This is a genomic window from Agathobaculum massiliense (assembly GCF_900291975.1).
Taxonomy (GTDB): domain Bacteria; phylum Bacillota; class Clostridia; order Oscillospirales; family Butyricicoccaceae; genus Agathobaculum; species Agathobaculum ammoniilyticum.
The window spans coordinates 517,067-572,175 of sequence record NZ_OMPN01000001.1; the positions used below are offsets into that span (position 1 = coordinate 517,067).

59 protein-coding genes and 1 pseudogene (2 of these 60 running past the window's edge) are annotated in these 55,109 nt (G+C 57.6%); 17 read left to right on the forward strand and 43 right to left on the reverse strand.

Annotated elements, in window-relative coordinates:
* Both DBQ51_RS02570 and DBQ51_RS02575 read right to left on the reverse strand, forming a co-directional pair.
* Window positions 1–183, reverse strand: partial view of a DNA-methyltransferase gene (locus tag DBQ51_RS02570; protein WP_107630693.1) — the 5' end (the start) only. The gene continues 684 nt to the left of window position 1, outside the view; only the first 183 of its 867 coding nucleotides appear in the window; the start codon lies at window positions 181–183; the stop codon falls past the left edge of the window.
* Window positions 183–392, reverse strand: a complete 210-nt coding sequence (locus DBQ51_RS02575; protein ID WP_054326157.1) for a helix-turn-helix domain-containing protein — start codon at window positions 390–392, stop codon at window positions 183–185. The genes DBQ51_RS02570 and DBQ51_RS02575 overlap by 1 nt, the downstream gene beginning before the upstream one ends.
* Before the next feature lie 133 nt (window positions 393–525).
* Between DBQ51_RS02575 and DBQ51_RS17320 the strand changes: the two genes are divergently transcribed.
* The 6 genes from DBQ51_RS17320 to DBQ51_RS02590 all read left to right on the forward strand — a co-directional run bounded on the left by DBQ51_RS17320 (window position 526) and on the right by DBQ51_RS02590 (window position 2,484).
* Window positions 526–801: an aldo/keto reductase gene (locus DBQ51_RS17320; RefSeq protein ID WP_199855175.1), complete on the forward strand. Its 276-nt coding sequence runs from the start codon at window positions 526–528 to the stop codon at window positions 799–801.
* A 65-nt stretch (window positions 802–866) separates the two neighbouring features.
* A complete protein-coding gene (locus DBQ51_RS17480; protein WP_407923276.1) occupies window positions 867–1,001 on the forward strand; it encodes an aldo/keto reductase in 135 nt (44 codons plus the stop codon).
* Between the two features lie 76 nt (window positions 1,002–1,077).
* Window positions 1,078–1,359, forward strand: a complete 282-nt coding sequence (locus DBQ51_RS16765; RefSeq protein WP_199855176.1) for an aldo/keto reductase — start codon at window positions 1,078–1,080, stop codon at window positions 1,357–1,359.
* 87 nt (window positions 1,360–1,446) lie between these two features.
* Window positions 1,447–1,728 carry a hypothetical protein gene (locus DBQ51_RS16980; protein WP_242977807.1) on the forward strand — a complete coding sequence of 94 codons (282 nt, stop codon included), beginning with the start codon at window positions 1,447–1,449 and terminating at the stop codon, window positions 1,726–1,728.
* Window positions 1,697–1,873, forward strand: a complete 177-nt coding sequence (locus DBQ51_RS16985; RefSeq protein ID WP_277997709.1) for a flavodoxin — start codon at window positions 1,697–1,699, stop codon at window positions 1,871–1,873. Before DBQ51_RS16980 ends, DBQ51_RS16985 begins: the two co-directional genes overlap by 32 nt.
* Window positions 1,874–1,875: 2 nt before the next feature.
* Entirely contained in the window at window positions 1,876–2,484 is a 609-nt protein-coding gene (locus tag DBQ51_RS02590) for a cyclophilin-like fold protein (protein ID WP_277997710.1), read from the forward strand.
* A gap of 87 nt (window positions 2,485–2,571) precedes the next feature.
* On the opposite strand, the gene DBQ51_RS02595 is transcribed toward DBQ51_RS02590, so the two are convergent.
* The 5 genes from DBQ51_RS02595 to DBQ51_RS02615 all read right to left on the reverse strand — a co-directional run bounded on the left by DBQ51_RS02595 (window position 2,572) and on the right by DBQ51_RS02615 (window position 6,129).
* Window positions 2,572–3,330 (reverse strand): carboxymuconolactone decarboxylase family protein, encoded by a 759-nt coding sequence (locus tag DBQ51_RS02595; RefSeq protein ID WP_107630694.1) that lies wholly within the window; start codon window positions 3,328–3,330, stop codon window positions 2,572–2,574.
* Between the two features lie 56 nt (window positions 3,331–3,386).
* Complete coding sequence (locus tag DBQ51_RS02600) at window positions 3,387–3,818, reverse strand: cupin domain-containing protein (RefSeq protein WP_054326153.1); 432 nt, start codon at window positions 3,816–3,818, stop codon at window positions 3,387–3,389.
* 18 nt (window positions 3,819–3,836) lie between these two features.
* Window positions 3,837–4,694 (reverse strand): aldo/keto reductase, encoded by an 858-nt coding sequence (locus DBQ51_RS02605; protein WP_054326152.1) that lies wholly within the window; start codon window positions 4,692–4,694, stop codon window positions 3,837–3,839.
* Complete coding sequence (locus DBQ51_RS02610) at window positions 4,691–5,062, reverse strand: MerR family transcriptional regulator (protein WP_054326151.1); 372 nt, start codon at window positions 5,060–5,062, stop codon at window positions 4,691–4,693. The genes DBQ51_RS02605 and DBQ51_RS02610 overlap by 4 nt, the downstream gene beginning before the upstream one ends.
* Before the next feature lie 83 nt (window positions 5,063–5,145).
* On the reverse strand, window positions 5,146–6,129 hold the full coding sequence (locus DBQ51_RS02615) for a LysR family transcriptional regulator (protein WP_307718885.1): 984 nt from the start codon (window positions 6,127–6,129) through the stop codon (window positions 5,146–5,148).
* A 98-nt stretch (window positions 6,130–6,227) separates the two neighbouring features.
* Here DBQ51_RS02615 and DBQ51_RS02620 point away from each other — a divergent pair, with 98 nt between their 5' ends.
* The 3 genes from DBQ51_RS02620 to DBQ51_RS02630 all read left to right on the forward strand — a co-directional run bounded on the left by DBQ51_RS02620 (window position 6,228) and on the right by DBQ51_RS02630 (window position 8,539).
* Window positions 6,228–6,767 (forward strand): flavodoxin family protein, encoded by a 540-nt coding sequence (locus tag DBQ51_RS02620; RefSeq protein ID WP_054326150.1) that lies wholly within the window; start codon window positions 6,228–6,230, stop codon window positions 6,765–6,767.
* Between the two features lie 13 nt (window positions 6,768–6,780).
* Window positions 6,781–7,263, forward strand: coding sequence for a flavodoxin (locus tag DBQ51_RS02625; protein ID WP_054326149.1), 483 nt, complete (start codon window positions 6,781–6,783; stop codon window positions 7,261–7,263).
* A gap of 250 nt (window positions 7,264–7,513) precedes the next feature.
* Window positions 7,514–8,539, forward strand: a complete 1,026-nt coding sequence (locus DBQ51_RS02630; RefSeq protein ID WP_107630695.1) for a zinc-dependent alcohol dehydrogenase family protein — start codon at window positions 7,514–7,516, stop codon at window positions 8,537–8,539.
* 68 nt (window positions 8,540–8,607) lie between these two features.
* Here the strand turns inward: DBQ51_RS02630 and DBQ51_RS02635 are convergent, their stop codons facing one another.
* Complete coding sequence (locus DBQ51_RS02635; RefSeq protein ID WP_159068046.1) at window positions 8,608–9,822, reverse strand: ABC transporter substrate-binding protein; 1,215 nt, start codon at window positions 9,820–9,822, stop codon at window positions 8,608–8,610.
* 218 nt (window positions 9,823–10,040) lie between these two features.
* Here DBQ51_RS02635 and DBQ51_RS02640 point away from each other — a divergent pair, with 218 nt between their 5' ends.
* Together DBQ51_RS02640 and DBQ51_RS02645 are read left to right on the forward strand one after the other, a co-directional pair.
* Window positions 10,041–11,792 carry a sensor histidine kinase gene (locus DBQ51_RS02640; RefSeq protein ID WP_159068047.1) on the forward strand — a complete coding sequence of 584 codons (1,752 nt, stop codon included), beginning with the start codon at window positions 10,041–10,043 and terminating at the stop codon, window positions 11,790–11,792.
* Window positions 11,793–11,794: 2 nt separating this feature from the next.
* Window positions 11,795–13,351 carry a response regulator gene (locus tag DBQ51_RS02645; protein ID WP_107630698.1) on the forward strand — a complete coding sequence of 519 codons (1,557 nt, stop codon included), beginning with the start codon at window positions 11,795–11,797 and terminating at the stop codon, window positions 13,349–13,351.
* Window positions 13,352–13,422: 71 nt separating this feature from the next.
* Here the strand turns inward: DBQ51_RS02645 and DBQ51_RS02650 are convergent, their stop codons facing one another.
* The 7 genes from DBQ51_RS02650 to DBQ51_RS02680 form a co-directional block, all read right to left on the reverse strand.
* Window positions 13,423–14,898, reverse strand: a complete 1,476-nt coding sequence (locus tag DBQ51_RS02650; protein ID WP_107630699.1) for a tagaturonate reductase — start codon at window positions 14,896–14,898, stop codon at window positions 13,423–13,425.
* 13 nt (window positions 14,899–14,911) lie between these two features.
* Window positions 14,912–16,207 (reverse strand): TRAP transporter large permease, encoded by a 1,296-nt coding sequence (locus DBQ51_RS02655; RefSeq protein ID WP_054326143.1) that lies wholly within the window; start codon window positions 16,205–16,207, stop codon window positions 14,912–14,914.
* Window positions 16,204–16,710 (reverse strand): TRAP transporter small permease, encoded by a 507-nt coding sequence (locus DBQ51_RS02660; protein ID WP_054326142.1) that lies wholly within the window; start codon window positions 16,708–16,710, stop codon window positions 16,204–16,206. Before DBQ51_RS02660 ends, DBQ51_RS02655 begins: the two co-directional genes overlap by 4 nt.
* 55 nt (window positions 16,711–16,765) lie before the next feature.
* Window positions 16,766–17,815: a C4-dicarboxylate TRAP transporter substrate-binding protein gene (locus DBQ51_RS02665; protein ID WP_054326141.1), complete on the reverse strand. Its 1,050-nt coding sequence runs from the start codon at window positions 17,813–17,815 to the stop codon at window positions 16,766–16,768.
* 38 nt (window positions 17,816–17,853) lie between these two features.
* Window positions 17,854–18,876, reverse strand: a complete 1,023-nt coding sequence (locus tag DBQ51_RS02670; RefSeq protein ID WP_107630700.1) for a zinc-binding alcohol dehydrogenase family protein — start codon at window positions 18,874–18,876, stop codon at window positions 17,854–17,856.
* A 4-nt stretch (window positions 18,877–18,880) separates the two neighbouring features.
* The gene (locus DBQ51_RS02675; protein WP_054326140.1) at window positions 18,881–20,329 is read right to left on the reverse strand and encodes a tagaturonate epimerase family protein; all 1,449 of its coding nucleotides are present in this window, start codon (window positions 20,327–20,329) and stop codon (window positions 18,881–18,883) included.
* Between the two features lie 281 nt (window positions 20,330–20,610).
* A complete protein-coding gene (locus DBQ51_RS02680) occupies window positions 20,611–21,504 on the reverse strand; it encodes a fumarylacetoacetate hydrolase family protein (protein WP_107630701.1) in 894 nt (297 codons plus the stop codon).
* 127 nt (window positions 21,505–21,631) lie between these two features.
* On the opposite strand from DBQ51_RS02680, the gene DBQ51_RS16770 reads away from it, so the two are divergent.
* Complete coding sequence (locus DBQ51_RS16770; RefSeq protein WP_162838360.1) at window positions 21,632–21,805, forward strand: DUF6472 family protein; 174 nt, start codon at window positions 21,632–21,634, stop codon at window positions 21,803–21,805.
* Window positions 21,806–21,830: 25 nt separating this feature from the next.
* Window positions 21,831–22,397, forward strand: coding sequence for a sugar O-acetyltransferase (locus DBQ51_RS02685; protein WP_054326139.1), 567 nt, complete (start codon window positions 21,831–21,833; stop codon window positions 22,395–22,397).
* Window positions 22,398–22,423: 26 nt separating this feature from the next.
* On the opposite strand, the gene DBQ51_RS02690 is transcribed toward DBQ51_RS02685, so the two are convergent.
* The 5 genes from DBQ51_RS02690 to DBQ51_RS02710 all read right to left on the reverse strand — a co-directional run bounded on the left by DBQ51_RS02690 (window position 22,424) and on the right by DBQ51_RS02710 (window position 27,067).
* Window positions 22,424–22,921, reverse strand: coding sequence for a DUF6530 family protein (locus DBQ51_RS02690; RefSeq protein WP_054326138.1), 498 nt, complete (start codon window positions 22,919–22,921; stop codon window positions 22,424–22,426).
* A 121-nt stretch (window positions 22,922–23,042) separates the two neighbouring features.
* Window positions 23,043–23,618 carry a hypothetical protein gene (locus DBQ51_RS02695; RefSeq protein WP_107630702.1) on the reverse strand — a complete coding sequence of 192 codons (576 nt, stop codon included), beginning with the start codon at window positions 23,616–23,618 and terminating at the stop codon, window positions 23,043–23,045.
* Between the two features lie 28 nt (window positions 23,619–23,646).
* The gene (locus DBQ51_RS02700; RefSeq protein ID WP_107630703.1) at window positions 23,647–24,726 is read right to left on the reverse strand and encodes an alginate O-acetyltransferase AlgX-related protein; all 1,080 of its coding nucleotides are present in this window, start codon (window positions 24,724–24,726) and stop codon (window positions 23,647–23,649) included.
* Between the two features lie 10 nt (window positions 24,727–24,736).
* Complete coding sequence (locus tag DBQ51_RS02705) at window positions 24,737–26,113, reverse strand: MBOAT family O-acyltransferase (protein WP_107630704.1); 1,377 nt, start codon at window positions 26,111–26,113, stop codon at window positions 24,737–24,739.
* 21 nt (window positions 26,114–26,134) lie between these two features.
* Window positions 26,135–27,067 carry a DMT family transporter gene (locus DBQ51_RS02710; RefSeq protein WP_107630705.1) on the reverse strand — a complete coding sequence of 311 codons (933 nt, stop codon included), beginning with the start codon at window positions 27,065–27,067 and terminating at the stop codon, window positions 26,135–26,137.
* 120 nt (window positions 27,068–27,187) lie between these two features.
* On the opposite strand from DBQ51_RS02710, the gene DBQ51_RS16405 reads away from it, so the two are divergent.
* Window positions 27,188–27,361, forward strand: coding sequence for a hypothetical protein (locus DBQ51_RS16405; RefSeq protein WP_159068048.1), 174 nt, complete (start codon window positions 27,188–27,190; stop codon window positions 27,359–27,361).
* Window positions 27,362–27,772: 411 nt separating this feature from the next.
* Here the strand turns inward: DBQ51_RS16405 and DBQ51_RS02715 are convergent, their stop codons facing one another.
* The 6 genes from DBQ51_RS02715 to DBQ51_RS02740 all read right to left on the reverse strand — a co-directional run bounded on the left by DBQ51_RS02715 (window position 27,773) and on the right by DBQ51_RS02740 (window position 34,681).
* Window positions 27,773–28,963, reverse strand: coding sequence for a pyridoxal phosphate-dependent aminotransferase (locus DBQ51_RS02715; protein ID WP_107630706.1), 1,191 nt, complete (start codon window positions 28,961–28,963; stop codon window positions 27,773–27,775).
* Between the two features lie 66 nt (window positions 28,964–29,029).
* A complete protein-coding gene (locus DBQ51_RS02720) occupies window positions 29,030–29,617 on the reverse strand; it encodes a sugar O-acetyltransferase (protein WP_054326132.1) in 588 nt (195 codons plus the stop codon).
* 37 nt (window positions 29,618–29,654) lie between these two features.
* Window positions 29,655–31,862 carry a DNA gyrase/topoisomerase IV subunit A gene (locus DBQ51_RS02725; RefSeq protein ID WP_107630707.1) on the reverse strand — a complete coding sequence of 736 codons (2,208 nt, stop codon included), beginning with the start codon at window positions 31,860–31,862 and terminating at the stop codon, window positions 29,655–29,657.
* On the reverse strand, window positions 31,846–32,256 hold the full coding sequence (locus DBQ51_RS02730; protein ID WP_054326130.1) for a hypothetical protein: 411 nt from the start codon (window positions 32,254–32,256) through the stop codon (window positions 31,846–31,848). Before DBQ51_RS02730 ends, DBQ51_RS02725 begins: the two co-directional genes overlap by 17 nt.
* Window positions 32,257–32,482: 226 nt before the next feature.
* A complete protein-coding gene (locus DBQ51_RS02735; RefSeq protein WP_107630708.1) occupies window positions 32,483–32,662 on the reverse strand; it encodes an acyltransferase family protein in 180 nt (59 codons plus the stop codon).
* 24 nt (window positions 32,663–32,686) lie between these two features.
* On the reverse strand, window positions 32,687–34,681 hold the full coding sequence (locus DBQ51_RS02740; RefSeq protein ID WP_107630709.1) for a DNA gyrase/topoisomerase IV subunit B: 1,995 nt from the start codon (window positions 34,679–34,681) through the stop codon (window positions 32,687–32,689).
* 271 nt (window positions 34,682–34,952) lie between these two features.
* Between DBQ51_RS02740 and DBQ51_RS02745 the strand changes: the two are divergent.
* Window positions 34,953–35,583: pseudogene (locus DBQ51_RS02745) on the forward strand (CatB-related O-acetyltransferase).
* Window positions 35,584–35,950: 367 nt separating this feature from the next.
* On the opposite strand, the gene rpsU reads toward DBQ51_RS02745, so the two are convergent.
* From rpsU to smc, 12 genes are all read right to left on the reverse strand, one after another.
* Window positions 35,951–36,133, reverse strand: coding sequence for a 30S ribosomal protein S21 (gene rpsU, locus DBQ51_RS02750; RefSeq protein WP_031472056.1), 183 nt, complete (start codon window positions 36,131–36,133; stop codon window positions 35,951–35,953).
* Window positions 36,134–36,254: 121 nt separating this feature from the next.
* Window positions 36,255–38,663: a leucine--tRNA ligase gene (gene leuS, locus DBQ51_RS02755; protein ID WP_054326128.1), complete on the reverse strand. Its 2,409-nt coding sequence runs from the start codon at window positions 38,661–38,663 to the stop codon at window positions 36,255–36,257.
* Window positions 38,664–38,745: 82 nt separating this feature from the next.
* Complete coding sequence (rsfS, locus tag DBQ51_RS02760; protein WP_107630710.1) at window positions 38,746–39,111, reverse strand: ribosome silencing factor; 366 nt, start codon at window positions 39,109–39,111, stop codon at window positions 38,746–38,748.
* Between the two features lie 26 nt (window positions 39,112–39,137).
* Complete coding sequence (locus DBQ51_RS02765) at window positions 39,138–40,757, reverse strand: LCP family protein (protein ID WP_107630711.1); 1,620 nt, start codon at window positions 40,755–40,757, stop codon at window positions 39,138–39,140.
* A gap of 27 nt (window positions 40,758–40,784) precedes the next feature.
* Complete coding sequence (gene yqeK, locus DBQ51_RS02770) at window positions 40,785–41,363, reverse strand: bis(5'-nucleosyl)-tetraphosphatase (symmetrical) YqeK (RefSeq protein WP_054326125.1); 579 nt, start codon at window positions 41,361–41,363, stop codon at window positions 40,785–40,787.
* A 44-nt stretch (window positions 41,364–41,407) separates the two neighbouring features.
* Window positions 41,408–42,001, reverse strand: coding sequence for a nicotinate (nicotinamide) nucleotide adenylyltransferase (gene nadD / locus DBQ51_RS02775; RefSeq protein ID WP_107630712.1), 594 nt, complete (start codon window positions 41,999–42,001; stop codon window positions 41,408–41,410).
* Window positions 41,998–42,297 (reverse strand): YhbY family RNA-binding protein, encoded by a 300-nt coding sequence (locus DBQ51_RS02780; RefSeq protein WP_054326123.1) that lies wholly within the window; start codon window positions 42,295–42,297, stop codon window positions 41,998–42,000. Before DBQ51_RS02780 ends, nadD begins: the two co-directional genes overlap by 4 nt.
* A 24-nt stretch (window positions 42,298–42,321) precedes the next feature.
* Window positions 42,322–42,894 (reverse strand): RdgB/HAM1 family non-canonical purine NTP pyrophosphatase, encoded by a 573-nt coding sequence (gene rdgB, locus DBQ51_RS02785; protein ID WP_107630713.1) that lies wholly within the window; start codon window positions 42,892–42,894, stop codon window positions 42,322–42,324.
* Entirely contained in the window at window positions 42,894–43,619 is a 726-nt protein-coding gene (gene rph, locus DBQ51_RS02790; RefSeq protein ID WP_054326122.1) for a ribonuclease PH, read from the reverse strand. Before rph ends, rdgB begins: the two co-directional genes overlap by 1 nt.
* A complete protein-coding gene (gene ftsY, locus DBQ51_RS02795) occupies window positions 43,619–44,545 on the reverse strand; it encodes a signal recognition particle-docking protein FtsY (RefSeq protein WP_054326121.1) in 927 nt (308 codons plus the stop codon). The genes rph and ftsY overlap by 1 nt, the downstream gene beginning before the upstream one ends.
* Window positions 44,546–44,556: 11 nt before the next feature.
* Complete coding sequence (locus tag DBQ51_RS16410; RefSeq protein WP_153802369.1) at window positions 44,557–44,733, reverse strand: hypothetical protein; 177 nt, start codon at window positions 44,731–44,733, stop codon at window positions 44,557–44,559.
* A 78-nt stretch (window positions 44,734–44,811) separates the two neighbouring features.
* Window positions 44,812–48,387: a chromosome segregation protein SMC gene (smc, locus tag DBQ51_RS02800; protein WP_107630714.1), complete on the reverse strand. Its 3,576-nt coding sequence runs from the start codon at window positions 48,385–48,387 to the stop codon at window positions 44,812–44,814.
* A gap of 151 nt (window positions 48,388–48,538) precedes the next feature.
* Here smc and DBQ51_RS02805 point away from each other — a divergent pair, with 151 nt between their 5' ends.
* Window positions 48,539–48,958: a nuclear transport factor 2 family protein gene (locus tag DBQ51_RS02805; protein ID WP_054326117.1), complete on the forward strand. Its 420-nt coding sequence runs from the start codon at window positions 48,539–48,541 to the stop codon at window positions 48,956–48,958.
* 58 nt (window positions 48,959–49,016) lie between these two features.
* Here the strand turns inward: DBQ51_RS02805 and DBQ51_RS02810 are convergent, their stop codons facing one another.
* Window positions 49,017–49,343 carry a helix-turn-helix domain-containing protein gene (locus DBQ51_RS02810; RefSeq protein WP_054326116.1) on the reverse strand — a complete coding sequence of 109 codons (327 nt, stop codon included), beginning with the start codon at window positions 49,341–49,343 and terminating at the stop codon, window positions 49,017–49,019.
* Between the two features lie 122 nt (window positions 49,344–49,465).
* Here DBQ51_RS02810 and DBQ51_RS17325 point away from each other — a divergent pair, with 122 nt between their 5' ends.
* On the forward strand, window positions 49,466–49,588 hold the full coding sequence (locus tag DBQ51_RS17325) for a hypothetical protein (protein WP_262563880.1): 123 nt from the start codon (window positions 49,466–49,468) through the stop codon (window positions 49,586–49,588).
* A 64-nt stretch (window positions 49,589–49,652) separates the two neighbouring features.
* Here the strand turns inward: DBQ51_RS17325 and rnc are convergent, their stop codons facing one another.
* The 4 genes from rnc to topA all read right to left on the reverse strand — a co-directional run.
* On the reverse strand, window positions 49,653–50,321 hold the full coding sequence (gene rnc / locus DBQ51_RS02815) for a ribonuclease III (protein WP_054326115.1): 669 nt from the start codon (window positions 50,319–50,321) through the stop codon (window positions 49,653–49,655).
* 66 nt (window positions 50,322–50,387) lie between these two features.
* Window positions 50,388–51,401, reverse strand: a complete 1,014-nt coding sequence (gene plsX, locus DBQ51_RS02820; RefSeq protein ID WP_054326114.1) for a phosphate acyltransferase PlsX — start codon at window positions 51,399–51,401, stop codon at window positions 50,388–50,390.
* Between the two features lies 1 nt (window position 51,402).
* A complete protein-coding gene (gene trmFO, locus DBQ51_RS02825; RefSeq protein ID WP_107630715.1) occupies window positions 51,403–52,707 on the reverse strand; it encodes a methylenetetrahydrofolate--tRNA-(uracil(54)-C(5))-methyltransferase (FADH(2)-oxidizing) TrmFO in 1,305 nt (434 codons plus the stop codon).
* On the reverse strand, window positions 52,700–55,109 hold the 3' portion of the coding sequence (topA, locus tag DBQ51_RS02830; protein WP_082396709.1) for a type I DNA topoisomerase. It continues 56 nt past the right edge of the window; the window shows 2,410 of its 2,466 coding nt (coding positions 57–2,466); its start codon lies beyond the right edge, outside the window; its stop codon occupies window positions 52,700–52,702. The genes trmFO and topA overlap by 8 nt, the downstream gene beginning before the upstream one ends.

Consider the following 55,109-nt stretch of genomic DNA (forward strand, 5'->3'; position numbering starts at 1 on the left):
ATCAAAAAAATCCGCAAGGCGAGCAACATATGCTTCCGGTGTTTTTTCAGAACCGATTTCGCCCTCGCCATTATAAACACGCTTTGCCCAATAAGGAGGTGATGTAACAAGTAAATCGATTGAATTCTTGGGAACCGATTGAATCAAATCCAATGTATCTCCACACTTAATAAAGTGCTCCATCACTTATTATCCTCCACTATTTGCATGATTTCTTCAATATGGCAGTTTAAGGATAAGCAAATCTTTTCAAGCGAATCAATAGATACCGGCTCATTTTTGCCCAGCTTGGCAAGAACGTTACTGCTGATTCCACACAACTGCTTCAAATCGGTCCGCTTGAGTTTTTTATCTATCAGTAATTTCCAGAGATTATCATAACTAACAGCCATTTGTGATACCTCCCCTTAGCAATGTCATGTATTATACACTAAATGTCATGATATATCAACATCAGAATGTCAACCAAGCAATCGCATACCAATCTCTCTTTTACAGAAATTTTGCTTTATATGCGGCGTCATCATGTTGGACGTAAGCGGCGCCGCTTTTGCACCGCATGCCTCTTGCATCCGCATGCAAACCGTCAAACTGTACAACGGCGTGACCATGCTACTGGAAGGTTTCGGGGGCTTGCAGGTCACCGACAGGGAGGGATGCCTCCGGACCGTACAGCCCGCGCTCGGCGCGGGCTACCGGCGCATTGACACCGCCAGCTCATACCAAAACGAACAGGCGGTGGGCGCGGCGATCCGCGGTAGGAGCTGTTCGTCACCCCCAAGGCGTACATTCACCAGATAGGCTTTGAAAAGACCAAAGCGGCGTTTGCCGAGTCTCTACAGAAGCTGGGGCTGGACTATCTGGACCTGTACCTCATCCACATTCCCTTCGGCGATTACTACGGCGCGCGGCGCGCTATGGAGGAGCTATACCATACCGGAAAGGTGCGGGCCAGCGGCGTGTGCAACTTTGACGCCGCCCTGCTGATGGACCTGTGCTGAATGCGGATACTCGGCCCATGGTCAACCAGATCGAGCGCCATCCCTACTTCCAGCGGAAGGAGGAGCTGCGCGCATCATGGCCGAGCCGGGCGTGCAGCCCGAGGCCTGGGCGCCCTTTGCCGAGGACATGCACGGCATGTTCACCGATCCTGTATTGACGGCAGTCGCCCGCAAGCACGGTAAAAGCGTGGCACAGGTCATCCTACGCTGGGATATCCAGCGGGGCGTGGCTGTCATCCCCAAAAGCGTCCACCGAGAGCGGCGGGCGGAAAACCTGGATGTGTGGGACTTTATGCTGGACCCCGCCGCCCCAGCGAAGTGCGTCGGATATATGACTACCTGCGCAATCCGGTGCTGACCAGCCTGTAACCGCTGCGCCAGCCTTGCACGCGCGGCGCACATAAATGCGGAAACAGCACACCCTTGTCAACAGGAGGATATGCTCATGGAACGTATTTTCAACTTTTTTCTGTCGCTTGTTCTGGCCGCTTCCTGCGCGGCCTTCGGCAGCCCCGCCAATTCAGGCGGAGCGCCACTTCCGGAAAACGGCGCGGGTTCTTCGGCGGTATCCGGCAGCGATCAGAATTCCGGCGTGCAGAGTACGCCGGAGGGAAACACCGGCGCCAAAACGGGCGGCTGGATTCTGGTCGCCTATTTCTCCGCCACCGGAACAACGATGGAAGTTGCGGAAACTATTGCCCAGTCCCTTAAACGCAGACCTTTTTGAAATCCTGCCAGAACAGCCCTATACGGCCGCTGACCTGGATTATAACAGCGACTGCCGCACCAACACCGAACAGCAGGACGAAACCGCCCGTCCCGCGATTTTGCCGGCGGCTGCGTCGTGGAAAACTGGGCGTCTTACGATGTAGTGTTGCTGGGGTGTCCTATCTGGTGGGGCATCCCGCCCAAGATCACGCGCACCTTCGCGGAAAGCTACGACTGGAGCGTCAAAACCGTGGCAGGCTTCTGCACCTCCGGCGGCAGTGCCATACAGCAACACGGGTCTGCCGGAGCTGACGGAGGGTGCGGTCTGGCTGGAGGGCAGGCGTTTTTCCGGCACAGTCTCCCCCGACGACATCGCCGGCTGGCCGGCGGACCTGCCGCGGACGCGCAAGCCGCTGACCAGCTTCAGGTATCATTTAACGGACACACCTATACCGCGACCTTGGCGGATAATGCCTACGCTGCTGCTTTCACGGCTTTTCTGGCCGAAAACGGCAGCTCTCTCACCATACAGGCTCATGACTACGGCGGGTTTGAAAAGGTGGGCGGGCCGCCCGCCATCCTGTCCCAAAGCGACGAGCCTATCGACGCTGCGGCCGGGAACCTTATTCTGTATCAGAGCAATAACATCGTGCTTTACTACTCTACCAACTCCTGGAGCTTTACCCGTTTGGGCCGGCTGGAAGGGGTCCTCTCCGCCCTAGAATCGGACATGGGCAAGGGCAATGTGAAGATTACCTATTCTTTAGACGGATAGGGGTTGCGCCTTCCCGCCCTCAAAGCAAGCGAACAGCCCTGCCTGTGCATATGTCCACGGGCAGGGCTGTCCTTATCTTATGATTCCTTATTTCTCCTCCGGCAAAACCTCATTGACGCAGGCCAGCGCATTGAGCGTGCGCGGGAAGCCGATATACGGCAGGCACACCGTCAATGTGCCCAGCAGGATTTCCTTGCCGTTTCCCACGGCGTTGTTTCCGCCCACATGCGCTTTGACCTGCGGCTCACACCCGCCCTGGGCGCAGAGGATGGCGAAGGTCAAAAGCTCCCGTTCCTGCAGATCCAGCCCCTCACGGGTATAAAAGTCGCCAAAGCAGTAGGCGGAAAGATAATCCTGTATATTTTTCTGGTTGTCCGGCGCGGCAGCGCGCATCGCGTCGATGGAGCCGCCGAAAATGGCTTTTTGCGCGGCGATGCCGGCCGCCAGCCGCCCTTCCTCCTCCACCGTGTAGCCACTGGGCAGTGGCAGTGGAATACCGCTGTCAGCCAGCGTTTCGCTGGCCGCCTCTACCGCCGCTTCGGTTTTTCCCAGTCCGATGTATGGCGCGCACTGGTAGACCGCCTCCCGTATCTGCTGCGGGGGTACGCCGCACCGGAGCGCCGCTCTGACATGGCGCCTGACCTCATGCATCGTCTGGTTTGTGACCGCCACCACCAGAATGAGCAGCTCGCGCAGTCCGGCATCCAGCCGTTCTTCGGCATAGATTTCGCCGTAGATCAGTCGCTCCTTGATCGCGGCAAATTCCGGATCGCTCTGCCGCAGCGCGCCAGCCGTATCCCCATACAATTTGGCTATCGCTTGTTCCGCTTTTTCCATTCGAGACATCGTCGATCGCTCTCCTTTTCGCTTCATCCAGTCCGGCGCCGCAGGCCGCAAACATTTTACAGGCCGGCGTATTCTTCGTCCGTCACCGGCTCGCACCATTCGTTGCTGCATCCCTCGCCGGGTACTTCGATCGCAATATGGCTGAACCACGCATCCCTTTTCGCCCCATGCCAGTGCTTGATCTCCGGCGGGATGACAATTACGGTCCCGGGCGTCAGGCTGACCGCCCCCTTGCCCGCTTCCTGATACCAGCCCTCGCCCGCCGTGCAGAGCAGGATCTGACCGCCGCCCTTTTGCGCGTGGTGGATGTGCCAGTTATTCCGGCAGCCCGGCTCAAAGGTGACGTTGCCCAGGAATATCCCGTCTTCCGGCCGTGTCAGCGGGTTGAGAAAGGACTGCCCGATAAAATACTGGGCATAGGCGGTATTCTCCGCGCCCAAGCCAAATATATTCTGCTTTGCAAATGCATTTTGATCCAAGCTTTTCATATGGTATCCCTCCTGTTTTTACTTGCCGCTGAACACGGGGAAGCAACTGAACTCCCCATAGCTCTCGATGGGTGGGAGCCGCATCAGCTTTTCCATATCCGCTGGGTCGATCAGAAAATCCACCGCCGCGTTCTCTTTCATATGGGCAGGATCCGCTGTCTTAGGCAGGGCGACCGTACCCAGCTCAAGCACATAGCGGATGCACAGCGCCGCCGGGGATACGCCGTACTTTGCCGCCATGGCGGTGATCTGTTCATTCTTGAGCGCCTCACCGTGGGCGATCGGCGAATAGGCCTCCACCAATATCCCCTGGTTTTTGCAGTAGTCCAGCAGCGCCCGGTCGGTGTTGCTGATGTGGAGCAAAACCTGGTTGACCATGGGCTTTATCCGGCAGGACGACAGGATATTTTCCAGATCGTCCGGCAGGAAATTGGATACGCCGATCGCCTTTACCTTGCCGGCCGCATACGCATCCTCCAGCGCGCGCCAGGCCGCCCGATTGCCCTCCGCATAGTCCCCGCCGCGGAAATCCGCCCAAGGCTGCGGGCTGTGAATGATCATCATATCGATATAGTCCAGCCCCATTTTGGCGAGCGACCCGTCGATCGAATGCGCCGCGCTGTCGTAATCCTTCGCCTCGGCCGCCACCTTGCTGGTGACGAACACCTGTTCCCGCGGCAGGCCGCAGGCGCGCACGCCCTCGCCTACGCCCGCCTCGTTGCCGTAAGCCTGCGCGGTATCGATATGGCGGTAACCCAAGGCGGTCGCCGCTTTTACCGCTTCCGCCGCCTGCTCGTCGGGGATGAACCAGGTCCCCAGCCCCAGCTTGGGTATTGCCACGCCGTTGGCCAGTGCATAGGTTTCTTTCAAAATCATCGTTCCGCCTCCTCTGTCGATTGTTGCTCCTGTAAAAGCCGGTGCCGCAGGCCATCCATGCGCGCCACCTGCCTTTCCCGAAAATGGATCTCGTCCAGCGCGGCCTTTCGCTTCTGTTCCAGCATCCGTAGCCGCTTCTTTCCCGTTCCTCTTTGCTCCAGCAGCAGGCGCATGTACGTCTCCACCTCCTCTGAGGTAAAGCCGATGTCGTGCAGGGTCAGGATCAGGCTCAGCCGTTCCAGATCCTGATCGTCATACTGCCACTCGCCCATCACCTGCTTGACCGCCCCGCACAGCCCCCACCGCTCATATTCCCGCAGGATTTCCAGGGGGATCTGATATCGTTCGCTCGCCTCCAGGATTGTCATTTCCCATCCCTCAAAATAAAAAAATGTAGACGCCCTGAACGGACATCTACATTGTAAGGCCAAAGCCGATCCCTGTCTAATACTTATAATGGATGGTCAGATATGCGTTTTATGTATTTTTGAGCAAACCCAAGGAATGCCGCCGTAGCCGCTGAAAAGGATTCTGTTTTTTTCCACGCCAGAACCGTGCTGGATTCCAGCGGCGGCGATAGCGGAAGCATCCGTAGCCCTTCGTAAGCGCAGTCCAGCTCGATCGCAAGATAAAGCCCAAGCCCTTTGCGGGCCAGCTGCGCCTGATTATACGGCAGGTTCCCACTCGCCACAACCTGTATCTGTTCTGCATACGGCCCGAACCAGCGGAGCATCTCTTGCTGCATCAATTCCCGCGTGGGCAGGATCAGCCGCTGGCCGACCAGATCCTTCGGTGTTACACATTTCCTGTCTGCAAACGCCGAATCCTCCGGCACCAACAGCCCCCAGCTCTCCCGCACCGGCAGCCGCAGGATCTCATATTTGCTGATCTCCACCGGCTCCAGCAGCAGCCCGATATCCAGAAGCCCCTGTTCGATACGCTCCTTGATACCGTCCGAATTCCCGCTGTAGATCACATACCGCACCAGGGGATACGCCTGATGGAATTCCGCCAGCATATCAGCCAGCAGGCTGATGCTTTTCAGGTCGCCGCTCCCTATGGAGATCTCGCCAGAAACCTCTTCCGCCGGATGCAGCTCCCGCGCGGCCCTCTCTGCCAGTCCGACGATCTCCTGCGCCCGGCGGCGAAGCAGCACGCCGGCATCGGTGAGGATAATCCTGTGCTGGCTGCGGCGGAACAGCTTGACACCCAACTCCTCTTCCAGCTGCATCAACTGACGGGACAGGGTCGGCTGGGTCATATGGAGCAGCGCCGCCGCCCTGGTGATATTTTCTTCCCTGGCCACGGCCAGAAAGTACCGCAACGCCCGAAGTTCCACGCTTCCACCCCCTGCCTGTCCAGTATAGCACAGGCGCGGGGCGGCCGCAAGCGCGATCATGCACCAAATGTATTTCTGGCGATAGAAAACAAGCATTCGCTATTTCTGCAGAGGTGCGGTATAATAAAATTGTCGTAAAGGCGCCAAGGCCGTCCTTACGATAATTATCCTATTGATCCGAGGAGGTGTGAAACATGAAGATTTTAGTGATGGAGAGCAGCCCTCACAAGCACGGTTCCTCCAATTTGTTGGCTGCGGAATTCATACGCGGTGCCACAGAGGCCGGACACCAGACACAGGTCTTTGACGTGGCGCGCTCGGACCTTCGCCCCTGCCTGGGGTGCGACGCCTGCGGCATGTCCGGCTCCTGTGTGCAGAAGGATGGCATGGAGGAGCTGCGGCGCCGAATCCTTGCTTCCGATATGGTGGTATTTGTCACGCCGCTCTATTATTTCGGCATGTCCGCCCAGCTCAAAACAGCGATCGACCGCTTTTACAGCTTCAACGACGAGCTGTCGGCAAAGCATCTGAAAACGGCGCTGATCGCAGCGGCTTGGGACAGCAACGACTGGACGATGCATGACCTTGCCGGCCATTACCAGACCTTGTGCAGGTATTTACATTTCAACGACCAAGGCATGCTCCTGGGTACTGGCTGCGGCACCGTATCCATGACCCAAAGCAGCCGTTTCCCCAAGCTGGCCTATGCGCTTGGAAAATCACTGACTGAATGAGGAGGACTTGACCATGAAAAAAGCATTGGTATCTTATTTTTCCGCCAGCGGCGTGACCGCGAAAGCTGCGAAGTCGCTGGCCGTAGCGATTGGCGCGGACCTTTACGAGATCAAACCCGCCGTGCCTTATACGCGCGCCGATCTGGACTGGACCAATAAGCGCTCCCGCAGCTCTGTCGAAATGCAGGACAGCGCCTCCCGTCCGGCGCTTGCCGACACGGACGCACCCATCGAAGCGTATGACGTTATTTTTGTCGGCTTCCCTATCTGGTGGTATATCGCGCCCACCATTATCAACAGCTTTTTGGAAAGCTACGATTTTTCGGGCAAGACCATCATCCTGTTTGCCACCTCGGGCGGCAGCGGCCTTGGCCGGACTGCGGACAGCCTGCGAAGCAGCGTGGCCGCTGATACCAAAATCGTCAACGGGCGCCTGCTCAACGGCCGTCTGTCCGAGTCCGAGCTAAAATCCTGGGTGGAGGGATTGGCCCTGTAACCACAAGTCTCCCTCCAATCGGTACCGCGCGGGTCGGCCGAACCGGCTGATCCGCGCGGTATTTTTTTGACTGCCGCCCGCTTTTCGTGTCCGCCGGCAGACGGGGCTGCCCTCGTCCCGCGCATTGAACCATGCGTTTCCCAGCAGGAAAACAGAAAACCCGCGCGGTGCATATTGTATTGCGCCACGCAGGCTGGTATCATAGGGATAGAACCATCCAAACAATCGGATTGCAGAGGAGGAAGCTGTTATGAAAAGCGCAGTTTTTTACGGCAGGCATGATATCCGGATAGAGAACCGTCCCATCCCCGCCGTCGGCGCGCACGATGTGCTGATCCAAGTCAAGGCATGCGGCGTCTGCGGTACGGATGTGCATATTTTCGAAGGGGACAAGGGCGCGGCCGAAACCCATTCCCCCACGGTTCTGGGACACGAATTCTCCGGCGTTATCGCGGATACCGGCAGCGCGGTCACGCGCTACCGCAAAGGGGACCGCGTGTGCGTCGATCCCAATTACTATTGCGGGGCATGCGAATTCTGCCGCGACGGTATGGCGCATTACTGCACGCACATGACCGGCTACGGCACCACTGTGGACGGCGCTTTCGCGGAATACTGCGCAGTCAACGAAAAGCAGATTTACCCGCTCGGAGACGGTACTTCGTTCCAACAGGGCGCAATGACCGAACCGGTCGCCTGCTGTCTGCACGGCATGGATATGTGCGAGATCCGACCCGGCAGCCATGTCGCCGTGATCGGCGGCGGAATGATCGGCCTGATTATGGTGCAGCTGGCAAGGCTTGCGGGCGCGTCGCGTATCGCGCTGCTGGAGCCGGTCGAAGGTAAACGCGCGGTCGGTAAAGCGCTTGGCACGGATGTCTGCATCGATCCGCTGCACGAGGACGTGCCGACAGCACTCGCCGCGCACGGCATGCTCTGTCTGAACACGGTTATCGAATGCGTCGGCCGGCCGGCCACCATCGAGCAGGCCATTGAACTGGCCGGCCCCAAGGCAGTCGTAATGATGTTCGGCCTGACCAGGCCGGATGAAGCGATCGCGGTTAAGCCTTTTACCGTTTTTCAAAAGGAAATCGTCCTCAAAGCGTCCTATATCAATCCCTATACGCAGCGCCGCGCGCTTGATCTGATCGATTCCGGCCGTTTGGATGTGACCAGTATGGTGCATGCCGTCTGCGGACTGGACCGGCTTGCCGACATCCTTGGCAGCCCGCAGGAGCGCAGCCTGGGCAAATTCATCATCGATCCCAGCCTGTAGCCGCGGATTTCTCTTCGCCCGCCGTAAGTACGGCGGGCGGTTTTTTTTGCCTTGCGGTTAACAGGTATTTATTTCTGTATCGTGAAGAGGGCTGGTTTTCCATTGACTATCCGGAACAGACGCGCGGTTTGGATACCATCTCCCGAACCATCCGTGAAGTCAAAAATCCCGCCAATTCCCTTATATCCTTTTATGCTGACCAGCGCGTCCCGAATATCCTCGCTTTCCAGCGTGTCCGCGCGCCGCATCGCCTCCGCTAACAGCATCATCGCGTCGTAGCCGCGGTAGGCCGCTTCCGCCACCGGCATTGTACCGTAGCGTTGGATAAATTTTTCCAAAAAGGTCCTCTCCTCCGGCGTAACCGCTTCAATAGGCGAATCCGGAATGGAGTACCCGCAGGCGTATACCACGCCCTCCGCCGCATCTCCCGCCGAACGGCGCACTTCACTGTTTGCAAAGCTCTCCGGCGCATACACCGCGCCCTGGAAACCGGCCTGGCGCAGCTGGCGGATCTGAAGGCTGGCGGTTTCGCTGCTTGTGTACAGGATGAGCGAATCGATATTCATATGATTCAGCCGCATAAACATTGTAGAATAATCGTTTTCGTCAATCTTATGCTTTTTCAGCCATACCAGCTCCATTTGCGGGCAATCCTCAATCAGCGCTTCCATATGCCTGGCGCCGCTCTCCGCATAATCGGTCTCTGAATATAAAATACCGATCCGTTTCGCTCCCTGACGCTCCATCGCGCTTAACAGCAACTCATCAAAATACTTCGAGCTTGCTGTGGAGCGGAACAGGTATTTGTTTCCCACTCCGGTCCAGACAAAGCTTGTCCCCAACCCGATCTGCACCACATGAGCCTGTTCGGTCAGCTCGGTGGTTTGCAGGATATTCCCGCTCGTATGGGAACCAATAATGGCATCCACGCGATCTTCCTCTATCATCTTCCGAACCGCCGTGACCGCGGCCTCGCTATCGGACTGGTCGTCATATTCGATCAGGCAGATCTCTTTTCCGTCAACCCCACCGCTTCCGTTGATGTCCTCGACCGCCAGCCGGATCCCCTGTTGCCCCATGCGGCCAAGCAGCGAGGCATATCCTGTCAGCGATGCATATACGCCGATCTTGATATATGGCGTATCATCCCGTTTTTCGTATGGCTTTACCCGAATTGTCTGCGCGCCCAGCTCGTATTTTTTATCCAAATATACTGTCGGCAGCAAAGACGCCGCAACCATCAGGACTGCCGCCGCAAGCCTGCCAAACCGTAACCGACGCATTTCCATCCCCCATTCGGCCGCCTAAACCGCGTTTTTGAAAACTGTCTGTCAATTTATATCATATTGGCGCAATCCCGATTATTTTATTATAATATTTCGCTCTTTTAGTAAAATATTCTGGTTCTTTTTGATATTCCAAAACTTATTCCACAAAATTGCTATAATGAAGAAAACCCCTTGTCCATCTTTGGAGCTTTATTATGAGAAACCACTTGTCTATGAGGAATCTGTCTCTGCGGCAAAAGCTTTTCTACTGGCTTACTCTGACAACGATTATCCCCCTGCTGATCTTCCTGCCGCCGCTGACGCTTTATCAGAGCTATGCCATACAAAAGTCCATCGACCGTATGTGTCTGGAGCAGTCCAACCAGACCTCAGTACAACTGGACAGGATCTTCAACCAGATAAATTCCATCTCCAACCTGTACTTCCTTGATCCTATGATCGAGGACACGCTCCAAAACGGCATTATTTATGACCAGCTTGGTTACAATGCAGCACAGAGAGACATCATTGCGCTCCAACAGAAGTACAACACCTCCATCCCTGACGTAGACCTGCACCTCACCATTGTTGCTAACGACGGACGGATATATGGGAACGGCGTTTATGACCATACCGTTCCCATTACGGAAATTAAGCAGAGGTGGTGGTATCAGGACCTGCAGCGGAACTCCTGGCAAACGCTGTGGGTGCGGGACGAGTATCTGAACCGCATCCACAGTAACGCGCAGACCAATTATATTTACAGCATTCGCGCTTTGAAAAACTTTGACACTTGGGAGAATCACGGCATTTTGATCATGAGCTTTCTGGAAAGCGACCTGATCAAGCTGTATGGCTCCAGCCTTTCCTCCCACAGCGCGGTCGCGATATTCGATCAATACAACAATATCATTTCTTCCGTATCCTATAACAATCTTAATGTTTTTCCGATTTCCACACAGGCGCGGGCCCAATATGCAGGCTCATACATAACCTCGATCGATAATGTAAAATATCATATCACCTATAACACCGTATCGCAGCCACAATGGAAGGTCGTCACCTTTTTGCCCACCAGCTATCTTTTCGGTGAATATATCAGTTTCCGTATCTTATATCTTGTAGTCATCTCCCTATTTTTGCTGGCGCTTTTTGCTTTCACTTGGATTATTTCACGTCATTTCGTCTCCCCTATTAACCTTTTGACCCAGGAGATCCACCGCATCAGGCAGTCGTCGTTCTCCCAGCGTGTCAGCGTCACCTCCTCGGATGAAATCGGCCTGCTTGCCTGTGAATTCAACGAAATGCTCAATCAAATCGAGTCGCTGATGCAGAGCATCATTGAGGAGCAGCGGCGCAAGCGTAAGGCTGAACTGCAATCCCTGTACGCGCAGATCAATCCTCATTTTATCTATAATACCCTGACTGCTATCCGCTTTCTCGTTTATACCGAGCAAAAGCAGACCGTTGACCATACGCTCTGCTCCTTTATCACCCTGCTCAGGCACTCCATCTCCAGTAGCGAGGAGTTCTGCTCGATCCGGACCGAACTGCGGATGCTGCAATGCTATATCGATATCCAGCAAATCTCCTTTGACAAGCCGTTCGAGGTTTGCTGGGATGTCGACTCAAGCCTTCTGGATTGCAAAATACTCAAGCTTACGCTTCAGCCGCTCGTTGAAAACGCCGTGATGCACGGCCTGAAATCCAAGAAGGGCGACCGGAAGCTGTACATCCGTGTCCAGCGCTACCAGCAGGATATCATGATCGCAATTTCGGACAACGGGATCGGAACGGATAAGGTCCTCTCTTTCTATGAGGCACAGTCCGATTTCCGGTCCAGCGTCGGACTGATCAATATCCACAGCCGGATCGTGCTGCATTTCGGCCATCCCTACGGCATCACCTTTTACAGCAAAAAGGGGGGCGGCACCACCGTGCTTGTCCATATCCCTGCTATTTCTTGTCAGGAGGAACTGATTTAACCATGAAGATCTTGGTTGTGGACGATGACACATTGATCCGCAAATGGATGACGCTTTTGCTGGAGCAGTCCGCAAAAACGCTCGAAATTCTACAGGCCGAAAACGGCGCTGACGCCTTGTCTCTTGTTCAGGAAAACCCTGACCTGGATCTGATTATTACCGATATCAAAATGCCGCTTATGAACGGTCTGGAGCTTTGCGAATGTGTCAAGCGCCTATATCCATCGGTATGTATTGTCATTCTCAGTTCGTATGACGACTTTTCTTATGTCAAGCAGGCGCTCCGGCTAGGGGCCACGGACTATATCCTGAAAGCGGAAATGAATGCCGAAGATATCGCCAACGCGCTCCAGAAAGCGCAGCAGTTCAAAATTCAGCACACACTGTCCAACATGCCCTCCCAAGGAAGCCAACTGATGGACAAGTCGCTGCTCCTGCAGGAATTTCTCGCGCAGCCGAACGCCAGCACACAGACGTTCCTTTTCTCACTCGACCCACAGCTTTCCCCGCAGAACCTTTCAATTTTTCTGCTCAAGCTGTCCTTTCCCTCGTCGGCCGGTATTTCCGATATACTGCAGATGATCAGCCTGACATTGAATGAACAGGGGCTTCACGCCGTATGCCTGGCTTACACACGGGAAATCATCGTTGTGTTTTGCAACAACCTGCAGCAATACAGTCATTCTTACGATTCCTCCTCATATTTCGGCTCGCTTTCCGCCGGCATCGAGCGGCAGGCCGGCTGCAGAGTCGCCGCATGGACCGCAATGTACATCCGGCAGGCCACCCAGTTGCAGGACAACCTGAACAAAGCGCTTGATTCACTTCACTTCAAGCAGTATTACTCCCTGAATGTTGTGGACAGCGCCCAGCTTTCGGACTCCGAGCCTAAGCAATTCCTTTCCATGAAATTGCTGAAGGACATCTCCGACGCTCTCTCCCACCAGCAGTTTCAGGAGGCCTGCGACGCGCTTACCCAGTATATTGAAGAAAGCCATCAGCTTTTCTGCGCGCCGAAGGAAATTGAAAAATATTTTACTGTTGTCGGCTACCGTCTGATCGCCGCCTGTCCGTCCGTAGAATCCGATACGACGGTTTTCGACCGGCTGGACCGCCTTTTATCCGCCTGCCTTCATCTTCCAACCAAGGAGGAGTTCACCCAGGCCGCCGCTGCATTCATCAGCTATTTCCTGAAGCTGGCGGTATCCAACCGCAAAAAGCTGTCCCCCTCCGTACTGAGCTGCCTGCAGTATATTGATGCGCATTATATGGAAAAGCTGTCGCTCGATCAGCTTGCCGCCCACGTTTTCCTCAACCGCACCTATCTGAGCGAATTGTTCAAGCGGGAAATGGGCATCTCCTTTAACGATTTCCTCAACCGGCAGCGCATCATACACGCCTGCGAATATATCCAGACCAGCCATTATTCCATGGCAAAAATTGCGGAAATGACAGGTTTTTCCGACCAGAACTATTTCACCAAAATCTTCAAAAAAATAACCGGTCAAACGCCCCGTCAATACAAAAATAACCAGACGGCCGGACAGCCGCAGGCATAACGGCCAAAACGCCGCAGGGTCACCCCTGCGGCGTTTTGAAAAGTGAAGAAAAGAAAAAGAGGTCAGCAAAATTATTCATCCATCAGCGTGTCAAATACCGTGCGGATCCCCTGCTGCCGTATATCCGCAAGCAGCCCTGCCAGTTGTTCCGCCAGTTTCGGTATGCCGCCGATTTCTGGAAACACCGTTTCCCCGCAGAACCGCACCAGCTTTTCCGGCGTATCCTCTCGGTGTTCCCAGAAAAATTCCAGAACATCCTGGTCATCTCTGACCGGATAGGGGATCCCCTCGCGCGCGCCGTAGTAGCCCTGTGCGTTTTTGGAGTGCAGATGGTAAAATTCGAGCAGCGCGGCCAGAGAGAACACCGTGCAGACCGGCAGCTCCCCATTCTGCTCCCAATAGGCCAGCAGGCTCGGCCAAACCCTTGCCTTCCACTTGGAAACCGAATTGAGTGAGATTGCCAGCAGGCTATGCTGGATAAAGGGGTTATTCAGGCGCACCATCACCTGATCGGCAAAGGCGCGCATATCCGCGTCGTCCAACTGCAAATATGGGATGATTTCGTCGTATATCATCCGGCGGACAAAGCGGACGCACAGCGGGCAGGCCATATAGTCCAGGCTGATGTCGCTGCCCATTAGGTATGCCGCCAATGAGATGCCGGTCTGCGCGCCGTTCAGGATGCGCACCTTGCGCTTTTTATAATACGATGAATCGGGGACGATCACCACCGGCAGTCCGGCCTGTTCAAACGGAAGCTCCTGCTTCATCCATTCCGGACCCTGGATCGCCCAGAACGCGAAAGGCTCGCCGGTATCCAGCAGGCGGTCCTCCACACCGTTTTCCTGATTCAGGCGCTCCGCATCCTCCTTTGGATAGCCGGTTATGATGCGGTCGACCAGCGTATCGCAGAACACATTTTCCTCCTCCAGCCAGTTGAGGAAGTCTTCCGGCAGTCCCCAGCGCCCCGCATAAGTTTGCACGCATTTTTTCAGTTCCTGTCCGTTGTGGTCGATCAGCTCGCAGGAAAGAACAATGAACCCCTTGCCCTTTTGTTGGCCAAAGCATTGATACCGCTTCCACAGCAATTGCGTCAGCTTGCCGGGGAAGGAAGCTGCCGGGCAGTCCTCCAGCCGGTCCTCCGTACGGCAGGATATCCCCGCTTCGGTCGTGTTGGAAACAATAAAACGCAGTTCCAGCTGCTCCGCGCAGGCAAGGAACGCTTCAAAATCACGGTAGGGGTCGATCGCCCGGCTGATTGAACTGACCAGCCGGCTCTGCACTTGGGGCGCCGACGGCTCGCCGCCCCGCAGATAAAGGTGGTACAGGCCGTCCTGTCGGTTGATCACGTCCGCCAGCCCGCTCTTGATCGGTTGGACAACAATCACCTTGTTGTCCAACCCCATGCGCTCATTAGCGCAGTCGATAAAATAATCTACAAAGCCGCGCAGGAAATTCCCTTCGCCAAACTGTAAAAAGCGTTCCGTTCCAGTCCGCAGTATGAATGCGTTCTGGTCCGGCAGGGTTTGATAGCATAGCGTTTCCAAAACCGATTCCCCCTTATGCCAGTCCGAATAACTGCAGGACGCCGACCGAGAAAATCGGGACGAATGTCAGCAGCATCAGGCACACCAGCAGCAGAACATAAAATGGTCTTGCCTCTATGATAAAATTTTTAATCTTGCATTTTGTAATGCCGCAGGTAACGAACATCAGCGTACCCATCGGCGGGGTAATGCAGCCGACTGCCATATTGAAGATAACCGTCATGGCGAACTGGATCTCATGGATGCCGTAGGCCGCCGCAATCGGCGCCAGCAGCGGGACCAGTACGATCATCGCTGCGGTTCCCTCGATAAACATGCCGACGATCAGCAGGAAAATATTTACCGCGATCAGGAAGATGTATTTGTTGTCGATCAGGCCGACGATCAGTTCCGTAATCATCTGCGGAATACGCTCTCGGGTCAGTACCCACGCAAATGCGTTTGCCGCACAGATGATCAGCATGATGCCGGAGGTCGTGATGATCGTTTCTTTCATACCTTTTATGAAGCTGTCCATCGTCAGCTCATGATAAATCACGCCGAGCAGCAGCGAGTAAACGATCGCAACGGTGCCTGCCTCGGTAGGTGTAAAAATACCCAGGCGGATACCGCCGATAATAATGATCGGCAAGCAGAGCGGCAGCGCCGCCTCTTTGAGCGCGCGCATGAAGTCCGACGCTTTCATCCGCTCTGTGCGGAGCGGCTTGTAGTTTCGCTTGTGGGAAATGATGGATACCAGAAGCATCATCGTCACACACAGCAGCAGCCCGGGGCCGATACCGGCGATAAACAAGTTGCCGATTGAAACGTTCGCGATCGAGCCGTAAACGATCATCGCAATGCCGGGCGGGATCAGCGGCGTAATCATGGCCGAGCACGCGGTTACGACCGACGAGAATTCCTTGGAAAAGCCGCGCTTTTCCATTTCCGGCACCAACATCTTGGCCTCCATCGCCGCGTCCGCCAGGTTGGAGCCCGAAAGCCCCCCCATCAGAGTGGACAGCAATACGTTTACCTGCGCCAAGCCGCCCGTCATCCGCCCCGTCAGCACCTCACAGAACTGCATGACGCGCGCTGTAACGCCGGAATAGTTCATAAACGTACCCGCGCACACAAAAAACGGGATCGCAAGCATCGGGATGCTCTCCGCACCGGCTAGCATACGCTGCACAACAATCTGTTGCGGCAGATCCGGCATCAGAAAGAAATAAGCGGCCGCGGCGGCGAATACCGAGGCGAATACCGGTACCTTGAGGAACAGCAGCACCAGCATGATGATAGAGGCCGCTGCCACAGGATTGATACTCATACTTCTTCCTCCTTTTCCGCATCCTTACGCTTTAGGTGGGAGTGGTACATACTATAGGTATAGTTGATAATCATCAGGACACAGCCCGCCGGAAACGCGCCGTAAACAAATTGCTGCGGGATACGCAGTATGTTGGTGGTGCGGCCGGTTGTCACCATCTGCATGACCAGATCAATGCTGCTCCTGAGCAGATAAATCAAAACCACACAGGTCACAAGGTAGCCCAGTACCTCAATGACGAACCGCAGCCGCTTGGGCATGGCGTCCACAATAATTTCGATAGCAACATGGCCGCCTGTACGAAATGCCGCGCTGGCGCCGAAAAACACGACCCAAATAATCAGGCTGAGCTGCATCTCCTCCTGCCAGGTCAACGGGTTGTTGAACAGATAGCGCATGATAACGCCGACAAATGTCACCAGCACCAGCAGGATAAACGCCGCGCCGCTCAAGACAAAATCCAGATTCAAAAGACGCTCCAGCAGCCTGCCTTTGTTTTTCATCTGTTTTCCTCCTTTCAGATTGAAGGGGCCTAAGAATTCTTAGGCCCCGCAAAAGTTAAGCTCCCATAGCCTCCTTAACCCTGTCATACAGGCCGTCCGACCATACGGACGTAAACTTATCCAGCTGATAGAACGATTGCGCTGCCTCGCGGAACTCATCTTTATCTATCTCGATAACCTCCACACCAGCTTCCTTCAGCGCATTCAGCGCTTCTTCCTCCTGCTGGAAATACTGCTCATTGTTGTAAATGCCCGCCTCTTCTCCGCATTCGATCAGGATCTGCTGCTGCTCTGCGGTCAGGCTATTGAAGAAGTCCGTGCCGCAAATCCAGGTGGTATTGTTTTTCACATGCTCGGTCAGCGTCAGATACTTCGCGGCCTCGTAATATTTGCCTGCATAGATAACCGTGATCGGCTGTTCAAAGCCATCGATCGTACCCTGCTGCAGCGCGGTATACACATCGCCCAGCGCCATGGGAGTCGGGTTCGCACCCAGCACCTGCATGCCCTCCACCTGGATATCGTTACTCGGCACACGGATCTTCATGCCCTTCAGGTCCGCCAGAGAGCGGATCGGCTTTTTGGACAGAATGTGACGGTCGCCGTAAATCCAGTTCGAGGTAAGGATTTTTAGCCCCTGCTCCTCCAGGTCACTGCACAGATCTGCATAGAGATCGCTCTCCGTCAGCGTCCAGCACTCCTCCCAATCGCTGAACAGATATGGCCCAAAAAGGATGCCGAAATCCGGCACGCCGCGGTCGGCATAGAACGCACCATCCGCCAGGGTAATGACCGGAGCTCCGGCCAGCATCTGGTCGATCAAATCGACCTTTGCGCCAAGCTGGCTGGACGGGAACACCTCGATTTTCATGGTGCCTCCACTCTTCTCCTCTACCAGCCGCGCCCATTCGTTACACCCCAAGTCGATCGCTTCGCCCGGATTGTTCTCATAGCCCAACTGGATCACAACCTGCTCCGCCGCGCTATCGCCCGCGCCGGAAGCCGCATTTCCGGTGTTTTCCTGCGCGGAGCTGCTGCAGCCTGTCAGCATTCCCGCCGCCATCGCCGCTGCCAGACCCATTGATAGAATTCTCTTGTACCTCATTCTTACATCTCCTTTTTATTTTCTTGTGTTGCCACAAATTAAAACTGAAGCATTACCTTGAGCTTGGTGGCGGCCCCTGCCGCAAATTCGCGGAACGCGTCCGCCGCCTGTGTAAACGGATACAGGTCGGTAATCATGGGGGCGACTGCCTGCTGATTCTCGGTGACCCATGCGATCAAATCCAGGAAATCCTGCTTTTGTGCATTGCGCGAGCCGCGGATCATCAGTTCTTTTTTCTGAATGATATTAGAATCCAGGTCAAGGTGCCGTTTGGAAATACCGATCACCACAACATGCCCGCCGTGCGCGGCATGGTCCAGACAGAGCTGTAGCGTTTCAGGCATGCCGACCGCCTCGAGCGCGCCGTCAAAACCATCCCCCTGTGTGATCTGCGCCGCCTGCTCTGCAAAATGCTCCGGCGAGTCGTTCAGGAGAACGCCATCCGCGCCCATTTTTTGCGCGATCCGCAGCTTTTCCTCAGCCACATCGGTGATGTATACCCTGGCGCCTTTCTGCTTTGCCGCCAGCATGGTAAAAATGCCGATCGTTCCGGCGCCTACCACCAGCACGCGGTCATCCGGCTGTATCATCGCCTGCTGCACGCCGTGGTATCCGATCGCAAACGGTTCCACCAGTGCTGCGAGCTTGGGCTCCAGTTTCCCCACCGGATAGAGCCGCTCGACCGGCATCGTGATAAAGCGCGAATAAGCGCCGGCGCGCTGTACGCCCATCGTCTGATTATCCACACAGCAGTTCACCAGTCCCCGCCTGCAGGAATAACACGTCCCGCAGTTGAAATACGGATTTGCGGTTACGATATCGCCTGACCGCAGCCCCGCCTCATTTTCTCCGATCTCCACGACCTTCGCGGAAAACTCATGCCCTGGCACGTTTGGATATTTGGCATAGGCATAGGTTCCCCGATACGCGCCCAGATCGCTGCCGCACAGGCCGCCGTAGAGCAGCTCGAGCAGCGCTTCCCCTTCTTTCCTGACCGGCATGGGCGCCTCAACGATTTGGATTTCTCCCGGCGCGGTCATCAGAACGCTTTGATTTGTCATGGTATCACTCCCCTGTATACGGCACGGACAGATATTCCAAATGGCGTGTCATATGCTGTTCAATCAGGGCCGTGTAGCGGCCTGTTTCCTTTTTCCACAGCTGCCGAAGCAGGCTTCCAAATACCGGATGCCGCAGGATATAGCCATAGGTGATATGAATGAGCTGCCGACAATTATCCTCCTCAAACAGCTTGGGCAGCAGTTCCTCCGGAACAAGATCCACCTCCGGCAGCGCCGCAGGGTCCGCACTGACGTGATAATAGGCGCGCGCTTTTTCAAAAACCGTCAGCGCATATTTATGTATCTGGCGGTACAGCGCTGGCGCCTGCATCGCGGTCAGCTTCATCGCCTCAAGCCAACTGGTGCCGGATGTTTTGATATGGAAATTCCCCTCTGTCCAGCGCCCCACATAGGGGAAAATGGAGAATTTATCACTTCCGGAATGTACAGACAGCTTATACCCGTAGGTTTTTGCGATCGCCACATGGATCTTCAGCTCCTCTTCAAACCGCGCCAGATCCCCCATATAGTCGATTCCCTTTTGGAATTCCCCTGTGAAGCGCGGTGCGATGGTGGCAAAACGAACGCCTTTTCTCACAAGCTCATTAGCGACGAAAAAATGCTGCTGCGGTGTTGTCGGCAATATGGTTTCATCGATCGAAATCTCAAGCTCCGCCGGCGCATCCTCCTGATTAAAAAAGCGCTGCGCGGCCTGTGACGCAAAGGCAAGCGCTTCCCCGTAGATCGTTACTGCATCCCGCAGCTCCCGCTCGCTGAAGCGGATTTCATAACCGCCCTCCAGTGGAAAGGCACGGTCCAAATAGTACGCCTTTACCGCGTCATCCACGTCTCCGCGGTTTTCCTCCGGACGATGTATATGCTCGCTCAGGTCCAGGGTAATCATCGTGCAGCCGCTCCCGATCGCCGCTTCGATCTCTTCCATCGTTTTCAGATGGTCCCCGTCCGCGCCGTAGCCGCCGGTATAGCCCTCTCGGAATACATAAAACGTCACATCATCGATTACATCGCGGAAGGTGCGGCCGGTCAGCGACAGCTCCCGCATGGACTGCTGTGCCAGAACAGGCGTGGCATCATATTTTCTGACAGCCGCGATATGGCCGGGCGTCGCCAGCCCCAGCCGGTCGCCGGTGCCGAAAGTGCATTTTCGGGAAAGCACTTTCTGTGGCCCGCAGAACGGGAACAGCTCCCGTAGCACCGCGGCATTATGGGCGCTCAGTTCACATTCATAAAAAACGGTCCCTCCGGCTTCCCGCCGAAGCCCCTCGAACGGAGCCTTTTCCCCGCAGGAATACAGCTTATCACAGCCCTGCTCGTCCGCCGCCATGAACGCCGTACCGCCCGGGTATTGCCGCACGGAACGCGGGTAGACTTTATAATATTCCGCGTTGGGGTGCGCCGGTAGCTTTTCGACAAAGGTCGCTATTCGATGCATTCGCATCCGCCTCCTTTTTTGTTCTGTCTATATTGAACCGTAACCCCTGCCTTTTCACCACAGGGTATTGTCGGTATTTCTATCAATTTGTTCTTATCCGTTTCGGCTTAGCAAAATATTTTGCTTTTTTAGCAGTTTCTCCTTTGCCATAACCGCTAAAAAACTCCGCTTTTTCTATTGCCTGTCCGCATTCCACAAAATTTCCCCCGCGGTTTCCGGCGTTTGGCGCAAAGCAAAAGGGACCTTCCCGCTTTGGAAGGTCCCTTTGTATATGTCCGTTTTTATTCCACCGTATTGGTGAGCGCGCCGATGCCCTCGATCTCACAGGTGACGACGTCGCCTTTCTTCAAAAACTGCGGCGGCGTGAAGCCCATACCCACGCCGGCCGGCGTGCCGGTGGCAATGATCGTACCCGCGCGCAGCGTGATGCCGCGCGTCAGCTCAGCGATGATCTCCGCGACCGAGTGGATCAGATGGTCCGTATTGCTGTTCTGCCGCTTCTCACCGTTGACGGTCGAGGAGATCGCCAGCGCGGGCGGGAACGCCACCTCGTCCGCGGTCAGGATGCACGGCCCCATCGGTGTGAAGCCATCCAGCGACTTGCCGAAATACCACTGGTTATGCGCGGTCTGTAGGTTGCGCGCGGATACGTCGTTCACTACCGTATAGCCGAAGATATACTGTGCGGCCTCCGCCTCGCTAACGTTTTTGCAGTCCCTGCCGATGATGACGCCCAGCTCGGCCTCATAGTCCAGACTGTCCACCAATCCCTCATAGGAGGGGATTGGGTCGCCGCAGCCGGTCGCCTCATAAGTGCGCTTGCTGAAATAGACCGCTTTTTTGCGGTTGACCAGAAAAGCATCCTCATGGAACCGCGCCGATTCGACCGCGTGGTCCGCGTAATTGATGCCTAGGCACAGTACATCCTGCTCCGGATGCGGTATCGGCGCGCGCAGCCGCACGCTGTCCAGCCGCACCGCCGCCCCCTCGGTCGCCTGTTCCGCATCCGCCATGCGGGAAAGCTGCGCCGGTGTTACGCGCCGGATCAGGTCGTTCATATCTGCAAACGACAAGCCGAACGCTTCGACCGGCCAAAGCAGCCCCGGCCAGCCGGTGCAGCCCACGCCGATGCGGTCGACGCCGTCATCGTCTTTTTGATAGGTATACAGCTTCATAGAGATTCACGCTCCCAAATAGTTTTCCTGTTCCATCATAGCATATCGTCCCCAAAATAAAAAGCACCCATTTGAACTTTTATCCCATTTATGATATTCTGTTAACAGAAAAAAGAGGTGATCTGCTATGACCGGACGCTGCGACGACTGCGCGTACAACCTGTATGACGATGAACTGGAGGAATATGTCTGTGAAGCGTATCTGGACGAGGATGAATTCTACCATGTCATGCGCGAAGGGCGCGCCTGTCCCTATTACCGTTCCGGAGACGACTACGAACTGGTACGCCACCAGAATTAGCCTATAAAAACAGGAGGAACCCCCTATGACTGAGCGGGAAAAAATGATTTCCGGCGCTTTGTATGACCCCAGCGAGGCAGCGCTTCTTGCCGCGCGGAACGCTGCCAAGGAGCAATGCGTCCAGTACAATTCCCTGCCGCCCTCTGCGGCCGACCAACGCGACGCGCTGCTGCGTGGTTTGCTCGGCTCCTGCGGCACGCACGTCCTGATCGAGCCATCCTTTTTCTGTGATTACGGCTTTCATATCCATGTGGGGGAACACTTCTATGCCAACCACAACCTTGTGATCCTGGACGCCGCGCCCGTCGTTTTTGGCGAGCATGTCTTTATCGCCCCCAACTGCGGCTTTTATACCGCGGCGCATCCTTTTGATGTTGCCCAGCGCAATGCGGAGCTTGAATATGCCAAGCCCATCCGAGTCGGCAGTAACGTCTGGATCGGAGGGAACGTCTGCGTCCTCCCCGGCGTGACGGTCGGCGATAACACGGTGATCGGCGCGGGCAGCGTCGTTAATCGAGATATCCCTGCCGGTGTGTTGGCCGTTGGCAACCCCTGCCGTCCGGTGCGCAGCCTGCAGGAAAGAGGGGAATGAAAGCCATCGCTTTCATTCCCCTCTTTTTATTCCCGACTGCGCCGCCCATATCCCATTTCCTGCAGCAAATTGCTCAGAAGATGGAGCCGCTCCGCAAGCATTTCATCATCACGCGAAAGGGCTTCTGAGAACAGCCTGATATCCTCGTCTATCATAGGATTTTCCGTGCAGACCGAAACGGTCATCGCATCGCCCTGCACACCAATCCGATCAATCTGCGGCGCGGCTTCATCATACAGCTTGGGAAAGCGGTAGGCATCCGCAAAATAGCCGCGCGCGCGGCAGATCAGGATGGCCAGATCGAGTACGCGGTGCAACGGGAGTTCCTCGGACTGGCGCGACCATTTTTCCCCTGTATAACGCCAAACCTTGGCCGAAATATCCACACGGCCGCGGTCGTTCCACTGCGCCAGCCCAAGGGACAGCCCTTTTGCGTCGCTGTGATAGGCCGCACGCCCATCTACATTTTCATAATTCTCCACGGTAACGACCGGCTTATGCTTCAGTGTCGTTGGTATTTTCATATCGTATCCTCTTTAGTAAATCAGTAATTTAGTATCTATATTATAATCCACACGCTCCATCGTGTCAACCATTTTACAAAAGCCCCGTTCCGTGGTATCCCACGGAACGGGGCTTGCTCTTTTACTGTACCGCCTCGACGGTTTCCGAACCGTTTTCGCGGTAGGTATAGACCGTGAACCCGTCATAGGTCCAAATACCGTCTTCACCCTCACCCATGCAGCTCGGCGAATAGGTCTTGGAACTGGGCGAGCCGAGGGCGCTTTCCATTGCGGAAGCGGACGAGCCTACATAGCCCGATGCTTGCGCGGCGGTCGGTTTGGGGGGTTCGGGCGCCGGTTCCGGCTCGGGTTGCGGCGCAGGGGACGGGGTCGAGGCCGGCGGTGTGGCCGGCGTGCTTCCGCCCGAGCTTCCGCTGGCCGCCGGCGGATTAGACGTATTGCTTCCGCCGCCAGAGGAAGCGCCACCGGGCGCAGCCGGCTGCTTTTCCGGCACTTCCTCTGTCTGCGGCGCATCCGTAGAGGGCTTGTCCTCGTCCTCCTGCTGCTCCGTCTCCGGCTGGGCGTCCGGCTTCATGGTATCCACTGTCTGGTTCTCTTCCTGCTGTTCTGCGCGGCCGGTATCTTCCGCATTGCCACAGGCTGCCAAGCTGCCGCACAGGGCGAGCGCCAGAAGCATCGCTGTTATTCTCTGTTTCATGTAAGGATCCTCCTACGGTTTCTTTATTTCATTCGACGGAATCCGCTGCCTGGTTGTTCCCCAAATCGGGCGGGTATTTGAGCAGGTTGGATAAATTGCGCTCCACAATCTCCACAATCACCGTGTCGCCCGCCTGCACTTGCGTCAACGGGTACGGCATCTGCCGCGTGATGACCGCTTCGGAAAAATCCTCGGCCAGGAATGGGTGCAACGCGTTGCCAAACGAATCGCGGCACAGCAGCAGACGCCCGTTTTGTGCGTTCCCGCTCGTCGTCTGTATCAAAATATCCTCCGCTGTGCGCGGCTCATTGACATAGGAAAACGTCGTTTGATACTGCTGTTGCTCTTCCAGGGCTGTCCCCTTGGGATACAGCATATCATATAAGTCGCCGCGATGGGTGTTTGCCATGCGGTACGCCGCCTGTCCAAAGCAGGTATATGGCAGGCCAAGCGACTGCATCAAAAAATCATGCGCAAGCGCTGCGCCGCGATTGCTCCAGTGGGAATCCGTCCGCAAATACAGGACCTCCTCCTGTTTTGCAAAAAACGTAAACAAATCGGCGTACTGTACGCCGTATTCTTCCAGAAGCGGCCGGAGCCGCTCATAATTTCCCTGGGAATCGCTCACCAAATAGCGCGAAGGCATATGCGCAGGATACAGTGAATTCTTATTGGGCGCAATGGTAAACAAAAACCGCGCGCCGCGCGCCTGACAAAACGCCTGCATCTCCGCAACGGTCCGCGCGATCTGCTCAAGCTCCTGCGCGTTCAGCGTCGCATGGTTCTGGTAATCGTCCAGCGTCTGTGCATAATACAGCCAGCCGTCGCTGCCATAAATGACATCCTCCGCCGGCGAGCTGGCCAGTAGTTTAGTACGCAGCAACGCGTTCGCGGTCACCAGCTCCTGACGCAGGGCAAAGTGATCGGCCACATAATCGGTCACGTCGCCCAGAAACTCCGTGTTCCAGCTCCCATCCTCCTGTTTCAGGTGCGGCGCTGGCGCCAGCCTTTCATTCCCCGCCGCCTGGGTCGGCGGCAAAAACAGCATGCCGGCCGCTGGGAGCAGACAGAGCAGCACGAACGCCGCTGTAAAAATCCGGTATTTCATGCCAGCCTCCTTAAAAACGGAAATAGATGAACGGGTTGAACGTACCCGCCGAAAGGTCAAACATGCACAGCACCAGCAATACAATCGCCCCGACAAAGGCCGGCGCTTCCCATTTCATTTTGATACATTTTGCTGCTGGGAACGACAGGAACAGCGCCACAACCAAGGTCAACAGAAACGCCGGATCCAATAATGAGCATACAGTCGCGGTCCCAGTCCAGTTCAGTCCGGCTCCTGTAAACATGGCCGCAAGCATCGCGCCCGCCTGCCCCAATGTATCCGCGCGGAACAGAGTAAAGCCCAGCACCACGACCAGCAGGGTATACACTCGCCCGAGGAACCTGCCGCGTAGCCGGCCGACCGGCAGCGCACCGCTGTCCTCCAGCACGGAAAAGCAGCCGTGCCACAGCCCCCACAATACGAAATTCCAGCTCGCGCCATGCCACAGCCCTGTCGCGAAAAAAACGATGAAACGGTTGGCCCAAGTGCGTCCCCGCCCTTTCCGATTCCCGCCCAGCGGGATATACAGATAGTCGCGGAACCAGGTGGACAACGAGATGTGCCACCGGCGCCAGAATTCCTTGACCGTGGTAGCGGCATATGGATACTGAAAATTTTCCTGAAAGTGAAAGCCGAACATCCGGCCCATGCCAATCGCCATATCGCTGTAGCCGGAAAAATCAAAATAAATCTGCAGCGTATAACAAAGCGCGCCCATCCAGGCAGCAAGCATGCCGATCTCCCCCGCCGGCAGGGCAAACACCGCGTCCGCCATCCGTCCCATAGTGTTGGCGACCAGCAGCTTTTTGGCCAGACCGCAAATAAAACGCCGGATGCCGAGCGCGGCCTCTTCCGTCGTTGTGCGGCGCTCGTCGATCTCTTTTTCAATGTCGTGATACTTGACGATCGGACCGGCGATCAGCTGCGGAAAAAACGAAATATAGAGCAGCACCTTCACAAAGGATCGGGAGACGGCAGTCCGGTCACGATACACATCGATCACATAAGAAAGCCCCTGGAAGGTAAAAAACGAAATTCCGACCGGCAGCGCAATCCCCGTCAGCGGGAGGGACAGCCCCAGCAGGCGGTTACCGGTCCCTATCAAAAAGTCCGCGTACTTGAACACCGCCAGCATGCCGATCCCGCCGGCGGCCGCGAGCCACACGCCCAACCGCGGCCGTTTTCCCGCAGCGAGCAGGCCGCAGCCGTAATTGAGCGCAACCGACAACAGCAACAGCGGCAGATATCTCAGTTGTCCGAACGCATAGAAAATCAGGCTTGAGGCCAGCAGAAGCGCGTTTTTCGCTTTTGTGCCGCGGAACAGACGGTCAAGCAAAAATACAACGGGCAGAAAGATGAACAAAAAGACCGCCGAGCTAAAAATCATGTTGAAAATCCCTTTTTCTCTTTATTCTGCCTGCCCCGCACCCGTTTTATCCGTCCGCACATAGTTTGCGATCGCAATGCCTCCGCTGACCAGCGCCAGCGCCGTGAGATTGCGCAGTGTAAACACATCCTCCGCCAGCACAACCGCCGAAAACAGCGCGCCAAACACCGGAATCAGGAACCCGAACAGACTGACCTTGCCGATGGGGAATTTACCCAGCAAGGCGGTCCAGATCGTAAACGCGGCTGCGGACAGCACCACCATATATCCCAGCAGCAAAACGCCCGGCAGGCTGACCGTTCCCAGCCGGCCGCCGCCGGCAGCGCCGATACCGTAAAGCACCAATCCGCCGAGGAACAACTGCCAGCCGGTCAGCAGCATGGGGTCGCGGCCGGGCGTGAAAATGCGGGACACCAGCGCGCCCGCGCCCGACGAAACCGCGGACAGCAGCACCAGCCCGTCCCCCGACAGGTTAAAGCCGTTCAAGCCTCCCATGCCGAGCACCAGCACCCCCGCCAGACCACACAGGCAGCCGATTGACTTCTGCCGGTTCAGCTTATCGTTCCGCAGGAACAGATGCGCGAAAATGAGCGCAAAAAAAGTCTGCGTACCGGATAACACCGAACCTTTCAGTCCGGTCGTCATCGACAGGCCGATATAATAGCATATGTATTGGATCATGCTCTGAAACAGGCTGATCCACAGGATCGGCCGCCATTCCTCCCTGCGCGGGATGATCCTGTGCTTTTTGCACTTTGCAACCAGCAGGACCAGCAGGCCCGCCAGCGCAAACCGCCAGCCGGCAAACACAAGCTGGGAAAACGACTGACCGGCCTGGATGCCGAACAATCCATAGCCGGCCTTGATACATGGCGCCGCGCTGCCCCAGAGTGCGGTACACAATACCGCAGGCATGTATAATTGACGCACCAGCGAACCTTTTTGTTCCGTCATTTCTGTCTTTCCTCCTCATTGTCGTAAGCACAGTATAGCATTTTTTTCAAGCTCCCGCAAGCAAGGGAGTTTTATGGGACAGCTTTGCTGCTATCCTATACACAAGGAGAGGTGAGTGCTATGATTTATGCCTGTCAAACCAAGTACTGCCACTATCTGTTCTACGGCAGTCAACGGGAAGCCGCCTGCCCTGACTGCGGCAAAAAGCAAATCCGGCCGGCAACGCGCGGCGAACGCACGGAATTTTTCCGTCTCCGCACAGAGTTTCTTCCTGTCGGCAAACGCTCCGGATAGCGGCACAAAAAAGGCCTTCCGTCAACCATGCGGAAGGCCTTTTACCTGCTGTCTTTCCTTTTCATTTCCAAGCTCCCCGGCAGTCGCGCTGCCATTTTTCATTGCGATTACTTGGCAGTGCGGCGCGCTTGACGGGCAGCCGGCTTCATCCGGTTGGTATCCAGTTCCATCGTGCGGACTGCTACCAGATTGTTAAAAAAGCATTTCATCCTGCGGATCACTCCTCTCCTGTCAATATCGGCGGCCCTCTTCCGGCCTCCGCTATTATCATACAGGGAGTAGCAACAAAAAACAAGCGTCAGTTTTTATGAATATCATACAATATACAAACAATATTTTTGTATGAACTCCACAATCTATATTCACATTTTGCACAATGTAAATAATTCTTTATTGTAGAATTTACATAATTCATTTGCACCCATACTCTTCCGCCAGTTTTTTGAACAGCGGAAGCGCGCGGCGGATCGTCTCGGTCTGCACGCAGTAAGAGATACGCATATGCCCCGGCGCGCCGAAATCCGTCCCCGGCACAACCAGCAAATCATATTTCTTTGCCCACTCACAGAACGCACGGTCATCCGGCTCCAGAGTCTGCGGGAACAGGTAAAACGCTCCCTGCGGCTTGACACAGCGGTAGCCCATTTCCGTAAGGCCGTTATAAAGCAGATCGCGGTTGGTTTGGTAGACCGTAATATCGCTTGTCTGGCCCGCACAGCGCGCCGCTACACGCTGGAACAGACTGGGCGCGCACACATAGCCCAGCGCGCGTCCCGCGCCGCATACAGCAGCATACAGGTCGGCGCTGTCCGCCGCCTGCGGCGGAACCAGCACATAGCCGATGCGCTCGCCCGGCAGGGAGAGCGACTTGGAGTAGGAATAGCAGACGATCGTATTCTCATAGTACTGTGGGACGAACGGCGCTTCGATCCCATCGTAAATAATCTCCCGATAGGGCTCATCCGACACCAGATAGATCGGATGTCCGTATTGCTCCTCCTTTTCAGCCAGCAGGCCGGCCAGCCGCCGAATGGTCTGCTCGGAATACACCGCGCCTGACGGATTATTGGGCGAGTTGATCACGATCGCTTTGGTACGCGCATTCAACGCCTGCGCAAGCGCGGCAAAATCGATCTGGAAATCCTGAACAGCCGGCGGGACGACCACACATTTCGCCCCAGCACCGCTTTCAATAAACATTTTATATTCCGGAAAATACGGCGCCAGCACGATAAACTCATCCCCTGGGCAAGCGATCGCCTGGAACGCGCATGACAGCGCCGCCGCCGCCCCCGCAGTCAGATACAGGCAGTCACCCGTATAGTCGGTTCCAAACCGGCGGTTCAAGTCGTCGGCCAACGTCCTGCGCACATCCGCCGCGCCCTGCGCGGAGGTATACCCATGCAAGGCGACCGGATCACCCGCCGTCTCTTCCAGAATCGCCCGGCGCACCGCGTCGGGCGCGGGTACATTTGGGTTGCCAATTGAAAAATCAAATACGTTTTCCCGCCCCACGACTGCGGCGCGGCTGTTTCCATATTCAAAAAGCTCGCGGATGGTCGAACGGTTGTTTCCCAGCGCGGCCATGCTCTGATTGATCATCAGGAAACCTCCCCTTTCTTGTGAAGTTTATTATAGCACAGTGCGAAAGCAAAACGCAAGCGTCGCTCACAGTCGAAGCGGTTCCACCCGATCCGCCTCGGTGACCGGCCGCAGCACACGGCATGGACTGCCCGCCGCAATCACGCCCGCCGGCACATCGCGCGTCACTACGCTGCCCGCGCCGATCACGCTGCCCGCGCCAATCGTCACACCACCGCAGATCGTGGCGTTCGCGCCAATCCACACGTCCGGCCCGATCGTGATGGGGCGCGAGGTGCCGATACCGGCCGCACGCTGCGCCGCGTCCACTGCATGCCCCGCGCAGGCGATGCAGACCCCGGGGGCAATAAACGCATTTTCGCCGATGTGTACGGGCGAGGTGTCTAAAATAACACAATTATAGTTGATGACGGTCAAACCGTGGGTATGGATATTAAAGCCATAATCGCAGCGGAACGACGGTTCGATAAACGTCAGCGGATGGCAGTCTCCGAACAGCTCGCGCAGCAGCGCCGCACGGCGCTCCCCCTCGTCCGGCCGAGTCTGGTTGTACTGCCAGCACAGCAGCTTGGCGCGGTCCTGCAGCGCAAGCGGCGTATCGGTATGCCGCGCGCAGTAGCCTTCGTTCGCGGTCATCACGTCTAAAATATTCATAACTCTCCCTCTGTCCGGTTTTTCGGACGATAAAGACTTACAGCTTAAGTTGCTGCTCCGGCAAATCCTCGTCGGTCAGCAGCGCGCCAATGGACGGGATGCTGCGGCAGCGGTAGCGGCCGTTGTCGGTCAGGCCCGCATCCTCCATGCGACAAGCGCGCGTAATGGTGTGCTTGCCGCGCAGCACCATCGCCTGCACGCCCTGCGTCGAGCGGCTGGTCTTGATATCCAGCATGCCCGCGCGGAACGTCAGCGCACGGTTCGCGGTGGAAAACATGGTGATTTCGGTTTCCTCGTCGACCGGATGGAAGAACGCCACTGCGGGTGACTTGCCCGAATACGCGCCTGTCAGGCGGCGGCGGTTGGTCTTGGTCTCGAACGACTCGAGCGAGAAGCGCGCGGCCTTGCCGTTCTGGAAAACGACGACCATGCTGCCCTTGTAGTCGCCCGGCAGCAGGGCATACACCGGTGCTTCACCGTCCTCCATGTCCAGCTTGGCGGCCAGATAATCGCCCAGCACGGAGGCCTTGCAGTCGTCAAAGTCATACAGCCGCGCCTTATACGCCTGCTGCAAATTGGTGAAGAAGATAATCTCCGCTTTGTTGGTCGCCTCGGCCTGCCAGGCCACCTCGTCGCCCTCCTTGAGCTTATGCTCCTGCGACATGCGCCAGGACTGCGGCGTGATCTTCTTGAAATACCCTTCGCGCGTCAGGAACAGTAGCACGGGGTAGTCCTCGATATGGTCCTCCGCATCGAACTCCTGCACCGCCCCTGCGGTCACAAGGCTGGTCTTCCTCTCGGATGGATATTTCTTGATAACCTGCTCCAGTTCCTTGACGATAATATTCCGGATCTTGGCATTGGAACCTACGATCTCCTCGAGCCTGGCGATTTCTTTTTCGAGCGCCTCGGTCTCCTGCGTTCGTTTGAGGATATATTCCTTGTTGATGTTGCGCAGGCGGATATCTGCAATGAACTCGGCCTGGAGCTGATCGATGCCGAAGCCGATCATCAGATTGGGAATAACCTCGGCGTCCTCCTCGGTCTCGCGGATGATCTGGATCGCCTTGTCGATGTCGAGCAGGATCCTCTGCAGGCCGTGCAGCAGGTGCAGCTTGTCCTTTTTCTTGTTCAGGTCGAAGAACACGCGGCGGCGAACGCATTCGGTACGCCAGGCCGTCCACTCGTCCAGCAGTTCGCGCACACCCAGCACGCGAGGCATGCCGCCGATCAGCACATTAAAGTTACAGGAAAAGCTGTCCATCAGCGGGGTCATTTTCATCAGCCGCACCATCAGTTTGTCCGGATCGGCGCCGCGCTTGAGGTCAATGGCGATCTTTAAGCCGGAAAGGTCGGTCTCATCGCGCACGTCCGCAATCTCGCGCACCTTGCCGGACTTGACCAGCTCGGCAATCTTGTCGATAATCGCCTCAATGGTCGTCGTATAGGGGATCTCGGTGATCTCGATCAGGTTCTCCTTTTTGTTATGCGCCCACCTGGCGCGCACCTTGAACGAGCCGCGGCCGGTCTCGTAAATCGCACGCATCTCGGCTTCATCGTAAATCAGTTCGCCGCCGGTCGAAAAATCGGGAGCGGGCAGGGTGGAGAGCAGGTCGTGCGCGGGATCCTTGATATACGCGATCGTGGTGCGGCACACCTCGCCCAAGTTAAAACCGCAGAAATTCGAAGCCATACCGACCGCGATGCCCGTATTGGCCGATACCAGGATATTGGGGAAGGTGGTCGGCAGCAGCGTCGGCTCCTGCATCGTGCCGTCATAGTTGTCCATGAAATCGACCGCGTCCGTATCAATATCGCGGAACAGCTCAGCGCAGAACGCATCCAGCTTAGCCTCGGTATAACGCGGCGCGGCGTAGGCCATATCGCGCGAATACACCTTGCCGAAGTTGCCCTTGCTGTCCACGAACGGGGTCAGCAGCGCCTCGTTGCCGCGCGTCAGGCGCACCATGGTCTCGTAGATCGCCGCATCGCCGTGCGGGTTGAGCTTCATGGTCGAGCCGACGATATTGGCCGACTTGGTACGGTTGCCGTTCAGCAGCCCCATCTTGTACATGGTGTACAGCAGCTTGCGGTGCGAGGGCTTGAAGCCGTCGATTTCCGGTATCGCTCGCGAGACGATAACACTCATTGCGTACGGCATGTAGTTTTCGCGCAGCGTGTCCGTGATGCGCTGGTCCACCGAGGGATGCTCCTTATATTGTTTTATCTCAGGTTTTTTCGCCATTCTGGCCCTCCGTTTGTTTCGTATTTTTACACGGCGCGCCGCCCAGCAGACTACCGTGCGGCAGAATGGCCAGCACGGATGCAATCAGCAGCCCGCCGGCGAACACCAGCAGCCAAAGCTGCCCAAACCGCAGGTACATCACCTTTGGCCGACGCGTCGTCCATTCTATCCACAGGCGCAGTACCAGCAGATGCGACAGATAAAGTCCAAAGGATAACCGGCTAACTGCGCGGGCGTGCCGCGGAACATCCCGCGGCAGGCTGCACAGCGCCCACAGCAGCAGAAAAGAGGTAAAGGCATATGCCGTAATATCCGGCCGGAGCGAAAGCGCACGCACAACGGGCTGCAGCTTTGCCGTCCCCAGTACGGCGGCAGCGCTCGCCGTCCCAGCCATACACAAAGGGAAAGCCGCGGCATCCCCCTCTCCACCTGCCGCCGGAACAGCGCCCCGCCCACATAGAACACCGTCCACGGGAGGAATCATACTGTCGGCGAGATAGGAAACGCCGGCAGCCGCTTCAAGCAGCAGATAAGCCGCCGACCAGACGGGGTACGCGGGCAGAACCCGCTTCAGCCGTTTCCAAGCCGAGTGTGCCCTTCCCCGTATACACTCGCCCACCTTACGCGTACACTTTTGCATATTCGAGGCCGGAAAGCATCAGAAAAAGCGGCACGGAAAACCGCGCAAGCTGATTGCAGCAAACCTCCGGCCATCCGGCCGCCCCCGCCGTTGTATGGAGCATTACAACAGCCATGGCCGCGGCCGCGCGCAGCCCATCCATCTGCGGAAAACGTCCCATCACTCCCCCCCTGCTCCCCTTTTGTTACGAAATATCCGCCAGCTCCAAATACTGCGCCCCGTTCTCCGCGATATACTCCTTGCGGCCAGACAGGTTATCGCCCAGCAGCAGGTCGAACATCTCGCTGGTCGCCTGTGCTTCGTCCGGCGTAATGCGGATCAGGCGGCGGGTCTCGGGATTCATGGTGGTCTCCCACATCATGTCGGCCTCGTTCTCGCCCAGACCCTTGGAGCGCTGGATAAGCACCTTTTTGCCCTCCAGTTTTTTTAGGATCGCGGCCTTTTCGCTCTCGTCGAACGCGAAATAGCTCTTGTCCCTGTGCGTAATCTCATACAGCGGGGACTCCGCAATATATACATACCCCTGCTCGATCAGCGTCGGCACCAGCCGGTACAGCATGGTCAGGATCAGCGTGCGGATCTGGAAGCCGTCCACATCCGCATCCGTGCAGATGATGATGCGCCGCCAGCGCAGCGCGTCCAGATCGAACGCGGACAGGTCGCGGCTGGCCTTGCCGCGCACCTCCACGCCGCAGCCGAGTACCTTCAAAAGGTCAGTGATGATATCGTTTTTGAAGATCTTGTCGTAATCCGCCTTCAGGCAGTTTAAGATTTTGCCGCGCACGGGCATGATGGCCTGGAACTCACTGTCCCGCCCCTGCTTGACCGAACCGAGCGCAGAGTCGCCCTCCACGATGTACAGCTCGCGGCGCGTCACGTCCTTGGTGCGGCAGTCCACGAATTTCTGCACGCGGTTAGCGAGATCGATATTGCCGGACAGCTTCTTTTTAATGTTCAGGCGCGCCTTTTCCGCCTGCTCACGGCTGCGCTTGTTAATCAGAATCTGCTCGGCGATCTTGTCCGCCTCGGCCTTGTTCTCGATGAAGTAGATTTCCAGCCCCTGCTTGAGGAAATCGGTCATCGCCTCCTGGATGAACTTGTTGGTAATGGCCTTTTTGGTCTGGTTCTCGTACGAGGTCTGGGTGGAAAAGCAGTTGGTCACCAGCACCAGGCTGTCCATCACGTCCTGGAACGTGACCTTGCTTTCGGATTTGTTATATTTGCCGTTCTGCTTAAGGTAGGCATCGATTGCGGAGACAAACGCCGAGCGCACCGCCTTATCCGGCGCGCCGCCGTGCTCCAGCCAGGACGAGTTGTGGTAATACTCGATCTGCGACACCGCGGACGAGAAGCAGAACGCACACGACAGCTTGACCTTGTATTCCGGTTTGTCCGCGCGGTCACGGCCGCGGCGCTCGCTTTCTAGGAACTGCACTGAGGTCAGCGGGTTCTCGCCCGCAAGCTCGGTCACATAATCCACAATGCCGTTCTGGTACAAAAACTCGGTGGTTTCGAACTTGCCGCCGGACTGGTTTTTCAGCACAAATTTCACATGGCTGTTGACCACCGCCTGCCGCTTGAGCGTATCCAGATAATACTCCACCGGAATGTTGATATCCGTGAACACCTCGAGGTCGGGCTTCCAGCGGATGGTGGTGCCAGTCTTTTTGCTGGTCGTGGGCGATTTGACAAAGCCCTCTCTGGTGCCGGTTTTGTTTTCGCCCTTTTCAAAATGCAGGGTGTACTCGAACCCGTCGCGGACGACCGTCACATCCATATATTCCGAAGAGTACTGGGTCGCGCAGGTACCCAGGCCGTTAAGGCCGAGCGAAAACTCGTAGTTCTCCCCAGTGTCGTTCTTGTATTTGCCGCCCGCGTACAGCTCGCAGAACACCAGCTCCCAGTTATACCGTTGCTCGCTTTCATTCCACTCCACTGGAATGCCGCGGCCGTGGTCCGCGACCTCGATCGAGCCATCCGCGTATCGGGTGGTGACGATCTCGCTGCCATAGCCCTCGCGCGCTTCGTCAATCGAGTTGGAGAGGATCTCGAACACCGCGTGCTCACAGCCCTCCAGACCATCCGACCCGAAAATCACGCCTGGGCGCTTACGGACGCGGTCCGCGCCCTTGAGCGAGGAAATGCTTTCATTACCGTAAGACGGTTTTGCTTTGCTCATATACGTTCCTAACTCCTGTATTAAGGCTCATTAAATTCCATAACTAATATAGTATACGCTGTTTTCAGGATTTTTTCAATCACTTTTCTGCATCTACCCATGCACACCGCCTGCATCAGACACAAAATCCGTCTGTTTCGACAACCCGCCTGCGAATCATATACCTGCACTGTCTTGTTTTTTCGAAAGCAGCGGCCATCTCCTATCAGACTGCGCGGGAATGCCCTGTCCGGAATAGTCTGCTCAATCGCATTTAACAGGAGGATATTTTGTGACTATTCCGGAACCCCGCATTTATCCCCGCACGGGTGACAATCAAATAGTCTATCTAAAAAACGTCTCCACCCGCCCTGGCATTATAGCCGGCGACTATACCATATATAACGATTTTGTAAACGACCCCCGCCTGTTCAGGCGGAACAACGTGCTGTACCAGTATCCCATCAACCACGACCGTTTGATAATCGGCAAATACTACTCCATTGCCTGCGGAACCCGTTTTCTGCTCGCCAGCACCAACCATACGCGCTCACTCGCAGCCTATCCCTTCCCGCTGTTTTTTGAGGAATGGGGTCTGGACAAGTCCAATGTAGCCGATGCTTGGTACAACCGGGGGTGGTATCATTGTCGGAAACGACGTGTGGATTGGCTATGAGACGGTACTCCTCTCTGGCGTTATGATTGGAGACGGCGCGGTAATCGGTACACGCGCTGTAGTCACAAGGGATGTGCCGCCGTATTCCATTGTCGGAGGCGTCCCCGCCAGGGTCATTCGACAAAGGTTCGATGACGGCACGGTGTCTGCCCTGTTTTCGCTCCGTTGGTGGGACTGGCCGCGCGATTGCATAGCACGCAATATCGCTGCTATACAGTCTGGGCGGCTTGAACCGCCGCTATCATAAGCACACACCAAAAACGCGCTTTGCCTCTGCAAAGCGCGTTTTTATAATAATGGGCGGTACCGCCTCTTGTTTGTGGACTGTCCGGGAGCCTGCGCGGTATTCCGTCCCACAGGGCCGAACAGATTTTTATTATCTTCCCATGAAGAAGTATATGTCAAAAGGGGGGTCCCTTGCTCTGATAATAGAATACCCGATCGATATGTCTAAAGTTTGTAGAATCTTTGAAAGAACTGTAAACTTCGCCCATCGGCTACAGACAGAAAGATGCCGCAGGAGGTTATACCTCCTGCGGCATCTTTCTGCGAACGTCCCTCAGCCGAAGCCCTCAGGAACGTTTTGTTCGATCGAAAACGCGCTTTAACCGATCTTATCTGAACTTTTTCTTCTTCGCGCGCGCGGCCTCAGACTTCTTGCGGCGCTTGACGCTCGGGCTTTCATAATGCTCACGCTTGCGGAGCTCGGAAAGCGTACCCGCTTTGGCGCACGAACGCTTAAAACGGCGCAGCGCGCTGTCAATAGACTCGTTTTCCTTAATGCGGATCTCCGACACAGTTTTCCCTCCCTCCGCGCGTCCCCCTATGGAGGGACACTTTGCACGGTCTCCTGCGCCAGAGCACAAAAAACCGTAAGAATATTATATCTGTTTTTACCGTCCGTGTCAACAGCAAAGTTCAGCGGACAACCAGATTGACGATTTTACCCGGCACGACGATCTGCTTGACCATCTGCTTACCCTCGACCGCGTGCTGCACCTTTTCCTCGGCCAGCGCGGCGTCGATCGCCGCCTGCTTGTCGCAGTCGACCGGCAGTTTGATGGTACACTTGAGCTTGCCGTTGACCTGCACCGCCATCTCGACCGTGTCCTCGACCGTCTTGGCCTCGTCGTACTGCGGCCACGGCGCAATGGAGAGCAGGCCCTTTCCGCCCATCTGCTGCCACAATTCCTCGGTGATATGCGGCGCAAAGGGGTTGAGCAGGGTCAGGAACGTCATATACTCCGCCTTATTGACGCCTTTGTCGTAGAATTCGTTGAGCATGGTCATCAGCGCCGCGATCGCGGTATTGGCCTTGAGGTTGTCCGCGTCGTCACCGACCTTGTTGATCGTGCGGTGCATGAGTACCTCGTGCTGCTTGGAGTAGGCATCGCCCTCCTGCACCTTTTCCACCAGCGCCCATACGCGCTCGAGGAAACGGCGGCAGCCCTTGATCGACTTAGGGCTCCACGGCGCGGCCTTCTCAAAGTCGCCGATAAACATTTCGTACAGGCGCATGGTGTCCGCGCCGTAGGTCTCTACAATTTCGTCCGGATTAACGACGTTGCCGCGGCTCTTGGACATCTTCTCGCCGTTTTCGCCCAGGATCATGCCATGGCTGGTACGCTTGGCATATGGCTCCTTGGTTGGCACCACACCGATGTCATAGAGGAACTTGTGCCAGAAGCGGCTGTACAACAGGTGGAGCGTGGTGTGCTCCATGCCGCCGTTGTACCAGTCCACTGGGGACCAGTATTCGAGCGCTTCCTTAGACGCGAGCGCCTTGTCGTTGTGCGGGTCCATATAGCGCAGGAAGTACCAGGACGAACCCGCCCACTGGGGCATGGTGTCGGTCTCGCGCTTAGCGGGGCCGCCGCAGCACGGGCAGGTGGTGTTGACCCAGTCGGTCATGTGCGCGAGCGGGGACTCGCCGTTGTCGGTCGGCTCGTAGGTGTGTACGTTGGGCAGCTCAAGCGGCAGCTGCTCCTCCGGGATCGCCACCCATCCGCACTTGTCACAGTGTACCAGCGGGATAGGCTCGCCCCAGTAGCGCTGGCGGGAGAACACCCAGTCGCGCAGCTTATACTGCACCTTGGCGCGGCCAATACCCTTTTCCTCCAGCCAAGCGATCATCGCCGGAATGGCGTCCTTGACCGTCTTTCCGTTGAGGAACTCCGAATTGACCAGGATACCGGTTTCGTCCTTGGCGGTAAAAGCAGCCTTCTGCACATTCTCGCCGCCGGAAACCACCTCGATGATCTCACAGCCGAACTTTTTGGCAAATTCCCAGTCGCGGTCGTCATGCGCCGGCACAGCCATGATCGCGCCCGTGCCGTAGCCCATCAGAACGTAATCCGACACGAAGATCGGGATCTCGCGGCCATTCACCGGATTGACCGCCGCCACGCCGTCGAGCTTAACGCCGGTCTTGTCCTTGTTCAGCTCGGTTCGCTCGAAGTCCGACTTGCGGGCAGCCTCCTCGCGGTAGGCATGGATCTCGTCGATATTGGCCAGCTTGCCCGCCCACTTTTCGACCGCTGGATGCTCGGGCGAGATAACCATATAGGTCGCTCCGAACAGGGTGTCCGGACGGGTGGTGTAAACGGTCAGCGTATCACCCTCGGTGGTCTTGAAATCGACCTCCGCGCCGGTCGAACGGCCGATCCAGTTTTTCTGCTGCACCTTGACGCGATCGATGAAGTCCACGTCGTCCAAATCGTCGATCAGGCGCTGCGCATACTTGGTGATGGCAAGCATCCACTGGCTCTTGGTCTTGTGGACGACCTCGCTACCGCAGCGCTCGCACACGCCGTTGACGACCTCCTCGTTTGCCAGCACGCACTTGCAGGAGGTACACCAGTTGACGCTCATTTCCTTCTTGTACGCTAGGCCCTTCTTGAAAAGCTGCAGAAAGATCCACTGGGTCCACTTGTAGTAATTCGGGTCGGTGGTATTAATCTCGCGCGACCAGTCGAACGACAAGCCGAGCGCCCTGAGCTGTCCCTTAAAGCGGGCGATGTTGTTTTTGGTCACCTCAGCCGGATGAACGTGGTTTTTGATCGCGTAATTCTCGGTCGGCAGGCCGAACGCATCCCATCCCATCGGGTAAAGGACGTTGTATCCCTGCATGCGCTTTTTGCGCGCGACGATATCCAGCGCGGTATAGGAACGCGGATGGCCTACATGCAGCCCCTGTCCCGACGGGTACGGAAACTCGACGAGCGCGTAAAACTTCTCCTTGTCGCTGCCGTTCTCAGCCTCGAAGCAGTGCGCCTCGTCCCAGATGTCCTGCCACTTTTTTTCGACTTGTTTATGATCGTACTTCAACGGATTCTCCCCCTAAAGTGAATGGTTTATTTTAGACGCGGCAACGCGGCGGACACCGTTCTTCACCCGCCGCATCCCGTTTTTACTTTTCTTCCACGCCAAGGTCGCCCAGCGGCACCGGCGTTCCGTCCTTCCACAGGTTCTCCAGATTATAGAACTTGCGCGCCTCCGGCATAAACACATGCAGGACCACGCAGCCGTAATCCAGCAGCATCCACTGCGCGGATTCATAGCCTTCCGTATGGTGGGCCAGGGTCTCGTGGTCGTATTTCAGGTGCCACTCCACGTTGTCCGCCAAGGCCTTGACCTGTGTGGTAGAGCTTGCCGAGCAAATGACAAAGTACTCGGTCAGCTCGGTCAGGCGCTCGACCTGGAGCACCTGGATATCCTGCCCTTTTTTCTCGATCAGGGCTTCGCAGATCGCCTTTACCGTCTGTTGTGCAGTCAATTTGCAAACTCCTTTTTCTCAATAAATTATGCCTCAGGATCGCCTGGCAGAGGCGTCGTTTCGCCGCCCGAGGATTCTCCCCCGCCGGAGGAGCCGCCCGGGTCGGTCGTACCGCCGCCGCTTGCACCGCCGCTCGGGCTAGTCGTCGTACCGTCGCCGGTACCGCCGTTCGGATCAGTGGTTGTGCCGCCGCTTCCGTCACCGGAGCCGCCAGTGTTCGGGTCGGTCGTCGTGCCGCCGTTCGGATCGGTCGTGCTGCCGCCGGTACCGCCAGCGTTCGGGTCAGTCGTTGTGCCGCCGGTATCCGGTCCCGTGGTCGTGCCGCCGCCGGCGTCGCTGTTGTCTCCCTCCGTGCCGCCGACCTCAGGATCGGCCGACACATCGCCGCCGGAGGCATCGTCGCTTGGCTCATCGCTGGAGGCGGTGTCGCCCCAGACGTAATTTTCATACGGATCCGTATCGTCATAGCCGCCGCCCGAATAGCTTTCCGGACCGCTTACCATGTCGAGCGCCGTGATATCCTCTTCATATGGGTTGAAATACTGGTTGACCAGATCGAGCGTCTCCTGATAATACGGGAAAAAGAACGAATACGCGGTCGAGCTTCCCGCCGTACTCATCTGCCCATAGCCGGGCAGGGTGAAGAACTGGATGCTGTCGTTTTTGATCTTGAGCGCCTGCATGCCCATCCAGAGCAGGTTGCCCGCGGTCAGGTCAGTTTTGACGTTCTGGAACACCGCATCCGCGATACTCGGAATCTTGGTGATATTTTTCAGCTGGAAGACCTGGTTGGCCAGCTCCTTGAGGAATTTCTGCTGGTTTTCCACACGGCCCTCGTCGCCGTTGGGGTATTGTACGGAGTAGTCGTTATTATGGCGCCAGCGCAGGAACTGCACGACCTGATCACCGTTCAGCGTCTGGTTGCCCGCATACAGGTCAATGTGGAGGTCTTGCGAGGGGTCGTCGTACTCCATGCGGAACGGCACCTCATACTCAACGCCGCCGATCGCGTCCACAATAGCCGCGATGCCGTCAAAGTTGACGATCACATAATAGTCCGGCCGGAAGCCCAGCAGCCGTTCGATCTCTTTCTTGGTCTGCTCGATGCCGCCGATGGCATAGGCCGCGTTGATCTTGCGGCTCGCGCCTGTGGCACTGTTGTTGCACATGGTGTCGCGCGGGATATTCATGACGTTAATTGTCTTTTTATTGGTATCCATGGTGACGACCATGAGCGCGTCGGTCCGTGTTTCGTCCTCGTCCACCGCGCCGACCACAAAAGTGACCACATCGTCAATGCGCGTGCCCGAATTGAGCAGGCTGTTGACGTCGATCTTATCGCCGTTCTCCTTGTCCTTGATCGTAGGGTCATTGCCCTTCGGCGGACGGACAAGGATCGCTGCGGCCGCGGCCACGCTGGCCAGCAGCGCAAGCACCACCGCCACCGTGACGATGACCCGCTTCCGCTTCTGCCCTTTGGTGAGCGGCTTTTTTGTCCTGCCGCCTTTTTTGCCCGTCGGTTTGGGCGCGGTTTTGGCGGCCTGCGGCTTTTCGTCCGCGATAGGCGCCGCATACTGCGCCGTCTTTTTCTTTTTCGCGCGGCTGGGTTTACCGCTGTGGCCGCCGCTTCCTCCAAAAAGTTTCAAACGATTCCTGCCTCCAGTTTACTCCTGTCACTCCCGCCAGCGGATACCATGGTAGATCATATCGTTGTAGGCGCCGATGGTATCGCTGTGGATCAGCTTGCCCCGCGCGATCAGCTCGGTCAGCGTTTGGTCGTAGCAGTAAAGCAGCGCGCGGTCCAGGCTGAGCCTGGCAAGCTCCCTTGCTTTTTCGACCCCGGGAAAATCGCGGGTTTCCTCAATGTAATCCGCCAGATAAAGAATTTTATCCAGCAGCGTCATGCCGTGTTTTCCGGTGGTGTGGCAGGCGATGGCCTCGCACACATCCTCCGGCGCGCCGTATTCCACGCGCGCGATCGCCGCAGCGGTTTTCCCGTGCAGCATTTTCGGCTCGCTTTTTTCGACGTTACAGGGTATTATACCGTATTTCGCACATAAATTCAACTGTTCTTGCGGAGAAAGATGTTTTGTTATGTCATGCAGTATGGCTGCGAAACCCGCTTTTTCCACGTCCCCGCCGAAGCGCTCCGCCAGCAGCCTGGCCGCCCGCTCGCAGCCGAGCGTATGCTCATACCGGTATCCGTGCAGCCTCGACAGGATCCCCTTCCGCATTTCGTCGTTACACAACATAACTTTTACCCGCCTTTCTTTTTTATATCGATTTTTCTATCTTGTCAATACCCATACAGGTGATTTCGCTCGATATAATCCGCGACTGCGGGCGGGGTATAGCGGCGCAGCGCGCCGCCCTGCCGCAGTTCGGTCGAAGAGATGGTCAGGCTTTCCCCTCGGACCATCTCGATTTTGGCGTTCATGGTTTGGCGCAGGCGCGCCGCCTTGTCGGCCAGCGCGTCCCAGTCGTCCCCGTCCCGCGCGCACACGGCAAGCGTGGACAGGCGTACGATCTCCTCCGGCGCGCGCCAGATCCGGTCGAACGACAGCAGCATATCCGTGCCGACAATCAAGTAAAGCGCACGCTCGCCCCGCGCATGCAGCGCGCGCAGCGTATCGACCGTATAGCTCGCGCCTCCGCGCGCCACCTCCAGCGTGTCCAACCGTGCCCAAGGGGTATCCGCCAGCAGCAGGCGCACCATTTCACAGCGGTCGGCCACGGTCGCGGTGTCCTCCGGCAGCGCTTTGTGCGGCGGGATATTGGTCGGGATGAACAGCACCTTATCCAGCCCCAGCGCTTCCCTGGCAAGGCGCGCGGCGTGCAGATGCCCCAGGTGCGGCGGGTTGAACGTCCCGCCGAGTATGCCCGTTCTCATTTGACCAACACGATCTTCCGCTTATCCTTGTCCCGCGCCTGGCGGTAGAGGATAAATTTCGAGCCGATGCACTGCACCGGTTCGGCGCCGGCCGCCTCGCACAGCGCTTCGGACACCGTGCGCGGGGTGAGCATGGCGCTTTCCAGCACCTTACCCTTGACCAGCTCGTGCGCTTCGAGCAGTTGGTCGAGCTGGCGCTCGACCGCATCGGTCACACCCTCCTTACCGATGATTAACGTATCGGCAAGCGGATTGGCAAGCGCGCGCAGCTGTGCGCGCTGTTTGGTAGTCAGCATAGATGATTCTCCTGTCTTGATCGGTTAAAGGCGGCCTTGCAGCGCCTCTTTCAACTTTCTCAGAGCGCGGCCGCGGTGGGATATCTCATTTTTGGTTTCCGGCGGCAGTTCGCCGAACGTGCAGCCGCAGGCCGGCACATAGAACAGCGGGTCATATCCAAATCCGCCCGCGCCATGGCTTTCACGGAGCAGCTCCCCCTCGCACTCGCCGCGCACGGTCAGCGTTTCCCCATCCGGCAGGATGCACGCGATCGCGCACACGAAACGGCAGGAGCGGTCATCCTGATCCTCCATATTGCGCAGCAGCAGGTCGTTGCGCGCCCGATCGGCCCCCTCGCAGTAGCGCGCGGAGTAGATGCCCGGCGCGCCGCCCAGCGCGTCCACGCAAAGGCCGGAGTCGTCCGCGATGGCAGGCAGACCAGTGAAGCCCGCCGCGCTCACCGCCTTGATGCGCGCGTTTTCCTCAAACGTGGCGCCATCCTCCGCCGGCTCGGGCGCATCCTCGGGCAGCGGGACGACCTCGACGCCCAGCTCCCCCAGAATCGCCGCCATTTCCGCTATTTTCTTTTTGTTGTGGGATGCAAGCACGAATTTCATCACAGGCTCTCCCCCATGACCTTGCTCTGCGTCCGGCACAGGCGCGCGCAGCCGCGTTTTCCAAGACCGAGCAGCTTTTTCAGCTCCCTGTCCGTGAACGGGCGCCCCTCGCCCGTACCCTGCACCTCGATAAACTCGCCTTTCGAGGTCATCACGACGTTGCAGTCCACGATTGCGTGGCTGTCCTCCGCGTAATTCAGGTCCAGCACGGCCTCATCCTCAAAAATGCCGACCGAAACCGCCGCGACCTGCGCGGTAAGCGGCATCTTATCGATCACGCCCTCGTCCAGCAGGCGCTTACAGGCCAGCCACAGCGCCACAAATCCGCCCGTGATGGACGCGCAGCGCGTGCCGCCGTCCGCCTGGATCACGTCGCAGTCGATCGTGATCTGGCGCTCGCCCAGCGCTTCGCGGTCGACCACCGCGCGCAGCGAGCGGCCGATCAGCCGCTGGATCTCGCTTGAGCGCCCGTCCAGCTTCAGGCTTTTGATATCGCGCTTCTTGCGCGTGTTGGTTGCGCGCGGCAGCATGGCGTATTCGGCCGTTACCCAGCCGAGGCCCTTGCCCTCCAGAAACGGCGGCACCTTATCCTCCACCGAGGCGGTGCAGATCACGCGGGTGTTGCCCATCTCGACCAGCACCGAGCCTTCGGCGTACATGGTGAAATCCGTGATGAGCTTTACCGGCCGCAGCGCGCCGGCTGTTCTTCCGTCCGGTCTCTGCATCAGGAAATCCCTCCTTCAAGCGGCGGCAGGACCGCCTCCAAAAATGCGGAACGGTCGAAATCGACCAGATCGTCCAAGCCTTCGCCCACGCCGACCAGCTTGACCGGCACGCCGAGTCCGGCCGAGATCGCGATAACGATGCCACCCTTCGCCGTCCCGTCCAGCTTGGTCAGTACAATGCCGGTAAGCGCTGCAACCTTATTGAATTCCTCCGCCTGATGTACGGCGTTCTGTCCGGTAGTCGCGTCCAGCACGAGCAGTGTTTCGCGCGAAGCGTCCGGCAGCTCGCGCGCAATCACACGGTCGATCTTGGCCAGCTCATTCATCAGGTTAGCCTTGTTGTGCAGGCGTCCCGCAGTGTCGATGATGATTACATCGCTGCCGCGCGCCTTGGCCGCAGAGATCGAATCGAATACGACCGCGGCCGGATCCGCGCCCTCGCCGTGGCGCACGATGTCCGCGCCCGCGCGCTTCGCCCAAATCTCAAGCTGGTCGGCGGCGGCAGCGCGGAACGTATCCGCGGCGGCCAGCATGACCTTTTTGCCCTCGCCCACATAGCGGGCGGCCAGCTTGCCGATCGACGTGGTCTTGCCCACGCCGTTGACGCCGATCACCAGCACAACCGCAGGCTTGCCTGAAACGTCCAGCGGCTGATTATCCAGCATCATATCGAGCAGCGTGTCCTTGAGGACATAGCGCAGTTCAAGCGCGGAGGTGACGTTCTGCCTCTGCGCACGCCTTTCTACCTCCATCACGATTTTGGCGGCGTTTGCCGCGCCTACGTCGGACAGGATGAGCGCTTCCTCCAGTTCTTCCAGCAGGTCGTCATCTATCGTGACAAACCCCGCGAACACCGCGTCGAGCGAGCGGCTGACCGCATCGCTCGTCTTCTGCAGCCCTTTTTTGATTTTATCGAATAATCCCATTGCTTCAGCTCCTAAATGTTACTTTCCACTACACAGAACATCATCAGCAGCGCAAAGCCCGCCGCGATCTCTGCCGCAATAAACCGGCTGCGCCGCCGTTCGCTGTCCGCCTCGCTTTCCTCCGGCTGAGGATGCGCGTACCAGACGATGCTGCCCAGCCCGAACACGAACATAAACGGCCACACCAACCATAGAAATGCCCCTATTTCACGAAAAATTGAATAAAGATCACACAAAAGATCATACAGCACGTTCTCCATCCCCTCTCATTGCAGCGTCTTGCCCAAATGCTTTTCCGCCTCCGCCAGGTTGAGCATCAGCATCTTGGAAACCCCCTGCTCCTGCATGGTGACGCCGTACAGCATATCAGCCTCTTCCATGGTGCCTCGGCGGTGCGTAATCACGATGAACTGCGTCGCGCCGGCCAGTCGACGGATATACTGCGCGAACCGCGCGACGTTCACATCGTCCAGAGCGGCCTCGATCTCGTCCAGCACGCAGAACGGAGTGGGGCGCAGCTTGAGGATCGCGAAATACAGCGCGATCGCAACGAACGCTTTTTCGCCGCCCGAAAGCAGCGTCAGCGTCTTGACCGCCTTGCCCGGCGGGGAAACCCGGATATCGATCCCGCAGTTCAGGATATCCGAGGTATCCGCAAGCTGCAGTTCCGCATGGCCGCCGCCGAATATCTCGCGGAACGTCTGCCCGAAATAAGCGTTGAGCTTGGCGAATTCCGAAGCGAAAATTTCTTTCATATTGACGGTCAGTTGTTCAATGACCTTGTAAAGCTCTTTCTGCGCTTTTTCCAGGTCGTCCTTTTGCCCGCCCATAAAAGTATACCGCTCAAGCGCCTGCCGGTATTCCTCCACCGCGTCCAGATTGACATTGCCGAGCGCGCGCATCCTACCCCGCAGGGACTGCACCTGCTCTTTCGCCGCGGGTACGTCCTCCAGCGGGCGCGCAGCCTCCCGCGCGGGCGTAGGCGTCAGCTCATAGCTTTCCCACATTTTATCCAAAATCTGCGCTTCCTCGTTTTTCAGCTGCACCGAACGGTTCTCCAACCGCGCGGATTCCCGCTCAAGGCCCAGTATTTCTTCATTTTTCCCCTGCGCCTCGCGGTCGACCTGCGCGCGTTCGCCCTCGACCCGTTCGCGCTGCTGCATCTGCGCGGCGATCTGCCCGTTCAGCTGTGTGGCCGCCGCACGGTTCTCCTCTTCCGCGTCCTGCGCGCGGGACAGCGCTTCGGTCAGGCGGGCGATTTCCTCCTCAAAGCCGGCGATGGTTTCCGCGGAGCCCGAAACCCCTGCGTCCAACCCTGCCTTAAGCCGCTCCAAGTCAGCCAGCGCGCGCGCTTCGCTTGCGGCCTCCGAGCGGTTCTCCGCCAACTCGGTCTGCACCGACGCGGCCTGCGCCGTATGGCTGGCCGCCTGCGTGTCCAGCGCTTCCTGTGCGGCGTGGCATTGCTCCACCGCCTCCTCCGCGTCCGCGAGCGCCTGCCGCGCCTCGTCCTGCTTCTGTCCACATTGAGCAATCGTTTCCTGATATCGCTGCCTTGCCGCGGCAAGGTTATCCCGTTCGAGCACCAGCCCGTCGTACTGTGTCTGCAGGCTTTCCAGCAACGCCCCGTGCTGGGAAACCGACGCGCGCAGCCCCGCTTCCTCCTGCGCGGCGCGGGCGCGCTCCGCCTCGATCGCCTTCAGGTCGTAATCCAGCGCCGCCAGTTCTTCCTTTGCCGCATGGAATGCGCGTTCCGCCTCCTGCTTCTGTTTTTCGAGTGCCTTTGCCTGCTCCTGCGCGGCGCGCAGCCTGCTCGCGCGCGCAAGCGCGCCCGTACCGCGGGAGGCCGAGCCGCCCGTCATCGCGCCGCCGGCCTGGATCACCTGGCCGTCCAGTGTCACGATACGGAAGCGGTGGCCATACGTCCTGGCGAGCGCCAAAGCAGTATCCATATTTTCGCACACCACCGTGCGCGCAAGCAGGTTTTGTGCAATGGCTGCATAGCACTCATCAAAAACAACCAAACGATCAGCGGTTCCAAAGCAGCCTTTCTGCGCCTCCAAGCCGCTTTCCCGCAACAAATTTGGTCGGATCGTGTCAAGCGGCAGAAAGGTTGCGCGCCCGCCGTCCGTTCGCTTCAGATATTCGATGCACCGCTTGCCATCCGATGCCGTATCCACCACAATGGAGGACGCGGACGCGCCAAGCGCCGTATCGATCGCGGTGACGAACTGTTCCTCCGCCGAAAGCAGCGCGGAAACCGGCCCATGCACTCCGCGCATCGCGCCGCGCTCCACCTGCTGCATGATCGCCTTGACGGAGCGCGAAAAACCTTCGTAATCGCGCTGCATATCGGACAGCATCTTCACGCGGCCCTGCGTCTCGGTCAACGCCGCCGCCGCCTTTTCCAGCGTTTCCCGCAGGGCCTCCACCTTTCTGCGGCGGCTTTCCGCTTTCAGCGCCACGCCCTGCACCTTATTTTTCGCCCCCGCAAGGGTATCCAGGCAGCCACGCATGCGCTCTTCCAGCTCGTTATGCGCGTCCTGTTCCGCTTCCAGACGCCTGCCCGCAGCTTCAATGTCGGACACGATCGTCCCGCGCCGTCCGTCCATGCCGGCTAGACCAGTTTCCGCCGCCGTGCGGTCGATCTCCAGCGCATGCAACACGTCCTGCCGCGCCGCACGCTCCTGTTCCGCGCGGTGCAGCGCGCGTTCAGCCTGCTCCCGCTGGGCGGCCTGCTCGTCTCCCTGCCGCTTCAAATCATCCAGACGCGCGGCCAGACCCTCCCGCTGGGCATCCAGCAGCTCGATACGCGCGCGCCGTTCGGCAAGCTGCGCGCCAAGCCCTGCGGCCTGCTCGGCACGCTGGGCGCTCTCCCGCTCGGCGCGGTCGATGTTATCCCGATTGTTCTGGATGTTCGCTTTGAGCACCGCCGCGCGGCTCGCCTGCTCGGCGGCGCGCTGCTCCGCCTCGCGGAGCTGCTGGCGCAGGCGGTCGGAAGCGCGATCGATGCCGCGCATTTCCTCAGAAAGCCGTTCTGACCGTGTGTAAAGTGCTTCCTGTTCTTTTTTTTCCTCCGCAAGCTGCGCAGCGCAAGCCTCTGCGTCCTGCGCAAGCTTTGCGGTATCCCCCTTGATGCGGTCGAGCGACAGCAGCCAGAGCGAAATCTCCAGCACACGCAGCTCGTCACGCAGCAGTAAATACTGCCTTGCCTTTTCCGCCTGTTTTTCCAGCGGTCCGACCTGGCGCTCCAATTCGTCGTACAGGTCGCGGATACGGGTCAGGTTATCCTCCGTAGCGGAGAGCTTGCGCTCGGCCTCCTCCTTGCGATAGCGAAATTTTGTGATGCCCGCAGCTTCCTCAAATATCTCGCGCCGATCCTCGCTCTTGAGCGACAGGATCTCATCGATGCGGCCCTGCCCGATGATGGAATAACCATCCCGTCCCAGTCCGGTATCCATAAACAACTCATGGATATCGCGCAGGCGGCAGTGCTTTTTGTTCAGAAAATATTCGCTTTCCCCCGAACGGTAGTAGCGTCGGGTGACCATGATCTCGGTGAATTCTGACCGGAACACGCCCTCGGAATTATCCAGAATGAGCGAAACCTCGGCAAAGCCGACCGGTCCGCGCCTAGCCGTTCCGCCGAAAATAACGTCCTCCATCTTGGCGCCGCGCAGGGAACGTGAGGACTGCTCGCCCAGCACCCAGCGGATCGCATCCGAAATATTTGATTTCCCCGAACCGTTCGGTCCGACGATCGCCGTTACGCCGCCGAGAAAATTGATCTCGGTTTTGTCCGGAAAAGACTTAAAGCCCTGTAAAACCAGGCTCTTCAGAACCATGTAGCACCTCAAAGATATATATGGTATTATTTTACCACCGCGCGGCTTTTTTTTCAATGCGCAGCGCGATAATTTACAGCTTGGCCATAAATCGCCCACACTGGACAGACGCGTTCCACCATGCTATGCTGGTAGGCAGGAGGCGAAGCACATGAATGAAAGAGAGCAAACGGTCCGCCTGTGGTTTGATATGTGGCTGCAGGCAGAAGATCGCGGCATTACGTCTATTTTTGCGCCGGACTGCATATACACTGAAAGCTGGGGGCCGGAGTATCACAGCGCGGCACAGGTCAAGCACTGGTTCGAGGAATGGAACACGCGGGGTCGGGTGCTGGTCTGGGATATCCTCCGGTTTTTCCATGCGGAAAACCATACCGCAGTCGAATGGCGCTTCAAAAACCAGATGCTGGACGGACGGGTGGAAGAATTCGACGGTTTTTCGCTCATCCGCTGGACCGCGGACGGCAAAATCGCTTCGCTCAAGGAGTTTGGCTGCAATATACACACCTATGACCCATATGCGAACGGCCCTGCGCCTCGCTTCCGGCAGGAAGGCGCGCGCTGGTTTTAACCCCATTCTGTCCAAGCAAAAAACTGATCTCGGAACAAGGCATCTGCCCTTTCCGAGATCAGTTTTGTTTCATTAAAAAAAGCTTGAGCACCTCTTCCGCCAGCCTAAGCTCGCGCGCGGAGCAGCGGTCAAGCATATCCTGCACCGCCGACGCATCCCCACGCGGCTCGCCCTCACCCAGCACGATGTACTCCATCGGCAGGTGCATGGCGCGCGACAGCTTAATCAGCGTATCCAGTGACATTTGCGACGTGCCAACCTCAAGTTGGCCGTAATAGCCCATCCCAATATCCGCCAACTCCGCCATTTTCTCCCTCGTCAGCCCCAGCTCGGTCCTGCGCTGGCGCAGGCGGTGGCCCATGTCGATCAACTGCTGTTTCTGCATTATTTTTCAGCACCTCTTTTTTGTTATTGTAAAACAGATGCCTTTATGTTAGAATATGCTATAAGATATCTTTTTATGTTATCTATTTTTCTTTGAATTGCCTCTGTGCAAGGAGATGCCCCATGAAAGACAGCAGCGCAGAAAAACCCCGGGCTGGAACCGCCGAACAGGACCTCCGCGCGCTCGCGGCGGTAATAGCGGCCGTGACCCGTCTGATCAGCGGAACGAGAAAAAAGCCGGAATAAAACCGCAAAAGCGCCCCGAGTAATCGGAGCGCTTTTATTCTCTATTCCCTTGCATCGGCGGCCGTCACGCTTCCCCCATCATTTCCAGGGCTTTTTTAGCCGCCATCTGCTCGGCCTCCTTTTTGCTCCGTCCAGTGCCGGACGCGAACACATTGGAATTGAGCAGCAGTTCCATCGTAAAGCGCTTATCGTGATCCGGTCCGGACTGACCGGCCAAGCGGTATTCCAGCGTTTCCTGCTTGTTCTTCTGCACGATCTCCTGCAGGATGGTCTTATAATCCTTGAACGCGCCACCTGCCAGCGCGAGCTCCACCTTTTTCGGGATAAAGCGCAGCACGAACGCGCGCGCGGGCTCGATACCGCCATCCAGGAAAATGGCGCCCAGCAGCGCCTCGGTCGCATCCGCCAGAATGGACGGCCGCCCGCGGCCGCCGCCCGTTTCTTCCCCATGACCCAGCCTGATCTGTTCCGGAATACCGAGTTCCCTCGCGATCTCGCACAAGGCGCCCTCGCATACGACCGCCGCGCGCAGCTTGGTCAGTTCACCCTCCGGCAGATCCGGATAATGCGTGAACAGGTAGTCCGCTGTAACGAAGCCCAGTACGGAATCGCCAAGAAACTCCAGCCGCTCGTTATGGTGGAGATGACTGCCCCTATGCTCGTTCGCATAGGAGGTATGTGTCATCGCTGTTTGGAACAGCGTTACATCCTTAAACTTATAATTCAGCTCCAATTTCTTTCACCTCGCTTTCCAAACCGTCCCCTCCGGCCGGCAAGCCGGCGGGCAGCGTACAGCCGCTCATTCGACGGTCATATATGCTATGTTTTCCGAAACCGCGTCGATCATACCCGATTTTGTATAGGCGATCGCCTGCCGAACGGCGTTCATCACCGCGATCTCATTGGAGGAGCCGTGCGCCTTGATAACCGGCTTGGCGATCCCCAGGAACGGCGCGCCGCCGACCTTGTCCTGATTGAACAGCTCGCGGAAATCGTCCATACCCTTTTTACAGGCCAAATAGCCCAGCTTGGTCGCCAAATTGCGCATGAACACGGTTTTGATCTCGCCCGCCATAAACTTGGCCACGCCCTCGATGGTCTTAAGCATCACGTTGCCCGAATACCCGTCGCACACCGCCACGTCGCACGCGCCGAGCGGCACCATGCTTCCCTCCACGTTACCGACAAAGTTGAGCCGGCCCTCGTCGCCCGCCTTTTTGAGCAGGGTGTACGCCTCCTTGCGCAGCGGATCGCCCTTGGTGTCCTCCGTGCCGTTGTTCACTAGGCCGACGCGCGGGCGGTTGACCCCACCTATCTTCTCCGCATACAGCGAGCCGAGAAACGCGAACTGCAGCAGCATCTCAGCCGTGCATTCGGTGTTCGCGCCCGCGTCGCACAGCATGACCTGGCCTCCCTTGCAGGGCATGACGGGCGCGAGCGCGCCGCGCCGGATGCCCTTGATCCGGCCGCCGAACAGGGTCGCGCCCGTGAGCAGGGCTCCCGTGTTGCCCGCGGAAACAAGCGCGTCGCCCTCACCCGCTTTGAGCAGCTTGAACGCCACCGCCATCGAGGAATCCGGCTTTTTGCGCAGCACAGTCGCCGGATCGTCGTGCATATCCACCAAGTCGGAGGCAGGCATGATAGTCACGCCCTGCGTATCCTGCAGCCCCTTCTCCTTCAGGACCGCCTCGACCGTTTCCGACCGGCCGACCAGCAGCACTTCCTCGCCATATTCCCGCGCAGCCAGCGCGCCGCCCCAAACGGCGGACTCCGGCGCGTTGTCGCCGCCCATTGCATCCACGATGATTTTCATGTCAAAGCTCCCCTTTCAGACTGTCGATTTTTGCAAGCGCCCGCTCGGAAATCTTCAGGTTTTTTTCCCGCTTGCCCTTGATTTTATAACCCAGCGGCTCAATGATGCCGAAATTGATGTTCATGGGCTGGAATTTTGTTACCGTATGATCCGAGATGTAGCATGCCAGCGCACCGACCGCAGTCTGCCGGTCCAGCGCAGGCATGGGCCTGCCCTGTGTTTCGCATGCGGCGGCCACCCCCGCCGCCCATCCCGAGGCAGTGGACTCGATATAGCCCTCCACGCCGGTCATCTGCCCGGCAAAGCGGATGCGCGGATCTGCCCTCAGCGCGTAGGTCGCGTCCAGCAGGCGCGGCGAATCCAGGAACGTGTTGCGGTGCATCACGCCGTAGCGCATGAATTCGGCGTTTTGGAGCGCTGGGATCATGGAGAACACGCGCTTTTGCTCGCCCCATTTGAGGTGGGTCTGGCAGCCGACCAGGTTGTACAGCGTACCCTGCGCGTTGTCGCGCCGAAGCTGAAGCACCGCATACGGATCCCTGCCCGTCCTGGGGTCGGGCAGGCCGATGGGCTTCAGGATGCCGAAGCGCAGCGTATCATACCCGCGGCGGGCGTTGACCTCGATGGGCATACAGCCCTCGAACACCTTGGAATCCTCAAACCCGTGAACCGGCGCTTCCTCGGCCGTGGTCAGTGCGTTCCAGAACGCGTCGTACTCCTCGCGGTTCAGCGGGCAGTTGATATAGTCCGCCGTACCCTTGCCGTAGCGCGAGGCCGCGTAAGCGGAATCCATGTCGATGCTCTCCGCGGTCACAATGGGCGCGGCCGCGTCGAAAAAGTGCAGGAAGTCCCCGCCCACCTTGCGGTGGATGGCCTCAAACAGCGCGTCCGAGGTCAGCGGGCCGGAGGCAACGATTACTCTGCCCTCCGGTATCTCGGTCACTTCGCCGGATATAATCGCAATGTTCGGATGGGACTTGATCTTCCCGGTCACCGCGCGGGCGAACGCCTCGCGGTCAACTGCGAGCGCGCCGCCCGCTTCCACGCGGTGCGCGTCCGCGCAGGCGAGGATCAGGCTGTCCAGCCGCCGCAGCTCCTCCTTGAGCAGGCCTGCGGCGTTGGTCAGTTCGTCTGACCGCAGCGAATTCGAGCAAACCAGCTCGGCGAAATCGTCCGCGTGATGCGCCTCCGAGCGTTTTTCTGGCTTCATCTCATGCAGGCGCACGTTAACGCCGCGCTGCGCAAGCTGCCAGGCCGCTTCGCAACCCGCCAGCCCCGCGCCGATCACCGTTACAAACTCACTCACCGGCGGCCTCCTTTGCCTTGATAGACTTACGGGCCTTTGCCTTTGCCGCTTTCTCTGCGGCTTTTTCTGCCTCGTATTTCTCCAGTGCCTTGGCGTACTGCGCCTGCTGGGCCTTGGTCAGCGCCTGCACATCCTCGTCCTTCAGCTTTTTGAAGCGGTTCGTGGTCTTGGTCATCCACGGCACCTGCTTTTTTGCCGCAGGCTTTTTCGCCGCGGCGGGCTTTTGGGCTGGCGCGGCTTTTTTCGATGTCTCTCCGCCCTCGCCCGCGGCTTCCGCCGCTGCCTTGGCCGCCGCGCGTTCGGCTGCTTTCGCGGCGCGCGCTTCGCGGCGCTGGCGGTTCTTTTCCGCCTCCTCGGGCGGCAGGCCCTCCTTAACCAGCTCGGTATAACCGCAGCCCTCGCGCAGACACACGTCCGTGACCTCCTTGGAGTCGCGGTCGGTGTGGCGGAACAGCGAGGAGTCGCAGTTCGGGCATTTGCTTCCCAGCGGCTTATCCCAGGTCATGAACTGGCACTCCGGATATTTTTCGCAACTGTAATACACATAGCCGCGCGCGGATTTCTTTTTGACCACCTTGGCCCCGCACACCGGGCAGGCCGCGCCGGTGTCCTCGGTGATGGGCTTGGTATTGGTACACTCTGGGAAGCCCGGGCAGGCCAGGAACTTGCCGAAACGGCCGGACTTGATAACCATATTGCGGCCGCACTTTTCGCAGATCACATCCGTGACCTCGTCCTTGATCTTGATGCGTTGGCCCTCCAGATCGATCTCGGCCTGCCCCAGCGCCTTTTCAAAGTCGTCATAGAAATTGTGCAGGAGCTGGATATAGTTGAGCTTTCCCGCCTCTACTTCGTCGAGCTGCTCCTCCATATTGGCGGTAAACTCATAATCCGCGACCGACTTGAACTCGTCCACCAACAGGCCGGTTACGCCCTCGCCGAGCGGCGTAGGGCGCAGCGCCTTGTTCTCCTTGGTCACATAGTCGCGGTCGAGGATGGTGGAGATAGTCGGCGCATAGGTGGACGGGCGGCCGATGCCTCGCTCCTCCATCGCACGGATGAGCGAGGCCTCGGTATAGCGTGCGGGCGGCTGGGTGAAGTGCTGCGACGGGTCGAGTTTTTCGACCGAGAGGGTATCGCCCTCCGCAAAGCGCGGCAGGGGCTTGCCCGCCTCGCCCTTCTTCTCGTCGTCCGTGCCCTCTTCGTAAACCGCGGTAAAGCCGGGGAAGGCTACCGTGTGGCCGGAGGCGCGGAACACCTGACCCTCGCACACAATATCCGCTGAAACCGTGTCCAAAATCGCGTCCGCCATCTGGCAAGCGACAAAACGCGACCAGATGAGCTTGTACAGCTTATACTGGTCGGGCGAGAGGTACTGGCGAATCTCGTCCGGCAGGAGCTTGACGTCGGACGGGCGGATGGCTTCGTGCGCATCCTGCGCGTTCCCCTTGGTCTTGAACACGCGCGGCTTGCCGGGGTAGTACTCGTCCCCATAGCGGCCGCGGATAAAGCCGGCGGCGGCAGCGGTGGCCTCGTCGGCTAAGCGCAGCGAGTCAGTACGCATATAAGTGATCAAACCGGTCAGTCCGAACTCGCCCAGTTCGATACCCTCGTACAGTTCCTGTGCGATGCTCATGGTGCGGCGCGGGGTCATGTTGAGCTTGCGGCTGGCCTCCTGCTGTAAGGTGGAAGTGATGAACGGCGGCGCGGGCGTACGCTTTTTCTTGCCGCGCTTGATCTCGCTCACAGTAAAGGGCTTGCCGGATACCGCGTCCACGACCGCCTGCGCTTCGGACTCGTTTTTCAGCTCGGCCTTGCCGGTCTGGTCGCCGTAGTAACGCGCGGTGAAGCGGCCGCCGTCCGCGGTCTGCAGCAGCGCCTCGATAGTCCAGTATTCCTCGGGTACGAACGCGCGGATCTCATTCTCGCGGTCTACCACCAGACGGGTGGCCACGCTCTGCACGCGCCCTGCGGACAGGCCGCGCTTGACCTTGCGCCACAGGAAGGGCGACAGCTCGTAGCCCACGATGCGATCCAGGATGCGGCGTGCCTGCTGGGCGTTGACCAGGTCGATGTCGATATCGCGCGGATGCTCGATCCCATACTTGACCGCAGGCTTGGTGATCTCATTGAAGGTCACGCGCTTGGAATCCTTCTCCTTAAGCTTGAACAGCTCCTTGATATGCCAGGAAATCGCCTCGCCCTCGCGGTCCGGGTCAGTCGCAAGGTACACGAAATCGCTTTTGCGGATCTCACTGCGGATTTCCTTGATAATTTTATCCTTTCCCTCGATCGGCACATATTCCGGCTTGAAATCGTGCTCAAAATCGACACTCATTTTCTTTTTCGGCAAATCGCGCAGATGCCCCATCGACGCCTTGACCACATAATCCGAACCGAGG

What these genes read in the sequence shown, in the direction of transcription:
- DBQ51_RS02595 (WP_107630694.1), bottom strand. Translation starts at nt 3,330, where the DNA reads ATGTCTCGAATGGAAAAAGCGGAACAAGCGATAGCCAAATTGTATGGG.
- DBQ51_RS02700 (WP_107630703.1), bottom strand. Translation starts at nt 24,726, where the DNA reads ATGAAATACCGGATTTTTACAGCGGCGTTCGTGCTGCTCTGTCTGCTC.
- DBQ51_RS02730 (WP_054326130.1), bottom strand. Translation starts at nt 32,256, where the DNA reads ATGGCTGGGACGGCGAGCGCTGCCGCCGTACTGGGGACGGCAAAGCTG.
- DBQ51_RS17320 (WP_199855175.1), top strand. Translation starts at nt 526, where the DNA reads ATGTTGGACGTAAGCGGCGCCGCTTTTGCACCGCATGCCTCTTGCATC.
- yqeK (WP_054326125.1), bottom strand. Translation starts at nt 41,363, where the DNA reads ATGTTGTGTAACGACGAAATGCGGAAGGGGATCCTGTCGAGGCTGCAC.
- DBQ51_RS02640 (WP_159068047.1), top strand. Translation starts at nt 10,041, where the DNA reads ATGAGGAATCTGTCTCTGCGGCAAAAGCTTTTCTACTGGCTTACTCTG.
- DBQ51_RS02715 (WP_107630706.1), bottom strand. Translation starts at nt 28,963, where the DNA reads ATGATCAATCAGAGCATGGCCGCGCTGGGAAACAACCGTTCGACCATC.
- DBQ51_RS17325 (WP_262563880.1), top strand. Translation starts at nt 49,466, where the DNA reads ATGAAAGACAGCAGCGCAGAAAAACCCCGGGCTGGAACCGCCGAACAG.
- DBQ51_RS02675 (WP_054326140.1), bottom strand. Translation starts at nt 20,329, where the DNA reads ATGCATCGAATAGCGACCTTTGTCGAAAAGCTACCGGCGCACCCCAAC.
- DBQ51_RS16765 (WP_199855176.1), top strand. Translation starts at nt 1,078, where the DNA reads ATGGCCGAGCCGGGCGTGCAGCCCGAGGCCTGGGCGCCCTTTGCCGAG.
- DBQ51_RS02635 (WP_159068046.1), bottom strand. Translation starts at nt 9,822, where the DNA reads ATGCGTCGGTTACGGTTTGGCAGGCTTGCGGCGGCAGTCCTGATGGTT.
- DBQ51_RS02645 (WP_107630698.1), top strand. Translation starts at nt 11,795, where the DNA reads ATGAAGATCTTGGTTGTGGACGATGACACATTGATCCGCAAATGGATG.
- DBQ51_RS02690 (WP_054326138.1), bottom strand. Translation starts at nt 22,921, where the DNA reads ATGAAAATACCAACGACACTGAAGCATAAGCCGGTCGTTACCGTGGAG.
- DBQ51_RS02655 (WP_054326143.1), bottom strand. Translation starts at nt 16,207, where the DNA reads ATGAGTATCAATCCTGTGGCAGCGGCCTCTATCATCATGCTGGTGCTG.
- DBQ51_RS02615 (WP_307718885.1), bottom strand. Translation starts at nt 6,129, where the DNA reads ATGCTTGTTTTCTATCGCCAGAAATACATTTGGTGCATGATCGCGCTT.
- DBQ51_RS02610 (WP_054326151.1), bottom strand. Translation starts at nt 5,062, where the DNA reads ATGACAATCCTGGAGGCGAGCGAACGATATCAGATCCCCCTGGAAATC.
- DBQ51_RS02680 (WP_107630701.1), bottom strand. Translation starts at nt 21,504, where the DNA reads ATGAAGCTGTATACCTATCAAAAAGACGATGACGGCGTCGACCGCATC.
- DBQ51_RS02710 (WP_107630705.1), bottom strand. Translation starts at nt 27,067, where the DNA reads ATGACGGAACAAAAAGGTTCGCTGGTGCGTCAATTATACATGCCTGCG.
- DBQ51_RS02620 (WP_054326150.1), top strand. Translation starts at nt 6,228, where the DNA reads ATGAAGATTTTAGTGATGGAGAGCAGCCCTCACAAGCACGGTTCCTCC.
- DBQ51_RS02810 (WP_054326116.1), bottom strand. Translation starts at nt 49,343, where the DNA reads ATGCAGAAACAGCAGTTGATCGACATGGGCCACCGCCTGCGCCAGCGC.
- DBQ51_RS02660 (WP_054326142.1), bottom strand. Translation starts at nt 16,710, where the DNA reads ATGAAAAACAAAGGCAGGCTGCTGGAGCGTCTTTTGAATCTGGATTTT.
- DBQ51_RS02725 (WP_107630707.1), bottom strand. Translation starts at nt 31,862, where the DNA reads ATGGCGAAAAAACCTGAGATAAAACAATATAAGGAGCATCCCTCGGTG.
- DBQ51_RS02670 (WP_107630700.1), bottom strand. Translation starts at nt 18,876, where the DNA reads ATGACAAATCAAAGCGTTCTGATGACCGCGCCGGGAGAAATCCAAATC.
- DBQ51_RS16980 (WP_242977807.1), top strand. Translation starts at nt 1,447, where the DNA reads ATGGAACGTATTTTCAACTTTTTTCTGTCGCTTGTTCTGGCCGCTTCC.
- smc (WP_107630714.1), bottom strand. Translation starts at nt 48,387, where the DNA reads ATGGTTCTGAAGAGCCTGGTTTTACAGGGCTTTAAGTCTTTTCCGGAC.
- DBQ51_RS02665 (WP_054326141.1), bottom strand. Translation starts at nt 17,815, where the DNA reads ATGAGGTACAAGAGAATTCTATCAATGGGTCTGGCAGCGGCGATGGCG.
- DBQ51_RS16770 (WP_162838360.1), top strand. Translation starts at nt 21,632, where the DNA reads ATGACCGGACGCTGCGACGACTGCGCGTACAACCTGTATGACGATGAA.
- DBQ51_RS02720 (WP_054326132.1), bottom strand. Translation starts at nt 29,617, where the DNA reads ATGAATATTTTAGACGTGATGACCGCGAACGAAGGCTACTGCGCGCGG.
- plsX (WP_054326114.1), bottom strand. Translation starts at nt 51,401, where the DNA reads ATGAAAATCATCGTGGATGCAATGGGCGGCGACAACGCGCCGGAGTCC.
- DBQ51_RS02805 (WP_054326117.1), top strand. Translation starts at nt 48,539, where the DNA reads ATGAATGAAAGAGAGCAAACGGTCCGCCTGTGGTTTGATATGTGGCTG.
- DBQ51_RS02740 (WP_107630709.1), bottom strand. Translation starts at nt 34,681, where the DNA reads ATGAGCAAAGCAAAACCGTCTTACGGTAATGAAAGCATTTCCTCGCTC.
- DBQ51_RS02780 (WP_054326123.1), bottom strand. Translation starts at nt 42,297, where the DNA reads ATGCTGACTACCAAACAGCGCGCACAGCTGCGCGCGCTTGCCAATCCG.
- nadD (WP_107630712.1), bottom strand. Translation starts at nt 42,001, where the DNA reads ATGAGAACGGGCATACTCGGCGGGACGTTCAACCCGCCGCACCTGGGG.
- DBQ51_RS02600 (WP_054326153.1), bottom strand. Translation starts at nt 3,818, where the DNA reads ATGAAAAGCTTGGATCAAAATGCATTTGCAAAGCAGAATATATTTGGC.
- DBQ51_RS02605 (WP_054326152.1), bottom strand. Translation starts at nt 4,694, where the DNA reads ATGATTTTGAAAGAAACCTATGCACTGGCCAACGGCGTGGCAATACCC.
- DBQ51_RS02705 (WP_107630704.1), bottom strand. Translation starts at nt 26,113, where the DNA reads ATGATTTTTAGCTCGGCGGTCTTTTTGTTCATCTTTCTGCCCGTTGTA.
- DBQ51_RS02685 (WP_054326139.1), top strand. Translation starts at nt 21,831, where the DNA reads ATGACTGAGCGGGAAAAAATGATTTCCGGCGCTTTGTATGACCCCAGC.
- rph (WP_054326122.1), bottom strand. Translation starts at nt 43,619, where the DNA reads ATGCAGAGACCGGACGGAAGAACAGCCGGCGCGCTGCGGCCGGTAAAG.
- DBQ51_RS02625 (WP_054326149.1), top strand. Translation starts at nt 6,781, where the DNA reads ATGAAAAAAGCATTGGTATCTTATTTTTCCGCCAGCGGCGTGACCGCG.
- DBQ51_RS02630 (WP_107630695.1), top strand. Translation starts at nt 7,514, where the DNA reads ATGAAAAGCGCAGTTTTTTACGGCAGGCATGATATCCGGATAGAGAAC.
- ftsY (WP_054326121.1), bottom strand. Translation starts at nt 44,545, where the DNA reads ATGGGATTATTCGATAAAATCAAAAAAGGGCTGCAGAAGACGAGCGAT.
- DBQ51_RS02575 (WP_054326157.1), bottom strand. Translation starts at nt 392, where the DNA reads ATGGCTGTTAGTTATGATAATCTCTGGAAATTACTGATAGATAAAAAA.
- DBQ51_RS02735 (WP_107630708.1), bottom strand. Translation starts at nt 32,662, where the DNA reads ATGGGACGTTTTCCGCAGATGGATGGGCTGCGCGCGGCCGCGGCCATG.
- rdgB (WP_107630713.1), bottom strand. Translation starts at nt 42,894, where the DNA reads ATGAAATTCGTGCTTGCATCCCACAACAAAAAGAAAATAGCGGAAATG.
- DBQ51_RS02695 (WP_107630702.1), bottom strand. Translation starts at nt 23,618, where the DNA reads ATGAAACAGAGAATAACAGCGATGCTTCTGGCGCTCGCCCTGTGCGGC.
- DBQ51_RS16405 (WP_159068048.1), top strand. Translation starts at nt 27,188, where the DNA reads ATGATTTATGCCTGTCAAACCAAGTACTGCCACTATCTGTTCTACGGC.